Source organism: Cesiribacter sp. SM1, from assembly GCF_020178975.1.
Classification (GTDB): Bacteria; Bacteroidota; Bacteroidia; order Cytophagales; family Cyclobacteriaceae; genus Cesiribacter.
Map to the genome: position 1 here is coordinate 1 of NZ_JAHXBU010000041.1, position 57,671 is coordinate 57,671.

General features: G+C 45.9%; 46 protein-coding genes. 19 read left to right on the plus strand and 27 right to left on the minus strand.

What is annotated here, in order from left to right; genetic code table 11:
• Together KWJ01_RS05845 and KWJ01_RS05850 are read left to right on the plus strand one after the other, a co-directional pair.
• Positions 1 to 401: ATP-binding protein (locus tag KWJ01_RS05845; RefSeq protein ID WP_224995492.1), on the plus strand; the 401-nt coding region annotated here is incomplete at its 5' end.
• A 321-nt stretch (positions 402 to 722) separates the two neighbouring features.
• Positions 723 to 947, plus strand: coding sequence for a response regulator (locus KWJ01_RS05850; RefSeq protein ID WP_224995493.1), 225 nt, complete (start codon positions 723 to 725; stop codon positions 945 to 947).
• 236 nt (positions 948 to 1,183) lie between these two features.
• Here the strand turns inward: KWJ01_RS05850 and KWJ01_RS05855 are convergent, their stop codons facing one another.
• Positions 1,184 to 2,821 carry a PAS domain S-box protein gene (locus KWJ01_RS05855; RefSeq protein WP_224995494.1) on the minus strand — a complete coding sequence of 546 codons (1,638 nt, stop codon included), beginning with the start codon at positions 2,819 to 2,821 and terminating at the stop codon, positions 1,184 to 1,186.
• Between the two features lie 313 nt (positions 2,822 to 3,134).
• On the opposite strand from KWJ01_RS05855, the gene KWJ01_RS05860 reads away from it, so the two are divergent.
• Positions 3,135 to 3,692 (plus strand): recombinase family protein, encoded by a 558-nt coding sequence (locus KWJ01_RS05860; protein ID WP_224995495.1) that lies wholly within the window; start codon positions 3,135 to 3,137, stop codon positions 3,690 to 3,692.
• A gap of 365 nt (positions 3,693 to 4,057) precedes the next feature.
• Positions 4,058 to 4,423: a hypothetical protein gene (locus KWJ01_RS05865; RefSeq protein WP_224995496.1), complete on the plus strand. Its 366-nt coding sequence runs from the start codon at positions 4,058 to 4,060 to the stop codon at positions 4,421 to 4,423.
• Positions 4,424 to 4,756: 333 nt separating this feature from the next.
• On the opposite strand, the gene KWJ01_RS05870 is transcribed toward KWJ01_RS05865, so the two are convergent.
• Positions 4,757 to 5,749 carry an SEFIR domain-containing protein gene (locus KWJ01_RS05870; RefSeq protein WP_224995497.1) on the minus strand — a complete coding sequence of 331 codons (993 nt, stop codon included), beginning with the start codon at positions 5,747 to 5,749 and terminating at the stop codon, positions 4,757 to 4,759.
• A gap of 124 nt (positions 5,750 to 5,873) precedes the next feature.
• Between KWJ01_RS05870 and KWJ01_RS28285 the strand changes: the two genes are divergently transcribed.
• On the plus strand, positions 5,874 to 6,062 hold the full coding sequence (locus tag KWJ01_RS28285) for a DNA methyltransferase (RefSeq protein WP_224995498.1): 189 nt from the start codon (positions 5,874 to 5,876) through the stop codon (positions 6,060 to 6,062).
• A 58-nt stretch (positions 6,063 to 6,120) separates the two neighbouring features.
• Here the strand turns inward: KWJ01_RS28285 and KWJ01_RS05880 are convergent, their stop codons facing one another.
• On the minus strand, positions 6,121 to 7,662 hold the full coding sequence (locus KWJ01_RS05880; protein ID WP_224995499.1) for a hypothetical protein: 1,542 nt from the start codon (positions 7,660 to 7,662) through the stop codon (positions 6,121 to 6,123).
• A gap of 319 nt (positions 7,663 to 7,981) precedes the next feature.
• On the opposite strand from KWJ01_RS05880, the gene KWJ01_RS05885 reads away from it, so the two are divergent.
• A complete protein-coding gene (locus tag KWJ01_RS05885) occupies positions 7,982 to 8,221 on the plus strand; it encodes a hypothetical protein (RefSeq protein ID WP_224995500.1) in 240 nt (79 codons plus the stop codon).
• A complete protein-coding gene (locus KWJ01_RS05890; protein WP_224995501.1) occupies positions 8,221 to 8,520 on the plus strand; it encodes a hypothetical protein in 300 nt (99 codons plus the stop codon). The genes KWJ01_RS05885 and KWJ01_RS05890 overlap by 1 nt, the downstream gene beginning before the upstream one ends.
• Positions 8,521 to 8,812: 292 nt before the next feature.
• Here KWJ01_RS05890 and KWJ01_RS05895 read toward each other — a convergent pair whose 3' ends face one another.
• The 4 genes from KWJ01_RS05895 to KWJ01_RS05910 form a co-directional block, all read right to left on the minus strand.
• The gene (locus tag KWJ01_RS05895; protein WP_224995502.1) at positions 8,813 to 9,427 is read right to left on the minus strand and encodes a GIY-YIG nuclease family protein; all 615 of its coding nucleotides are present in this window, start codon (positions 9,425 to 9,427) and stop codon (positions 8,813 to 8,815) included.
• A 62-nt stretch (positions 9,428 to 9,489) separates the two neighbouring features.
• Positions 9,490 to 9,669 (minus strand): hypothetical protein, encoded by a 180-nt coding sequence (locus KWJ01_RS05900; RefSeq protein WP_224995503.1) that lies wholly within the window; start codon positions 9,667 to 9,669, stop codon positions 9,490 to 9,492.
• 16 nt (positions 9,670 to 9,685) lie between these two features.
• Positions 9,686 to 10,063 (minus strand): hypothetical protein, encoded by a 378-nt coding sequence (locus KWJ01_RS05905; protein WP_370634660.1) that lies wholly within the window; start codon positions 10,061 to 10,063, stop codon positions 9,686 to 9,688.
• Positions 10,064 to 10,206: 143 nt separating this feature from the next.
• On the minus strand, positions 10,207 to 10,623 hold the full coding sequence (locus KWJ01_RS05910) for a hypothetical protein (protein WP_224995504.1): 417 nt from the start codon (positions 10,621 to 10,623) through the stop codon (positions 10,207 to 10,209).
• Between the two features lie 94 nt (positions 10,624 to 10,717).
• Here KWJ01_RS05910 and KWJ01_RS05915 point away from each other — a divergent pair, with 94 nt between their 5' ends.
• Positions 10,718 to 10,900 carry a hypothetical protein gene (locus tag KWJ01_RS05915; protein ID WP_224995505.1) on the plus strand — a complete coding sequence of 61 codons (183 nt, stop codon included), beginning with the start codon at positions 10,718 to 10,720 and terminating at the stop codon, positions 10,898 to 10,900.
• The gene (locus KWJ01_RS05920; protein WP_224995506.1) at positions 10,881 to 11,273 is read left to right on the plus strand and encodes a hypothetical protein; all 393 of its coding nucleotides are present in this window, start codon (positions 10,881 to 10,883) and stop codon (positions 11,271 to 11,273) included. The genes KWJ01_RS05915 and KWJ01_RS05920 overlap by 20 nt, the downstream gene beginning before the upstream one ends.
• 212 nt (positions 11,274 to 11,485) lie before the next feature.
• On the opposite strand, the gene KWJ01_RS05925 is transcribed toward KWJ01_RS05920, so the two are convergent.
• A complete protein-coding gene (locus KWJ01_RS05925; protein WP_224995507.1) occupies positions 11,486 to 12,709 on the minus strand; it encodes a tyrosine-type recombinase/integrase in 1,224 nt (407 codons plus the stop codon).
• 197 nt (positions 12,710 to 12,906) lie between these two features.
• Here KWJ01_RS05925 and KWJ01_RS05930 point away from each other — a divergent pair, with 197 nt between their 5' ends.
• From KWJ01_RS05930 to KWJ01_RS05940, 3 genes are all read left to right on the plus strand, one after another.
• Entirely contained in the window at positions 12,907 to 14,463 is a 1,557-nt protein-coding gene (locus KWJ01_RS05930) for a HAMP domain-containing sensor histidine kinase (protein WP_224995508.1), read from the plus strand.
• Positions 14,450 to 15,163, plus strand: coding sequence for a response regulator transcription factor (locus tag KWJ01_RS05935; protein WP_224995509.1), 714 nt, complete (start codon positions 14,450 to 14,452; stop codon positions 15,161 to 15,163). The genes KWJ01_RS05930 and KWJ01_RS05935 overlap by 14 nt, the downstream gene beginning before the upstream one ends.
• A 129-nt stretch (positions 15,164 to 15,292) precedes the next feature.
• Positions 15,293 to 16,033 carry a HisA/HisF-related TIM barrel protein gene (locus KWJ01_RS05940; protein ID WP_224995510.1) on the plus strand — a complete coding sequence of 247 codons (741 nt, stop codon included), beginning with the start codon at positions 15,293 to 15,295 and terminating at the stop codon, positions 16,031 to 16,033.
• A gap of 60 nt (positions 16,034 to 16,093) precedes the next feature.
• Here KWJ01_RS05940 and KWJ01_RS05945 read toward each other — a convergent pair whose 3' ends face one another.
• Positions 16,094 to 16,480: a hypothetical protein gene (locus tag KWJ01_RS05945; RefSeq protein WP_224995511.1), complete on the minus strand. Its 387-nt coding sequence runs from the start codon at positions 16,478 to 16,480 to the stop codon at positions 16,094 to 16,096.
• A gap of 139 nt (positions 16,481 to 16,619) precedes the next feature.
• On the opposite strand from KWJ01_RS05945, the gene KWJ01_RS05950 reads away from it, so the two are divergent.
• Positions 16,620 to 16,976, plus strand: coding sequence for a tRNA-binding protein (locus tag KWJ01_RS05950; RefSeq protein WP_224995512.1), 357 nt, complete (start codon positions 16,620 to 16,622; stop codon positions 16,974 to 16,976).
• Between the two features lie 8 nt (positions 16,977 to 16,984).
• Entirely contained in the window at positions 16,985 to 19,447 is a 2,463-nt protein-coding gene (locus KWJ01_RS05955; RefSeq protein ID WP_224995513.1) for a bifunctional UDP-N-acetylmuramoyl-tripeptide:D-alanyl-D-alanine ligase/alanine racemase, read from the plus strand.
• A 218-nt stretch (positions 19,448 to 19,665) separates the two neighbouring features.
• Here the strand turns inward: KWJ01_RS05955 and KWJ01_RS05960 are convergent, their stop codons facing one another.
• Positions 19,666 to 19,854 (minus strand): hypothetical protein, encoded by a 189-nt coding sequence (locus KWJ01_RS05960; protein ID WP_224995514.1) that lies wholly within the window; start codon positions 19,852 to 19,854, stop codon positions 19,666 to 19,668.
• Positions 19,855 to 20,017: 163 nt separating this feature from the next.
• Here KWJ01_RS05960 and KWJ01_RS05965 point away from each other — a divergent pair, with 163 nt between their 5' ends.
• Positions 20,018 to 20,248: a FeoA family protein gene (locus KWJ01_RS05965; RefSeq protein ID WP_224995515.1), complete on the plus strand. Its 231-nt coding sequence runs from the start codon at positions 20,018 to 20,020 to the stop codon at positions 20,246 to 20,248.
• Positions 20,249 to 20,255: 7 nt separating this feature from the next.
• Complete coding sequence (gene feoB / locus KWJ01_RS05970) at positions 20,256 to 22,391, plus strand: ferrous iron transport protein B (protein WP_224995516.1); 2,136 nt, start codon at positions 20,256 to 20,258, stop codon at positions 22,389 to 22,391.
• A 31-nt stretch (positions 22,392 to 22,422) separates the two neighbouring features.
• On the opposite strand, the gene KWJ01_RS05975 is transcribed toward feoB, so the two are convergent.
• A complete protein-coding gene (locus KWJ01_RS05975; RefSeq protein WP_224995517.1) occupies positions 22,423 to 24,192 on the minus strand; it encodes an SLC13 family permease in 1,770 nt (589 codons plus the stop codon).
• Between the two features lie 20 nt (positions 24,193 to 24,212).
• Here KWJ01_RS05975 and KWJ01_RS27955 point away from each other — a divergent pair, with 20 nt between their 5' ends.
• The gene (locus KWJ01_RS27955; protein ID WP_255651036.1) at positions 24,213 to 24,335 is read left to right on the plus strand and encodes a hypothetical protein; all 123 of its coding nucleotides are present in this window, start codon (positions 24,213 to 24,215) and stop codon (positions 24,333 to 24,335) included.
• Positions 24,336 to 24,367: 32 nt separating this feature from the next.
• Here the strand turns inward: KWJ01_RS27955 and KWJ01_RS05980 are convergent, their stop codons facing one another.
• From KWJ01_RS05980 to KWJ01_RS05990, 3 genes are all read right to left on the minus strand, one after another.
• Positions 24,368 to 24,856, minus strand: coding sequence for an SgcJ/EcaC family oxidoreductase (locus KWJ01_RS05980; protein ID WP_224995518.1), 489 nt, complete (start codon positions 24,854 to 24,856; stop codon positions 24,368 to 24,370).
• Positions 24,857 to 24,912: 56 nt separating this feature from the next.
• Entirely contained in the window at positions 24,913 to 25,638 is a 726-nt protein-coding gene (locus KWJ01_RS05985; protein ID WP_224995519.1) for a glutaminyl-peptide cyclotransferase, read from the minus strand.
• Positions 25,639 to 25,787: 149 nt separating this feature from the next.
• Positions 25,788 to 28,196, minus strand: coding sequence for an alpha-L-rhamnosidase C-terminal domain-containing protein (locus KWJ01_RS05990; protein ID WP_224995520.1), 2,409 nt, complete (start codon positions 28,194 to 28,196; stop codon positions 25,788 to 25,790).
• Between the two features lie 239 nt (positions 28,197 to 28,435).
• On the opposite strand from KWJ01_RS05990, the gene KWJ01_RS05995 reads away from it, so the two are divergent.
• Positions 28,436 to 30,082 (plus strand): ABC-F family ATP-binding cassette domain-containing protein, encoded by a 1,647-nt coding sequence (locus tag KWJ01_RS05995; protein WP_224995521.1) that lies wholly within the window; start codon positions 28,436 to 28,438, stop codon positions 30,080 to 30,082.
• A gap of 130 nt (positions 30,083 to 30,212) precedes the next feature.
• Here the strand turns inward: KWJ01_RS05995 and KWJ01_RS06000 are convergent, their stop codons facing one another.
• From KWJ01_RS06000 to KWJ01_RS06040, 9 genes are all read right to left on the minus strand, one after another.
• Positions 30,213 to 30,596, minus strand: coding sequence for a hypothetical protein (locus KWJ01_RS06000; RefSeq protein WP_224995522.1), 384 nt, complete (start codon positions 30,594 to 30,596; stop codon positions 30,213 to 30,215).
• A 196-nt stretch (positions 30,597 to 30,792) separates the two neighbouring features.
• A complete protein-coding gene (locus tag KWJ01_RS06005; RefSeq protein ID WP_224995523.1) occupies positions 30,793 to 32,670 on the minus strand; it encodes an alpha-amylase family glycosyl hydrolase in 1,878 nt (625 codons plus the stop codon).
• A 121-nt stretch (positions 32,671 to 32,791) separates the two neighbouring features.
• Positions 32,792 to 33,205, minus strand: coding sequence for a hypothetical protein (locus KWJ01_RS06010; RefSeq protein ID WP_224995524.1), 414 nt, complete (start codon positions 33,203 to 33,205; stop codon positions 32,792 to 32,794).
• Between the two features lie 123 nt (positions 33,206 to 33,328).
• The gene (locus KWJ01_RS06015) at positions 33,329 to 34,918 is read right to left on the minus strand and encodes an acyl-CoA carboxylase subunit beta (protein WP_224995525.1); all 1,590 of its coding nucleotides are present in this window, start codon (positions 34,916 to 34,918) and stop codon (positions 33,329 to 33,331) included.
• 260 nt (positions 34,919 to 35,178) lie between these two features.
• Complete coding sequence (locus tag KWJ01_RS06020; RefSeq protein ID WP_224995526.1) at positions 35,179 to 35,967, minus strand: glycoside hydrolase family 16 protein; 789 nt, start codon at positions 35,965 to 35,967, stop codon at positions 35,179 to 35,181.
• A gap of 81 nt (positions 35,968 to 36,048) precedes the next feature.
• Complete coding sequence (locus KWJ01_RS06025; protein ID WP_224995527.1) at positions 36,049 to 37,173, minus strand: family 16 glycosylhydrolase; 1,125 nt, start codon at positions 37,171 to 37,173, stop codon at positions 36,049 to 36,051.
• Positions 37,174 to 37,245: 72 nt separating this feature from the next.
• The gene (locus tag KWJ01_RS06030) at positions 37,246 to 39,159 is read right to left on the minus strand and encodes a PKD domain-containing protein (RefSeq protein ID WP_224995528.1); all 1,914 of its coding nucleotides are present in this window, start codon (positions 39,157 to 39,159) and stop codon (positions 37,246 to 37,248) included.
• Between the two features lie 17 nt (positions 39,160 to 39,176).
• Positions 39,177 to 40,661, minus strand: coding sequence for a RagB/SusD family nutrient uptake outer membrane protein (locus tag KWJ01_RS06035; protein WP_224995529.1), 1,485 nt, complete (start codon positions 40,659 to 40,661; stop codon positions 39,177 to 39,179).
• 5 nt (positions 40,662 to 40,666) lie between these two features.
• Entirely contained in the window at positions 40,667 to 43,756 is a 3,090-nt protein-coding gene (locus KWJ01_RS06040; protein ID WP_224995530.1) for a TonB-dependent receptor, read from the minus strand.
• 351 nt (positions 43,757 to 44,107) lie between these two features.
• Here KWJ01_RS06040 and KWJ01_RS06045 point away from each other — a divergent pair, with 351 nt between their 5' ends.
• A complete protein-coding gene (locus tag KWJ01_RS06045; protein ID WP_224995531.1) occupies positions 44,108 to 47,005 on the plus strand; it encodes a triple tyrosine motif-containing protein in 2,898 nt (965 codons plus the stop codon).
• Between the two features lie 2 nt (positions 47,006 to 47,007).
• On the opposite strand, the gene KWJ01_RS06050 is transcribed toward KWJ01_RS06045, so the two are convergent.
• From KWJ01_RS06050 to KWJ01_RS06065, 4 genes are all read right to left on the minus strand, one after another.
• On the minus strand, positions 47,008 to 48,426 hold the full coding sequence (locus tag KWJ01_RS06050) for a vanadium-dependent haloperoxidase (protein ID WP_224995532.1): 1,419 nt from the start codon (positions 48,424 to 48,426) through the stop codon (positions 47,008 to 47,010).
• A 186-nt stretch (positions 48,427 to 48,612) separates the two neighbouring features.
• The gene (locus KWJ01_RS06055) at positions 48,613 to 52,122 is read right to left on the minus strand and encodes a VCBS repeat-containing protein (protein WP_224995533.1); all 3,510 of its coding nucleotides are present in this window, start codon (positions 52,120 to 52,122) and stop codon (positions 48,613 to 48,615) included.
• Between the two features lie 396 nt (positions 52,123 to 52,518).
• Complete coding sequence (locus KWJ01_RS06060) at positions 52,519 to 54,060, minus strand: RagB/SusD family nutrient uptake outer membrane protein (RefSeq protein WP_224995534.1); 1,542 nt, start codon at positions 54,058 to 54,060, stop codon at positions 52,519 to 52,521.
• Positions 54,061 to 54,080: 20 nt separating this feature from the next.
• Positions 54,081 to 57,212: a TonB-dependent receptor gene (locus tag KWJ01_RS06065; protein ID WP_224995535.1), complete on the minus strand. Its 3,132-nt coding sequence runs from the start codon at positions 57,210 to 57,212 to the stop codon at positions 54,081 to 54,083.
• Positions 57,213 to 57,671: the final 459 nt, after the last annotated feature.

The window sequence follows — 57,671 nt, forward strand, 5'->3', positions numbered from 1 at the left end:
TTGCAGGTATGATCAATACCACCCAGGTTATTATTAAAGAATCATTTGAAATCGAAAAGTTAACCATTGCAAAAGCAAGTTTAAGAAGTATCATTTACAACCTGATAAGCAATGCAATAAAATACCATTCACCAAAAAGACCGCCCCACATAAACATTAGTACCTATCAGGAAAATGATTACACTATTTTAAGCATAAAAGACAATGGACTTGGTTTGAACAATGACCAACAGGCGAAGCTATTCCACATGTTCAAACGCTTTCATAGTCATGTAGAGGGTACTGGCATTGGGTTATACATAGTGAAAAGAACGATGGATAACATTAACGGCAAAATAAAAATCGAAAGCAGGCTGAACGAAGGAACAGAATTAAAACTCTATTTTAAAAACAACGACTAAAAATCCCTGGGCTTATTTATGCAGAATAATGATTCATCCATTCTTATCCTTATGGTAGGGTCTGTGGCTGGATAAAAACTAATGAAAGCAATTTGTAATGCAGTTACACTTATCAGGGAAATACTTGCAGTAGTGCAGTGCAGTTTAGACACTTAATGAACTGTATTTTAACAGATTATAAGCATAGTGGCTATCTTTTGAACAAAGGATGGAGGTCCCTGTTGATAAAATACCTTTTGGCTTGTAGTGCATTATCTCAAAGATGATGATTCCGTTTATTTTTAGATGAAGGTATTTAGCTAATCAATAAGCTACTATTGAATGAAAGAGTTCGGGAAAATAATTTTAGTAGATGATGATCCAACAACGGTAATGCTACACAAGCGACTATTGAACAATATGGATGTTGCTCAAGAGATACTTAGTTTTACCGATCCTTACATGGCATCATGGTATCTACAAGAAAAATATTCCATCACACCTACAACAGCCAATCCTGACTTAGTTCTTTTAGACCTTGAAATGCCAGGAATGAATGGTTTTTAATTCTTTGATGATATAGAGCCTCTTAGGTTAGACCGAAGCAATTTGTTTATTGTGATGCTTACTTCTTCCATGTCCCCAAAACATAAAGAACAAGCATCCCTGTTGGGCAACAGACTCGATAGGTTTACAAATAAGCCACTGCGAAAAAAAATGCTGATAGAACTACTATCAACTATTTAGTGATAATTTAATTTGATTAGGGTGAAGTGGCTAAAATTTAGTCATAAGACAAGATTCTATAACAGTTTCTTTAAGTAGATGTTGAAAATTGTACCCCTTCCTTCTTCACTTTCCACTTCTATTTTGCCCCCGTTGCTTTCAACTATTCTTTTGACCTTAAACAATCCTATACCCGTTCCTTCTACATGAAAATGCATGCGCTTAAACAAGGCAAAAAGCTGCTTCTGCTGGTTTTGGCTTAGCCCCAAGCCATTATCCTTTACAGATAAAACAACAAATCCACCCTCAAAACTGGTCTTTAGTTCTACTTCCAATGGTCTGTCTAAACTCCGATATTTAACAGCATTGGATAAAAGGTTATACAGAATACTTTTTAAACTGCTTCTCCTGTATTTTATACTATCAATATGAAAGGCTTCTGATATTGAAGCTTTATTATCTTGAATAAGGGTGTAGAGATCATCTTGAACCTCTCTGCTTATTTCCTCAAATAGTAACTGCTCTTCATCAGCCCCATCCATCTCCTTCTGAACCTTAATGATTTCCACCAGATCACTAATGGTCTTTTGAAGTTTCTGAACAGAGGTGTCCATCATTACCAATATCTTTTGATCTTCTGGCTTCGGTTCATTGAAAACTGATTTTTTAAGAAGCGATATAAGACCTTCTATGTTGGAGACTGGCGTTCTTAGATCATGGGAAACGGTATAGACAAAGTCTTCTAAATCATTATTAGCTCTTTCCAGGTCACGGTTCTTCTCTTCCAGCTCTTCTTGAACGTTCTTCAAATCAGTAACATCTTCTATAAGATTAAATAAACCCATCACTTTACCTTCTTCGCTATGTGGAATCATAGAAAACCTAATCCACCTTCTACCTGCTTCATTAACATCAAGTTGAAGAATTTCAGAATCTATTAGTTCTCCTTTAAGCGTTCTTTCTATCAAAGGGTGTATTAAAGTATAGGCATCTGTACCTATGAGATCCCATACATGTTTACCGATGATTTCTTCCCTTCTTACGCCAAAAAGCTCTTCGTACCTTTTATTGACGAATTTATAGACAAGGTCACTATTCTTGTAGGAGATCAGAACAGGCATAGCATCTGTAACCAGACGAAGTTCATCTGCACTTCGCCTTACCTCCTTCTCGCTACGTGTTAATTCTCTTGTTCTTACTTCTACACGATCTTCCAGTTCTTCATTGGCTTTCTGAAGTAATTCCTGAGCAGCCCTTAATTCTTCAATAGCGGCTTCTAATTCCTGTTGCTGATTCTGAAATTTTATGATAGCCTCTTTCCTATCAGTTATGTCTCTTATGATGCCAGAGAAAAAATATCTTTCCTCTTCTTTCCAGCATGACAGAGAAAGCTCCATCGGAAACACTACACCATCTCTCCTAAGACCTTCAATCTCAACAGTATGACCAATGAGCCTCGGGCTTCCTGTTAGAATGAACCTTTGAACACCTGCGAGATGTCCTTGCCTGTGTTTTTCAGGCATTAACTTTCCAAGATCAGATCCTATCAAAGCTCCTTGGGGATAGCCAAAAACTTCGTGGGCTTTTTTATTGGCAAAAACAATGTATGAGTTATCATCAGTGATAATAATGGAGTCCGATGCTGTTTGCGCAACAGCCTCAAACCTCGCTTCACGAAACTCTATTAACCCCTTTAAATGTTTGACTTGATCCATTTGTACCCATTTCAACCAAACTCTGCTTTTGGCAATTATAGGAAACAACTTTGAGAGCATGAAATAATTATACAGAAAGGTAATGATCAGTGATTAACCTTTTGGTGAGGATTAATTGAGACGCCATTTATACAGGTAATGGCATCATTAACTGTAAGTAAAAAAATTGATACGATTCTTCACTTGATTTACTGCAAAATGTTTACCCCCTTTCATTTTATCATAAGCCAATTCAAAAAGTAAATAAACTTAGTAAAGAAATCAAATTAAAGCGTTACCTTTATTTAACGAGTTTATTTACTTTTCTAAAGCTATGTTGATAGGATACGCCAGGGTTTCAACTGTTGCTCAAAATAGCGACCTCCAACTTGATGCATTGCAGCAGGCTGGTTGTGAAAAAATATTCACCGATAAAATCAGCGGTGCGGTTGCTGATCGACCTGCTCTTTCTAAAGCCAAAGAAATGCTTAGGAAAGGTGATACTCTTGTAGTATGGCGACTGGATCGATTGGGAAGATCGCTTCGTGATCTAATCGACTGGATGAATTACCTGGATAAAGAAGGCATTGCCTTAAAAAGCCTTCAAGAGTCCATCGACACTTCCACTGCAACTGGAAAGTTGATTTTTCACATCTTCGCTTCAATGGCAGAATTTGAAAGGAATCTGATTAAAGAACGTACTGAAGCTGGATTACATGCTGCCCGTGCCAGAGGGAGAGTAGGCGGTAGACCAAGTAAATTAAACTCTTCAAAAAGAGAGTTAGCGGTTAAACTTTATAATTCGAGGGAACATAGCGTTGACCAGATCTGTGAAATGATGGGTATTACCAAGCCTACATTGTATAGCTATGTAAGAGCGAAGAATAAATAGACTTACAAGTTTGAATTTCATCTTATTCTATGAAACTAACCTTCTTAGCTTATCAGCACCATTAGAATTCAGTTTCATCAAATACCTGTTACTTATGTGAAGCAGCATCTGATGTACCACACAATATTTTCTGCGACTCCTATCAGGAGGTTGAAGGTAATAGAAAAAAAAAATGAATTTTTTTTAGATAACTAACCATAGCTTCGAGACAAATATAGATAATATGTTTGTCTATTAAATTGTACTTTTCCGTTTCAATAATTTATTAAAATGAATCCAGGGCATTTATGGTTTGTATTTTAAATTAGTAGCGTGTATTTTTGTAATGTAATTCAAACAAACATTAATCTTAAATACTCTCTCTGATGAAAAAACAAACCAAACCCACACAAACAGAACTTGAAGTTTATTTTGAAGCGTCTGAAATACTAAAAAAAGCAATCATTGATGATGAAGGTTATCTTCGTGATGATTTGGAAGTATTAGTTTGGGATGATTTAGAAGATAAAGGTATTCACGCAGTAGGTTACAAATTTTACGGAACCAAGAAGGAACAAGAACAATCTTTTTGGCAAGCAAAATCAGTTTGGTTTAGCTATTGGCGTAACTTTTTCAAGCTGTCATATCAGTTTTATGATAATGGTAATGGTTACTTGATTTTTACAATCAATGATCTAAAAGCTTATAAGCGACACTTCAAAAAAACGTTACCAGTAATGAAAGCAGCGTAATGAACTTAACTGCTTCCTGCTCTATGATGCTATGCAAAAACAAATATACGAATACACATTAGCTGATTTTAGTGTTGTTGAATTTACCCTTGATGAATGTGAATTTATAGGCACATCATCAGGTAATTTTGATTTCTGTTTACACCTTAATGATAACACGTGGTTGAAATTCAGCATCAGCAAAGATTTTAGATGTTTATCGACAAATACAAACGCTGGTGTTGAAGATTGGAAAGGGTTTAGGCGAAAGCAGAAGATTAAGAACCTGATTTGAATTATAAAGGCTAAATGAAGAAGCAAGCTTAACCAGGCTTGCTTTTTTGTTTAGTGATGCTAAAAAATATTTTCAGCATTGAAGTTATAAATTTCATTTGCTGAAATTATAAATTTTTTGGTCGCCCAACTACTTGTAGACGCTACATGGTTATTAGCCCATTTTTTAAATCTTTCTACTTCATCTTTGTTACCAGCATTTTCATTGTATACCACAATCAAAACTGTTTTTATATTACTCTTTCTTGTGGTTTGTAAATAATAGGCTTTTATCTGCTCAAGAATCGAAGACGCTCTTACAACTACATCACTACTTAATTTTTCATCAAGATATTCAATCTTAACTATATAATCTGCATGTTGGCTTGAATCATGCGCCTTTAATAAAACATCTACATTATGAAGATTTATCTTTAATTTAGACTGAAATTTATATTCAAAATGATTGTACTTTTCAATTTTATCAATGATAAAATCATTTACATTAACAGGTGTATAAGCAGGAGCAATAGAAGTTGTATCAGCAGGTGTTACATTCGTAGGCTTTAGATAATCTTCAAAATAAGGCACTTCGTCTTGTTCAATAACTGGCAAATCTTTGCCTATTTCAGGAATATTAAATGTTTTTTTATCTAATAATAAAGCAAATAATTTATTCATTGCTTTAGCATCTGATAAATGTGTAACATCTATCCCTTTGAAACCAATCGGTATTATATCTTTTGAATATGGTTCGAACGCTACAAGAATAAACTTTTTACTATTCTCATTTATCTCATTCAAAATATATCCGTATTCAATACCCACTCCACCCTCATTATTTTCTGCTTTCTTTTTATAGTTCTTGGAAAGAACAATGATGATTTTATCAGAATGAAGAAAAATATCATGCATCATTCTGCGAAAGTTAAGACCAGTTTGTTCTTGTAACTCTATCTTGTCTACTTTGGCATCAAACCCCTTCTCAATCAGATATAGTGTAAAGGACAACACTTTCTTTTCATGTTCTTCACCATCCCAACTATACGTAACAAAGACTTTCTTTTTGTCCATGATCAATTCTTTCTAACCAAGCAGGAACCTACATAATGGCTAACTTATTTCCAAACAAAGCTTAACCAGGCTTGCTTTTTTTAAGCCATTATAAGCCCGTATAACCACCGCAAAAGGTGAAACAGTGCTGAAGCACCACCAGCACAAGAAGCCTATTGAACTCATGGAGTATTTGATTTCAACCTTTATGAACAGGAATTCCAATGAAGTAGTATTAGATGCCATCATGGGTAGCGCATCTACCATAATTGCCGCCATTAATTGTGGTGTGAATTGGATTGGGATCGAAAAAGCCCTGATATCTTTGGAGTAGCTAAAGCCAGGGTTGAGAAGTATATAAAAGAAAAAGGGGAGTGATTAGCTCCCCTTTTCTATGCCAGCTTTGGATTTAACTCCAACGCCAGAAATGAATTTATGACTATTTCTTTCGCCTGATTATACTGCGATTCTGGTACCGCAACAGCATCATGGTAGGTAATGACCTTGTTTATGCCAGCATTATGCAAATCCTTTACAATCTGGGTGTATATGACGCCAGCTTCTATTCGCTGTACCAGTAGGGCAGTGTTTTTATATCTGGCATATTTTTTTTCTTTCTCTTGTGGCAATAGGTGCTTCCAGTTTAGTTGCTTTATCTCCTTAAACATCTGATATACAGTATTAAATTCATCTTTAAGCAGCTGGATAGCTTTTTTGCAAATAAGTACTTCCCTGGTCTTGTCCATCGCTTCTAATATATCCTCACCCTCTTCCAGAGCATAGTCGAGTAGCAACTGCTCAAAATCTTGTATCGTAGACTTACTGTTCTCTTCTATAGTATAGTTAGCATAGAAAGCGATATAGGTGACTTCCTTTGCTGCTTTGCGCAATTTTTCAGAATAGCTGGTTTCAGTGTCATTTACATCTCTTTGTTTGATTGGGCTGCCATACTTCTTCTCCCATAGTTCATATATGGCTTCATACATCTTTCCTTCATCAGCAAGTTCCTTAAATCGCTTATAGTCTGAGGTTCTTCTGTATTTTTTTATGATAGCTATTGCATCAGAACACTTTGGAGCAAACTTCTCTATCAAACTTTCATTCAAGTTTGCATAAAACCAGGGCTGGGAGTTAACTATGTCGATGATTTCATATTTTTCGTTAGGAAAGTCTGGGTGTCTGTGATAGGGTCTAAAGACCTTTTTTCTACGAACGACAGAGTGATGTAACCTTTCACCAAAAGCATCTACCAGACCATCAGAAAAAGGGTTTAAATTAAAGTTGCTAATCTTAGCATCAACCCACTCTTCCTGGGATATAAATGTAATACCCCCAAGTTCTGTTGCTCTTTCCGAATACATATCTGCTAAAATCATACGGACATCCAAACAGTCCTCTATGTAAATTTCATCCATCACCTTAGCCACTGCCTTTCTGTAATATTCCTCGCACTTTGTTAAATCTGTGAAATTCATTCTATTGAGTTGTTTCACATATTTTTTTAGATACTTCTTTCCTACTGGTACCATCCTGTACAGTTTTCCACTTTGGAAAAGCTGTTTCGGTATTCTGTAAGAAAGTGATTGATGCGGATTGCCGTTGTTGGAGTAGTTATAATATCCACCTGGACAGTATTCACCAGTATATGGATTATAATCAAGCCTCTCGATAAGCCCTAATTTCAGGAATAGATCAAGCAAGTATTTCCCGTTTTTGCGTTTCTGTTCGAAGAAGTATTTTTGTATTTCATGGTGAACAGGTATATATTCCTCTATATCACAAGATCCATTACTAACTTTTTTTAAGATATAAGTATAGTAAGAGAATAGCTTGTGTATTTGAAGTGGTTCTAAACCAAAATGCTTGGTAAGTATTTGATTAATATACTGATCACTAATACCACTCGGTATAAAATAATTTTTAATTTTATTCATTATCATATCTATTTAAGGGTTATATCAGAGGTATATATCTTTATTAGTTATCTCTGATTTACCTTTATAGATTTGATATGATCATTAGTTTTAAATCATGTAAGGAATTATTATTAACTGTTGAATAATGTATTATTAGACTAAGGTTATTATTCCAATTAAATAGGTATATATAATAAATATTAATTATAATAATTAATTAAATAATGGTATATCCATATGGTGTGGATTTTTTGATATGAAATAATATTCAGTTGATATTTATGAGAGAAAAGAGAAAAAGTTAAAATGTTATATATAGCTTAAAAAGCTTATAACTATGAATTATTACATATCAGAAGAAAAATTGATAGTGTATATCGATGCTTTCTTCAAAGAAAAAGAAAAACAACCATTTGAAACATTTAATAAAACTCTATTACTAAGATGTGTATTAGAAAATGAATCAACTGATGATCTGATAAAAAATAATTTATTCCTGAAAAATCTTGTAATAGAGTTTAAAAATTGGTTACGTCCCAGGATAAGAATACATAAGATGAAGAATCTGGACGACTAATGTCTACAGAATTGACAGAAACAGCCTGTTTGTTATATCCTGGTAAATTCAGAACCAGCTTAGGATACTCTGAAAATCCTATCCACAAGAGGCTTGCCAGGCTGACAGATGTTCAGAATCTGGTTAAAAAATTAGGAATGGGCAGGAAAAGAATGTCACAAAGCAGATGGAATAATTCAGTACTTGCCCAACAATGCTTCTATCAAGTTGGTGAAGGTTGGTGCTTCGAAAATATTCCATATAAAAAAGTTTCTTTATTTGAACAGGCTACTCTTTTCGAAGCTTTAAATCATTTATAGCCTAAAAAATCTATCTCTTTATTACAACTGGTTATATTTTCTTTGATAAGCTATTCTTTGATTTACCTCTGCTGGTGTTCGTTCTAAATGTTTAGCTATCTCATCCACTGGCATATTCAATCTAACAAATCTTTTCAGAATAATAAGTTCTTCTCGCTGCCAAGACTTTTTGGATCTGCTGTGGATTTCTCGTGTAGATCTTAGTACTTCCGCTTTTTCCTGGGCTGCTATTATCTTATGCGGCTTCCTATATTTTATGAAAGAGGTGTTACTCAAATTTTGAAGAATGGATTCAGAATTCTTCTGAAATATCTGGTGCATTCGAAAATGTAAATGAGGTATTAAACACATCATCTGCATACTCAATTTTTCCTAACCAGCACATTCCTTTATTATGAATATGGGAGCCAATACTGTATCTGTTTTTTAAAGCTGTTTGTATCTGTGATTCAATACGCTTATTTGTTTCATCGCTGTAACCAGTTTCTAAAGCCCAGACCTCAATAGCATGGATGTATTGGTTGTGAACAAAGTCTTTCCAGTTTTCTTCGTAACTATCTTTTTTTAATAAATCATTGGTTGGTGTGGTTTTATTAATGTCTGTGGTAGCCCATAATAAATTCCGCTTGGCTAAGGAAGCATAATACTTATATGGATTTTTTTCATCCATATGACTCATTAATTCATAGATGTCCTTACGTACATCAGCTTTCCATATAGTCCTTTTTCCTTCCAACATACATCTTCGATGCTTATCAATTCTGTTGTTGAAGTTATTTGTGGTACCCACATAGATCACTCTCTTAGGAGTACCTTTGAAAACAAGTAGGTATACACCGCCTCCTGCTTTTGAAATAGGTGAACTTAGACTACCCATCAATTCCCAGAAACATTCTTCAAATTTCATCAGCATGTTGGTTGAATCTTACAATGATCATTGTTTCCTAAGTTTTTGTAGCATTGCCAACATCACATATCCCGTAGCATCTTCAAGAATTCATCAAGCCCTCTTGCACCAGCTATTGGATTGGTATTGAATACCATGAAGTACTTATACTTATCACCTGCCTTGTTAGCCCATTTCTGACCAAGCTGAAGCTTCTTTCGACTATCATCGTTATCCAGGTGATCACCTTTAGTTTCGATCACTACTACTTTACCCGCCTTAGTTAGGACGATGAAATCTGGATAATGGTGGACAAAGCCATTTATCATGGCGATTAAGATCTTCACCTTCTTTACCAACTACCTCTCCTAACCACTTCTTCAGCTTTGGGTGATTTACATTATCATTATACACCCAACCTTCGTTTCCTGTATTGTATGGGGGATCAATATAGATGCAGTTGACCTTTCCCTCATATTCTGGCAAGAGGGCTTTAAGTGCTTCTAAGTTATCGCCATGAATGATCTTATTTTCTGATTTGCCCCCATCCATTACTTCTCCATTAGCGAAGGTGTAGATAGGTTCCAGAATTTTGAATGGTACGTCTTTGTGATGATTGATTACTTTCTCTTTACCAATCCAGTTCAGTGTAGGCATCTATATTGAAGTTTCGATTCCCAATATACTAATGCCATCGATTGTACCATAGCTAAGTTTACTACTTGATCTAAAACATTATATCCATTGTTAATCAACATTTTGAAAACCAGTCATTTTCTCTTAAAACTGAACAGAAATTTCTACCACCCTAAGAATTTATTTAAATGCCTTTCAGCATAGGGGTTTTCGATCTGTCCATAGGCTCCACACAGTTTACAGTTCCTTCTTAATGCTTCTGAATCACGGCACAAGCATACTGAGTTTTTTATCAAATATGAACTCCATTCATCCTGTTCTCCTGGTGTCATGTCTTTGTTTTTCCAAGATAAATCCAGCCACTTGTATTCTTCCTGGTAAGTTACTACAGCAGCCCTTTCTTCCCCATAGGTAGGTATGTATTCATATTTGAATATGTGAAGGAAGACAGCCTTATATTTTTTAGCACCGCTGGATATAGGCATAAAGAGTCCATATCGATGCAGTTCAGGATTGTATGTTTTAAATATCCTCGTTTCTCCCTTCTTGTAGAGTAGTTCTTCTCTTAATACTACGATCATAATCTGTTATTCATTTTGAATTATATATCCAGAATAGATGGTGGAAAAAGGGAAAAGTAGAAATTAATATATAAAAATAAATTATATATTTAATATGAGAAGTTTAAAAGTGAGCGAAGCGGTAGACCTGGAAATACAGCAGTGGAAGTTGTTCTTCCAGCAGCGCAATAAGCTTAAAATTAGTAAAGGTCAAGTGGTCGAAATGGCACTAAGAAGGATGAAGCTGGATCTGAACAGCAGAAAGGAGGATAAGCAAGATGCCCCATCTAATTCCTGATTTTTTTGAAGTCTGCTCTACAGATCATGTATATCAAGTGAACAGTGTGTTACAGGATACTGAACCAATTTGTCTTTTTACCCTGGTCACGGACAGAAATGGATACAAGGCAGCCATCACTGATTTCATCATGCAGGATACTACCTGGGGCTATACTGAGATAAATGTATTGATGGTGGATTTAAATGTAGAGCATGACCTCTATGAAGCCTTATCACTGAGGGTATACATCAACCGCGTTGAGATCGTAAACCCATTAGAATTAACTATATGGCAAGAAGAAGAGAAGGATCTAAGAAGACAAGAGGAACATATAAAGCAGCAGCAAAGAATACTTCTATTCCGAAAATTCGTAAATCAGTTACTCTTGTGATGGACGGCAGAGGCATTGCAATGAAGTCTTGAGAAAATCCTAATTTAACGAGTATCCAGGTAGTGTTTTTAGTTTTTGATCACTACTGTTTTTGTTTAGGATATTTAAAGATGGTGCGCAGTAGCTGATCGCCATGATTCCAGTTACTAAGCACCTTTTTAATTCCTCAGCTAAAGTTAGTACTGCTCATAAATTGGAATGCTCTACTCTACTCAATCAAATACACTTCTTAACTGTGGTAATGCAGCTATATGTTTATCTACATAATGCTGTATAATAGTATCAATGTTACGGTGACCAGTGGCAGACATTACCGTTGTGATTGGTACACCTTTTTGAATACAGAGGTTTACATAGGTCTTACGCCCTACATCATGGGTAGATAATAACTCGTACTTTTTAGCTGTGGCTTCCTCAACTTCCTTACCTTCTATTTTATTATAAGTTTCTTCTTTATCTAATTCTTTGATATTGGCGCAGAACTTTCTAATGTGTTCATTGATGTAGCGGTAATAGAACGGCTTCAAATTGTAGTTGTATTTATCCAATATGTGCTGAACATTTCTTACGATAGGGATAACAGCCGTTATATTTTTCCTTTCCGTCTTTTTAGGCTTGATTCTAATAGTATCGTTACCGCAGGTATCCTTATTCACTAAAAGCACATCTTGTATCCTCATGCCAGTATGTGAAAGAAAGACAATCACATCTTTAACTAATTCTTCTTTTTTATTCTTTGGCTGATATTTTAGGATAGCGTCTAATTCGTCACGTTCTAAACATATAGGTTCTACTTTATTCTTCTTTACACCATCCCAGGTTTCAGGCTTTATATTATGAGGTATTTCTCGTTTATCCAGCCATTTTACAAATTCTTTTAACGATTGTAGTCGTAGATTCAAAGTGTTAGCCTGTAATTTTCTTTTCTTATGGATAAAGCAGTATTCTTTGTACTTCTCAATGAAATTATAGGTAAGGTTATTTAATGTCAGGTTTATATTGTAGTGCTGTTCCGCTTCTTTCAACTCCTTGGCAACATATATCAGAGTATAAGCACTTCTTTCGCCCACCGTATTAGCTATTTTTACTTTTATGAATTCTTGTAACAGGCTATGTATATTTTCGGTGTTATCAGGCTTAGATAAGAATTGTTCTATATGTGCAACATCTGGTAACTCGTTGTACTTATATTGATAGTCGGTAATGATTTGATGAATGGTGTTATATAGCTTGTCAACTATGGCTGTATCAGCTTTAGTTAAAGCATTGCGTTTAGGTTGGCTGGTCTCATAATCCCATTTAGATGCATCCACTTTCACACCTGTGGGAAACCGTTTTATCTTCTTTGTCTTACTGTAATATATGGCTATGCTACCTTTACCCGTTGATTTGCTAATGTTCAGCAATTCCCGTTTAATATTTTTGGTCTTATCCATCTATGAAACTTTTATGAAACTTTTCTGAGACAAACACTAATATCATGTTAGTATAGAATTCTAAAATACCTGCTTCTAATAACTTAAAAGGCTGATTTCATACAAAGATAGCTACCATGCTTGAACAAATGTTAATTAAAGTTAAAGTATGTTAAAAGAGGAATATTAAGGCCTTTTGAGCGTATTTTAGTGCAAACATGACCAGAACAAAAATATATATATTAAGCATTCTGATGGGCCTTACGGTGCTTGGCCTTATCTTATTTCAGCTGTACTGGATACAAACTGCCGTGCGCCTGAAAGAAGATGAGCTTGCCCGTAATGTGCAGGAAGCGCTGTTAGAAGTTACCCGCCGGCTGGAGAAACAAGAGGTAGTAAACTTTACCTATCAGCGCAACCATGTTACTTTTTACACCAACAGGCTTGATTCAAAAAAGATGTACCCATCGGTACCGCTGCCGCCCATGCCCGAAATACCACCCATGCCGCTCGATTCCCTGCAGAAGAAAGTGCGTATAGAAGACGGGCAAATTGTTGTAGAGCTTACCGACACCAAAAGAGGCAAGGCTCCCCTGCAGGAGGGTAAAACGTATCAGGATGTGGTAGCTAAAGCACTGGAAGACCGCCTGCACCACCGGCAACAGGTAGACCAGCTCTACCTCCGGCAGTTTATGGCAGAAGAGCTATCGCTCAAAAAACGCATTGACTCTGTACAAATAGACACCCTGCTGCAACAGGCCTTAAGCAACAGGGGCATAGATGCCGATTATCACTGGGCCGTAATACAGGGCCCGCGGCGCCAGCTCGTGTACCACAGCACCCGCACATTGCCAGACACTGCAAATCTCTACCAGGCAGCCCTCTTCCCCAACGATATCTTCCGGGCCGATAGCTACCTGAGCGTATACCTGCCCAACCAGACCGGCTACCTGCTTAGCCGCATGAGCAGCACCCTGGCCTCCTCCGCCCTGCTGATGCTGATCGTGATTGGATGCTTTGCCTATGCTGTGCAAACCATTCTTCGCCAGAAGAAGCTCAGTGAGATAAAGAATGACTTTATCAACAACATGACGCATGAGCTGAAAACCCCTATTGCCACCATCAGCATGGCTTGTGAGGCTCTTAACGATCCCGACTTAAGCCGGCAGCCCAACATACAGGATCGCTACCTGGGCATTATTCGCCAGGAAAACCGCCGACTGGGCCAACAGGTAGAAAAGGTGCTGCAAATAGCCCGCCTGGAGAAACAAAAGCCCGTGCTGAAGCTGGAGGAGGTAGAGGTACACCCGCTGATAGAAGGCATAGCCGATATTTACCGGCTTCAATTGCCTGCAGAAAGCAAGATTATGCTGCAGCTCGATGCTACAGACCAAACAATTCTGGCAGACCGCCTGCACCTCACTGGCATTTTAAACAACCTGCTGGAAAATGCCATTAAGTATTCTGAGGGCGCACCGCAAATAGAAGTGTATACTGCTAACACCCTGCTGAACGACAAAGCAGCCATTGCCATAACTGTGGCCGATAAAGGCATAGGCATCAGCCGCGAAAACCAGGATAAAATTTTTGATAAGTTTTACCGGGTGCCCACCGGCAATGTGCATAATGTAAAGGGCTTTGGCCTGGGGCTTGCTTTTGTACGCTACAGCACCGAAGCCCACGGCGGCAACATAAAGCTGCAGAGCAAGCCGGGTGCCGGCAGCCGTTTTACTGTAACCTTACCCCTAAATCCACCGCTGCATGCAAAAAGCTAATATTCTGGTAGTAGAAGACGATCCTAACCTGGGGCAAATTCTGCAGGAATACCTGCAGGTAAAAGGCTACACCACTCACCTGGCAGTAAATGGCCTGCTGGGCCTGCATGCTTTTGAGCACAACAACTTCGACCTGTGCCTGCTGGATGTAATGTTGCCGCAGATGGATGGGTTTACACTGGCAGAAAAGATAAGAGCACGCAACCAGCAGGTGCCCATTATTTTCCTGACAGCCAAAAGCCTGAAGGAAGATACCCTCAACGGCTTTCGGCTGGGCGCCGACGATTACATCACAAAACCCTTTAGCCTGGAGGAGCTCCTGTTGCGTATACAGGCCATTTTAAGGCGTAGCAGCAGAGGCGCTGCCGGAGGCACCACTGCTCCGGCAGAAGGCCCGCTGCAGATTGGCCGCTACGTATTTATGCCTCAGCAGCAGGAATTAAAAATAGAAGGAGAAAGCACCTCGCTTACCGCCAAAGAAGCAGCACTTTTAAAAATGCTGGCCGAACGTAAAGGCCAGACCCTCGATCGCACCGATGCGCTTAATGCTATCTGGCACAACGACAGCTACTTTAACGCCCGCAGCATGGATGTGTATATCACAAAGTTGCGCAAGCTATTGCGGCAGGATCCCCGCCTGCAGATTCTTAGCGTTCGCGGAGAGGGATTCAAGCTTGTGGAGTTAGATGATTTTGTGTAATTTGTGAGTGCCTGCAGTAGCAAAAGAGCGGAAAATTAAGATTTACGCATTATTTTGCACTTAAGCAGGCAAGTTTGCAAAAGCCGCTTGTCTGGCGGCCTTGTTCTATTTTTCAGATTCTATTTTATTATGATAAAGATCGTACCATCTATTGCGGTGATCAAAGGTCAGTGCGTTCATGTTGATAAGGCCAATTTCAACAAGGTTACCAAGTATGATGTAAACCCGCTTGAGGTAGCACAAAAGTTTGAGGCACATGGCATTGACCAGATCCATATGGTAGATCTGGAGGGAGCACAACAGGGGCATCCTGTTAATTATGGTGTACTTGAAACCATAGCGGGCTATACCAACATTCAGATAGACTTTTCCGGCGGTATTACCACCGATGGCGATATCAGCAAAGCCTATGAGTACGGCGCCAGTTACATTACTGCCGCCAGCGTAGCCGTAAGCCGCAAGGAGTTATTCACCTCCTGGCTGGTATCTTACGGACGTGAAAAGATAACGCTGGGTGCCGATGCCCTGCAGGGCAAAATCCTGATCAGGGGCTGGCAAAAGAATACCGATATCGATGTTGCCGATCACATTGGGTATTTCTATGAGCGCGGGCTTAAGTATGTAAAAACCACGGATGTATCGCGCGATGGCGAAATGAGCGGCCCTTCGCTGGAGTTGTACAAGCAGCTGCTTGATCGCTACCCGGGCTTATGTATCTTAGCCAGTGGTGGTATCAGCTCTATTGATGATATTGAAAAACTGCAGGAAATTGGTGTGTGGGGTGTAATCTTCAACAAAGCCTTTTACGAAGATAAGATCAAGCTGAAAGACCTGGAGCGTTTTACCCAAAACACAAATACAGCACTATAAATAAGAAAGGCTGCCCCGGGGCAGCCTTTATATTTTATCAACCAAATAAATAATACGTTGTTAGTCCAGCAAATTGCACACAATTGTTTTAAATGAGCTGCGCAGGGCACTGTTGGTGGTTTCTGCAAAGTTAGTTTTGTAGAACAGGTAATAGAGGAAGCTGAAAGAGAAATAATTACCTGCAGTAGCAGCCTCTTTTTTCACTTCGGTCTGTTTAGACTCCTGTTTATCAACCATTACATCTTTGGAAACAACAGCAGCTTCTGTTTTTTTCTTCACAGGAGGTGCTACCTGCTGCACTTCTACCTCAGCTTTAGCAACTGTAGCTGCTTTGCCGTTAGTTCCATTGTTACAGGCACCTGCATATGCCACTCCCGTAGCAGCCAGGAACAGGCAGCATATAAAACAGCCAACCCAAATATACCGGAGAAGAGATGCAGCTTTCATTGTTGTGTAATTTTAGGTAAAGTTATAAAAAAAAGAATTCAGTTCAATAGGTGAGCTTATGGATTATGTTAATTATTGTTAACATCCTTATTTTTCGCTCTTTATATATTAGATGCCTTAACCCCTTACTTGGTTGCACATGATAGAAAAAATTTCTTTAGAAGATTTTCAGAAGGTAGATTTGCGCATTGGAACTGTTGTTAAAGCCGAGCCTTTCCCCGAGGCCCGCAAGCCTGCCATTAAGCTGTGGATAGACCTGGGGCCTGAAACTGGTATTCGCCAGTCGAGCGCCCAGATCACACACCATTATTCTCCCGATAAACTTGTTGGAAAACAGGTGCTTTGCGTTGTTAATTTGCATCCCATTAAAATTGCAGGCTTCCGCTCAGAGGTGCTGGTAACAGGTTTTTCAGATACTGCAGGCCATATTGTACTGGCAGCACCCGATGCCGCTGCAACAGGTGCGGAAGTACCCAATGGCAGCAGACTTCATTAAACACCCCTATGCTTTTATTTTCTCAGCTACGCTCTATATGCAATGGTCAAATGCTGCAGCTCCCGCAGGATGTTGCCATCAGTTACCTGCTTTTTGACAGCCGTAAGCTGGTGGTTAGCCCGGGCGCTGTTTTTTTCGCCCTGCGGGGCCAGCAGCACGATGGGCACCAATACCTGCAGGATGCCTACAAAGGTGGCATCAGGTGTTTTGTGGTAGAGGAGTATACAGACCTGGATTTACCAGAGGCAAACATACTGCAGGTACCCAGCTCGCTAAGGGCCCTGCAGCAATTGGCAGCCTGGCACCGCAGCCAGTTTAGCCTGCCTGTTGTTGGCATTACCGGCTCAAACGGAAAAACAATTGTTAAGGAGTGGCTAAGCAACCTGATGCCCGCACGTGAGCAGGTGGTACGCAGCCCAAAGAGCTATAATTCGCAAACAGGGGTGCCGCTGTCTGTCTGGCAAATAAACGAGCACCACAGCATTGGCGTGTTTGAAGCCGGCATTTCGGAGCGTGGCGAAATGCAGCACCTGCAGGGGGTGCTAAAACCTACCATTGGCATTTTTACCAATATAGGCCCGGCCCACGACCGCGGCTTTAGTAGCCGTGAGGAAAAGGTTTGGGAAAAGGCTCAGCTGTTTAGCGGATCTGAAAGCATTATTTACTGCAGGGATCATGAGCAGATCCATAACTGCCTGCAGGAGGTGTATCCTCATAAAAACCTGGTAGGCTGGAGTCAGCAGCAAAGCGAAGGCCCCTGGCGGGCAGAAGTGGTGCACCGCTCCAAAGATACCCTGCTGCACCTCCATTTACCCCAGAACCAGCAGCTCAGTTACCGCATCCCCTTCCGGGATAGCGCTTCAATAGAGAACTGCCTGCACTGCCTGTTCTTGCTGCATAGCCAGGGCTACGCGCACAATCAGCTACAGCAGCAGCTTAGCCACCTGGCCCTGCCCGCCATGCGCCTGGAGCTAAAGCAGGGTGTTAATGGCAGCTACATCATCAATGATGCCTACAACAACGATCTTGCAGGCCTCCAGGTAGCGCTGGAGTTTATGCAGCAGCACAAGCATCATCGCAAAAAAACCGTAATTCTGTCTGATCTGCTGCAGACAGGCCTGCCACCAAAGCAGCTGTACAAAAAAGTATCGGAGCTGCTGCAGGTAAATAACATCGACAGGCTGGTGGGCATAGGCCCCGAACTGCGAAAGGCTGCACCACTCTTTGCCTCCATACCCCAGGCAGTATACTATAATAGTACCGAAGAATTTATACAGCAGCAGCCCGAGCGCCAGATTGGCAGGGAGCTGGTGTTGCTTAAAGGCGCCCGCACCTTTGGCTTTGAGCGCCTTGTAAGCCGCCTGCAACACAAAACACACGGTACAGTGCTGGAGATTGATCTGGATGCCCTGGCCCATAACCTTAACTTTTACCGGAGCAAGCTAAAAACAGGCACCAAAACCATGGTAATGGTAAAAGCCTTTGCCTATGGCAGCGGCAGCCACGAGGTGGCAAACCTGCTGGAGTTCCAGAAAGTAGATTACCTGGCAGTGGCCTATCCCGATGAAGGCATTACACTGCGTCAGGCAGGGGTAAGCCTGCCCATCATGATCATGAATGCTGCCCCGGAAACATTCCCCAAGCTGCTGGAATATGACCTGGAGCCCGAACTCTACAGTATTTCGCAGCTACGGGAGTTTACAGACTACCTGAAAACACACCGCAGGCAGGCCCGCGCCCACCTGAAGCTCGATACCGGCATGCACCGCCTGGGCTTTAACCAGGCCGATCTGCCCGAGGTACTGGAGCTACTGCTAAGCACCCAAAGGCTACAGATCAGCAGTGTGTTCAGCCACCTGGCCGGTGCCGACAGTGCTGAGTTTAACGATTTTTCGCAACTGCAGGCACAGCGCCTGCTGCAGTACTACGAGCAGGTGGTAGCAGCCCTGGGCTATAAGCCCCTTTGCCACCTGCTGAACTCTGCCGGCATTCTGCGCTTTCCGGAGTACCAGTTCGATATGGTGCGTTTAGGCATTGGCCTGTATGGGGCCGAGGTAAATGGCATGGAGCAACGCTCGCTACAGCCCATCAGCACCTTAAAAACTACGGTATCGCAGGTTAAGCAAATTCCAAAGGGCGAAACGGTTGGCTACAGCCGCAGCGGCATTGCTCACCAGGACATACAACTGGCTACCATTGCCATAGGCTATGCCGATGGCTTTGACCGCCGCTTTAGCAATGGTGTAGGCAAGGTGCTTATTAACGGCCACCCAGCCCCGGTGGTGGGCCGGGTTTGCATGGACATGACCATGGTAGATGCCACAGGCATTGATGTTCAGGAAGGCGATGAAGCCATCGTTTTTGGCCCCGAAAGACCTATTACCCAGCTGGCTGCAGAAATAGGCACCATTCCCTACGAAATATTAACCAACGTAAGCGAGCGAGTAAAGCGCATCTTCTTCTCCAGCTGACGTAATATTCCAGGCTAATTGTGTGCCTTCTCCACCAGTAGGGGGTGTATAAGGTATATGATATTGATCTTTAAGCGATTACAATAAGCTCCCTCGCCCGCCTCCTGGCGGGTGAGTATCTTCATGCCGGTCTTCCGGTCAGCAACATAACTGCAGGCGATTGACAATTTCAGGCCCGGAGGGCAGGCAAAAGTGCACACCTGCTCACTCATTCACCATCACCCCCCGCAACCAAGGTTTTTCTTAAAATCACGGCTATTCATGCCGCCAAAAGGATTTTCACCCTCTTCTTCCTCCTGCTGCAATGCCTTTCCCTGCTTAATCTCTTCCGGAGACAGCTTCTGCTTATCTTCCTTTCTGATATTTTCTTCAGTAGAAGATTTTGTCTTATTTTCTGATGCTTCCATTTTGTATCTAATTTATCTTAGCAGGGTATACGAATGTAAGATTATCCTTGTTTTAGCATGCATTTGAAGAACTCCGCCCATCTGCGTGCTGTTGCAGATTTATTACCAGCCAGTTGGAATATTGCTGCAGTTGGCTGAACTTTGCAACGCTTTTTTAAAGAGCATGAAAATAAACCTGAAACAGCGAAACGTAGCAGACCTGAAGCAGGGCGAAAAAGGCATTATTGCCAACATGCGTCCAAACAGTCTCTACCTGAAGCTGCTTGAAATGGGCTGTTTGCCCGGTACTGAAGTTAGCCTGAAGTTAACAGGCGATCCGCTGTGCATAACCGTGGGAGGCCACGATTTATCACTGCGCATGGACGAGGCACAAAGCCTTGCCCTGGTAGAGTAGGTTCCATATGCCGATAAAGTCCAATCCGAAAATAGCCTTAATTGGCAACCCAAATTCCGGGAAATCCAGCCTTTTCAATCAACTTACGGGTCTTAATCAAAAGGTAGGAAATTTTCCGGGCGTAACCATTGATAAGCGCATCGGGCAGTGCAGGCTCGATGAATATATTACTGCCCAGATCATAGATCTTCCGGGTACTTATAGCCTTTATGCACGCTGTGCAGAAGAAAAAACGGCCCTGGAGGTGCTTAATAATCCGCAGAGCCCGTTTTTCCCCGACCTGCTGATCTTTATTGCCGATGCCTCTAACCTGAAGCGTAACCTCCTGCTGTTCTCCCAGGTGAAAGACCTGGGTGTGCCAGTGGTGCTGGCACTAAACATGCTTGATGTAGCGCGGCAGGCCGGCATTAGTGTGCATGCCAACCGCCTGCAGGAGCTGCTGGGCGTACAGGTGGTTACCATCAATGCCCGTAGTGGCGAAGGGCTGGATAAGCTTAAGTACATCATGACGAACCCGATTCGTAAAGAAGCAGAAACCTTCTATGATGTACACGCCCTGGCGCCAAAAGCCATTGATGAGGTAAAAGCACAATTCGCTGTATCCAATAACTACAGCGCCTGGCAGTTGCTGCAGCAGGGTGCCCAGAGTGCACACCTGCAAGCACAGGAACAGGAAGGGCTGCAGAAGATTTGCCGAAAGCACCGCTTTCATGCAGAAGAACTGCAGGCCCGCGAAACCATTGGCAGGTATCAGCAAATTCACAGCATACTGGCCAGGGCTACCAGGCAATCGCGCACCAATAAGGCAACACAGCTGCTCAATAAATGTGATGCCGTACTCACCCACCCGCTTTGGGGGCACCTAAGCTTTGTCGGGCTTTTGTTTATGCTGTTCCAGATGGTGTTCTGGCTGGGCAATGCCCCGCTGCCCCTGCTGGATACCGCCTGGGGATCACTTGCCGGGGGCATTGACAGTGCGTTACCCAACAACTGGTTTGGCAGCCTGATTACCACCAGCCTGTTACCTGCCATAGGTGGGGTGCTGTTGTTTCTGCCGCACCTGCTGGTATTCTTTACCCTAATGGCCCTGCTGGAGGAAAGCGGCTATATGTCGCGCGTAATGCTGCTGATGGATAAGCTGATGCGCCGCTTTGGCCTTAACGGCCGCAGCGCTATTCCCCTGCTGTCTACGGCAGCCTGCAGCATACCTGCCCTGCTTGCCAATAAAGATTGCAGCTGCTGGCGCGAGCGTGCCAAGCAGATCTTTGTAGCTCCGCTCGTTAACTGTTCCCCACGCCTGCCGGTATACATTATCCTGATTGGCCTGTTTGTGCCTGAAACACATGTGCTGGGCATTTTAAGTGTGCAGGGGCTGGTATTGCTGGCTATGTACGGCTTTAGCTTTTTTGCTGCCATTTTATCGTCGTGGGCCCTTAAGCTGGTGCTAAAGGTAAAAGCCGATGATACCTTTGTAATGGAGCTTCCCTACTTTACCCGTCCCTACTGGCGCGATATCTGGCATGTTGTAAGGGTAAATCTCTCTGAAATCGGCTTAAGAACAGTTCGGGTGGTACTGCCTGTTTCGGTTCTTATCTGGATGCTGCTTCATATACATGCCCCACATAGCAATGTTGAACAAGCTTCAGGCAGATCTGAACAGGCAACAGACAGGGATCATCTTCATTCATCAGACCCAATACAGTTGCAGGTGGTGCCAACAGACCTGGCATTAGCAACAGAAGTAGCGCCTGCCCATAGCCTTGCCGGTAAAATAGGACAAATCATAGCTCCTACCGTAGAACCTCTGGGCTTCGACTGGCAGGTAGGCTTAGCCGTACTAAGCTCTTTTGCAGCACGCGAAGCATTTGTAGGCAGTATGGCCACACTGTCAAGCCAGGAGGCCGGAACAGAATTGAGCCTGCTCACCCGCATCCGCCAGCAAAACCAGCCTAATGGCAGTCCGCTGGTACCCCCCATGCTGCTGTCGCTGCTGGTATTTTATGCCTTTGCCATGCAGTACTTTCATATGGCAGGTACAGTATTGAAGCAATCTCCTTTCTGGTGGGCGCCCCTGCTGCAGCTTGTGTACATGACGGTGCTCGCCTATGCCTCTGCCTTTGTAGTGAACCAACTCTTCAGCTAAACAGCGATTTCATCAGGCTTGGCAGGCAGAATCAGGCGGGCCAGAAATACAGAATAAGCGGTACACCCAGCAGAATAATGCCTACCGTTAAGGGCAGGCCCATTTTCCAGTAATCGCTGAATTTGTAGCCCCCGGGGCCCATTACCAGGGTATTAGACTGGTGACCAATGGGTGTAAGAAAGGCGCAGGAAGCGCCAACGGCAATTGCCATCAGGAAGGGATCCGGCGAAACATCCATATCTGCTGCTATATTTATTCCGATGGGTGCCATGAGCACTGCCGTTGCAGCATTATTGATCACATTAGAAAGTGCAATGGTAATGGACATTAGCAGGCCCAGGATAAGCCAGGTGGGGTGGTAATCTCCCAGGTGAAGTATCTGGTAGGTAATCAAATCGGCAGCACCACTGGTTTCAAAGGCTTCGCCCACCGGTATCATGGCAGCCAGCAGCACAATCACCGGCCAGTCTATGCTGGTGTACATTTCCCTTAGCGGCAGTATTCCTGTAAGCACCATTGCTACGGCAGCCATCATAAAAGCAATCTCTACCGGCAGCAGCTGCGTTACTACAGTGGCAATGGCAAAAACAAAAATGCTAAGGGCAAAGACAACATTGCGGCGTTTGCCAATATTCAGTTCTCTTTCTGCCAGGGGCAGACACTGCAGGGTGGTAATGGCATCTTTTAAATTAATGCGCTTTCCCTGTAACAGCAAAACATCTCCCTGTTTGAACTGGGTTTTGCCAATTCGCTGCCAGTACTGCTTTTCACGCCTGGCAATAGCCAGCAGGTTTATGTTAAAGCGTGCACGCATGTTAATACTGTATGCAGTTTGCCCGATCAGCGGAGAATCTGCCATTACCACGGCTTCCATGGTATGGATATCTTTCGATCCTTTGGCTTGCTTTCGAATGGCTTCATTACCCAGCAGTGTGGCTCCTGTACTGTGTACAAAGGTTTTCAGATCGTCGGTAGCGGCCTCCAGGATCAGGATGTCTCCTTCCCTTAACTCTTCCAATGGGGAGGGTGCATGCAGGCGTACACCATCTCTTAACAGCCCCAGTGCCTGAACATCGGTATCTGACTGTGAATTGATATCGCCAACCGGCAGCCCAACCAGGGTAGATGCTTCGTCTACCCTTACTTCCGTAATATAGTTTTCTATCTGAAAAAGGCTTTGTTCAGCATCCTGTGTTTGCCTCCTGGGCAGCAGCCGCCAACCCAGCAAACATATAAAAAGCAGCCCAAACAGCGCCAGGCAAATACCCACAGGGGCAAACGCAAACATACGGAAGGAACTACCCACCACCTGTGCCCTGTAAAGGGCAATAATTATATTTGGGGGTGTGCCAATAAGAGTAATCAGGCCTCCTAAAATGGAAGAAAAAGCAATGGGCATGAGCAGATAAGAGGGAGGATTACCACTCTTCCGGGACAGATGAATAGCCACAGGCATAAGAATGGCCAGCGCACCTATGTTATTCATAAAGGCAGAAGCAAAAGTAACAATCAGGCACAGCACAAAAATTTGCAGCACCTGGTTTTTTCCTGTACTGGTTAATAACCTGCCAACTACATCTACCAGCCCCGAGTGCTGCAGCCCCTGGCTGATCATGAGCACAGCTGCCACCGTTATTACTGCAGGATGTCCAAAACCGGCAAAAGCATTACCAGCAGGCACTATACCGGCAATTACCAGCACAAAAAGGGCTAAGAGCGCTACAAGGTCATAGCGCAACCTCCCCCATACAAAAAACACAAGCGATAGAACCAGTACCAGAAAAACAGTAAGTTGCTCCATACAAAAAATATTGTTCAGGAATGAACAGCAGGCAATCCAGCAGAAACAACACCTGGGAGCACCGCTGGTACAACAAAGATATGACCTCCCCATACGGGAAAACTGTAGAAGCGTTTCCTCGTTTAGGAGTAATGATCATATAAACAACCACAGGGCCCAGGTATATTGCCATTCTCTAAGAGTCCGGCTGCGCTCCTCCCTTTTTCCGGTAATCAGCTGGTAGCAGGTTTCCCTTTTCGTCTCTAACATGTGTTTCCATGTTGGGAATGATATCGGTATTCTGGGCAGAGGCGCAGCTCCAGTGGTCATTAGTTTTATGCACCACAAAGGTGAAGATATTGCGGCGAATCCCGGGTTGTTCTACATCGCCAACAGCTGTCTGCCCCTTTAACTTCATTTTTGCCTGCACCACGGCTATGTTGTCTGCCAGATATTTCACTTTTGTACGCAGCAGGCTAAGGGTGGAGTTATTGAAGATCGTCTCAAGCCCGTAGGCATGTGCTTTTTCAATGGCCTGCCGGTTGTGCCACCACAGGCCTGTAACATTGATGAACTCTGCATCATCATCGAACAGAGAGGCCAGCTTAGGTGCATCTCTCCTGTTCCAGGCTTCTGTAAAAACCAGCGCAATGCTTTCAGGACCATCTAGTTTGCTGTAGCTCATGTATTTTTTTCAGGACAAGTAGCTAAGTAGCTAATCAGTACCTTCGGCACAAAAGATTAATTCAATTTTATGATGTAGGCCCTGGGCCATCGCTTGCCGGTTATAAGTATATCTTCCGTTTTCGGATTATAGGCAATCCCATTCAGCACATTAGCTTTCGGGTACTCTCTTTTGATCTGATCGGCAATGGGCGATAAATCAAGCTTCCCCACAACTGTTCCGTCTGTGGGATCAATTTTCAGGATGTAGTTAGTTTCCCATTGGTTGGCATAAATATAGCCATCGATATATTCCAGTTCGTTAAGCTGTTTGGCAGCAGCTCTGTTTTCTTTTACTTCCAGGCTTTTCACAACAGCAAAAGTAAGGGTATCCAGGTAGTGGAGCCGGTGGGTACCATCACTTACGATCAGGTGCTGCCCGTCTGTGGTAATGCCCCAGCCATCAAAACCATAGCTGAATGTACCCAGCTGTTCAAAGGAGCCGGCACGATATATGAAGCCCTTGTTGTGCTTCCAGGTGAGCTGGTAAACTTTATTATTCAATACGGTAATGCCTTCGCCGAAGTACTTTTTCTTCAGTACTACCTTCTTCTTCTGGCTACCGCTTTCCAGATCTACCTCTGCGATCCAGGATTGATTAGCGCCTGTACTCTCATATAATTTGTCGCCCCAGTAGACCAGGCCCTGGGTGTAGGCTTTCCGGTTATGCTGCAGTGTTGCCTTCAGGCTGTAGGCAATGAAGTTACTATCCGCTGCTACTGTTATTGCAGATCCGCTTTGCATACTCCCTGGGCTACACGACCAGCAAAGGAGGAGTTGCAAAGCAAAAATCAGGATGCCGATAACAGGGTTCATGAGTGCCGAATATGTATTTTTTCCTGAAACAGTGTTTTTATTATGGCAGGATTGCGATTCCTGATGTATCAGCCTGTTCACCATTTAAGCAGCTGGCGTCCACTTTTCAATGGCTTTTCCTGCTCGTGCCAAACAAAGCGGCCCTCTACGCCTTCTGGCAAACTTACTTCTGCCTGCAGCTTTCCCTTACTATTTACATGGTAACGCACGCTGATCTCTCCTTTTGGATGAGGAACAGATCCTGATACTTTTTTGAGCTCTCCCAGCCGGGGCTCAATCAGCACTTTTGCAAAACCTGGTGCATCACTGTCAATGCCCAATACGGTTCTGAAAAATTCAATATTAGGACTGGCACCCCAGGCATGGCAGTCGGAGCGGGTTGGTTCGGGCTGCTCGGCCCAGGTAGTTAAGCCCCGTTTCAGCTGTGCCCTCCATTCGTCGAGCCAGCCGATGTATCCATTGCCTAAGCCAGCCTTGATGGCGGCTGCGTGCAGATAAAATTTAAAGTAGATGGTGGCCTGCACCAGGTCCTGCTGTGCCAGGGTCTTTTCCATTAGGCTGGTTGCTGTTGCTCCCTCTACCACACCTGCCAGCACGGCGAGGGCGTTGGTGTGCTGTGAGAAATGCCGCTTTTCAGGCGTATCAGCAAACAGTTCTTCTTCCACATCCCAATATACTGCTGCAATTGTGCGGCTAAGGTCTTCACTCCTACTTTCATATTCAGCTGCCAGTGCCGGTAATCCTGCGGCTCTTTCCAGCAAGGCTGCCGCCCTATAGGCAATGAGCAGCTGCAGGTCTAAGGGAGCAGAGGCGCCTGCTGCGGTGGCGGGGGCAATGCCGGCCTTCCAGCCAGGTCCGCTGGCCCAGTCTGTAAAGTTCCAGTAGGGCATGCGCTTTAGTGAACCCCTGGGCTGCTGATAGCCGTGGTAAAAATCAAGGACCGACCGGCTCACCGGCAGCATTGCTTTTACAAAACTGGTGTCGCCGCGGTATTTCCAGTGGTCGTGCAGCATGGAGATCCACCAGAGTGAAAAGGGTGTTATGTACTGCGCCTCTCTGCTGGGATAGCGGCTCATGGTAAGCCCGCCCAGGGATTGGGAGAAACTAATCTGTTCTATGGCGTTGCGCATCAGGCGGTCGTCGCCGCTGTTGTAAAGCGAGACCAGTGCCTGAATGCGGGTGTCGCCTACATATTGCAGCTGCTCATAGTAAGGGGTATCCATGTAGGTTTCGTGTGCGCAAAGGCGGGCAGAGCGCCAGCCTACATCTAAAATAGTGCTTAGTTCCGGCACGCCTGCATCAAAGCTTGCCTTCCGCTCAAACGGATAACCCGTATACAGACCATAGAGGTCATCCAGCTCAAGGGGTTCGGCGCCTGTCCGGATCTGCAGTTGCAAATAGCGCCAGGTGCGCCAAAAAAGCGGTACTATGGTTCGCTGGCTGCCGCCATCCAGCGTCCACCGGTCCTCATACCCTATAAAAACCTTTCCTGCTACTTTGTTGCGGTTGCCTTTCTGCTTTGTTTCTGCTGCAGGCTTCCCCTCATCTACAAACATAGATTCTGCATACTTCAGGCTCACCACAGCGCCTTTGCCTCCGCTTACATGGAGTACAGGGTAAGCAGTGGTGAGGTAAGTCTGGTCCAGCAGCAGGGTGGCTTTGGTATTAGCAGGAATATGAATAGACTTGCTCTCGCCGGGAAATCCGGCTGGAGGCTGCATGCCTGCTGCACTTCGTAAAACGGGAATACGCTGTGTTTCCAGGGCCATCGGCGGAATCTGGCGCTGGCGCAACATCCAGCCTTCATACCAGGGTTCAAAAAGACCATAGGCCAGGCCCGGAGAAATTTCAATGGCATTTGTCCAGCCGCTGTCATCAAAACCAGGCTGCTCCCATTGCCAGGGATAGTTGTTAAAGTCTACCTCTTCTCCCGGGTCTATTACAAAATAAGTATGCAAATTGGTGAGCAAGGGCGCATAGGCAGAATTTTTCCAGCTTTTCCAGGAGGCACCGGTATTAACAACTTCTTCAGCCGCACTATTCCCCTGCAAAATAAAGGCTGTTTGCCTGCTCTGCTGGCTCATGGGCTTATGTTCGCCCCAGTTCCAAACCTGTGCAGCCAGCACATTATTGCCTTCCTTCAGGTAAGGCGCGAGGTCAATGGTTTCGAAGTTCCAGTGATACACATCGCTGCGGGCCGGGCCCCAGCACACCAGGGTACCGTTTACAAAAAGCTTATAGCGGTTATCGGCAGATACATGCACGGGAAAAGCAGCCGGTTTGGCAGGCAGTGTAACAGATTTACGAAAATGATAAACGCCGTATGCTTTAGGATCTTCCCCAGCCATAAAAATCCATTTGGCAGGCCAGGGCTTTTGCAGCAGCGCTGCGGGCAACTCTCTGGCAGGCAGCTGTGCCAGCAGCAAAGAGGGCAGGCAAATGCCTGCAAGCACCAGGCTTACAAGAAAAAAATGTATCCTACACATCCCTACTTTTAAAATGCCTGTTTCTGCCATAGCTACGAGTATAAAACCTGCACCATAAGCAACATCGCCGTTAATAATTCTCCCTTACTGATCGGTTTCCTCCTTTATCATTCTCATTCAATCTAAGAAATTATTCCCTAACAGTTAGTGTTTCAGCAAGTAGGGCTCCGGGAGCGTTTAAAAAATCTCTGGGCACTCGAAAAAATTAATACTATCTTTGCAGGCTTATTTAATAAATCATGATCTCAGTTGACGCAGTAGGTGTTGAGTTTAATGGTTCGGCGCTGTTCAGCAATGTTACCTTTAACATCAACGATAACGACAGAATTGCCCTTATGGGCAAAAATGGCGCCGGTAAATCTACCTTACTCAAAATTATTGCAGGCGTAAACAAGCCTACCCGCGGTAAAATATCGGCCCCTAAAGATGCCGTAATTGCCTACTTACCACAGCACCTGCTAACCGAAGACAAGTGCAGTGTGTTCGAAGAGGCCTCCAAGGCTTTCTCGAAAATCCTGGATATGAAAAACAGGATGGATGCCCTTAACAAAGAGCTGGAAACGCGTACCGATTACGAATCTGAAGAATATTATAAAATTATTGAGCAGGTAACAGAGCTTAGTGAAAAATATTACTCTGTTGAGGAGATTAACTTTGATGCAGAGGTAGAAAAAACCCTGCTGGGCCTGGGCTTTCTAAGAGCTGACTTTAACAGGCCTACCAGTGAGTTTAGCGGTGGCTGGCGCATGCGTATTGAGCTTGCAAAAATACTGCTGCAGAAGCCCGACCTGATTCTGCTCGATGAGCCCACCAACCACATGGATATTGAATCGATACAGTGGCTGGAGGATTTCCTGGTAAACAATGCCAAGGCGGTTATCGTGATCTCGCACGATAAAACCTTTGTAGATAACATTACCAACCGCACCATTGAGGTGACCATGGGCCGTATTTACGACTATAAAGTAAACTACAGCCATTACCTGGAGCTGCGCAAAGAACGCCGCGAGCAGCAGCAAAAGCAGTTCGACGACCAGCAAAAGCAGATTGCCGAGATTCAGGAGTTTATAGATCGTTTCAAGGGCACCTACTCCAAAACCCTGCAGGTACAATCGCGGGTGAAAATGCTGGAGAAAATGGAAATTGTGGAGGTAGATGAGGTTGATACTTCGCACCTGAACATTAAATTTCCGCCTGCACCACGCTCCGGCACCTACCCGGTGGTGGTAGAAAGCTTAACTAAAAAATACGGCGACCACACCGTATTCCGCGATGCCTCCCTTACCATAGAGCGAGGCCAGAAAGTAGCCTTTGTGGGCAAAAACGGCGAGGGTAAATCTACGCTGGTTAAAGCCATAATGGGCGAGATAGATTATGAGGGCAAGCTTCAGCTGGGGCACAACAGCATGATTGGCTACTTTGCCCAGAACCAGGCTTCGCTGCTCGATGGTGAGCTCTCTGTTTTTCAGACCATAGACCAGATTGCCGTTGGCGATATGCGCACCAAAATAAAGGACCTGCTGGGTGCCTTTATGTTTGGCGGCGATACCATAGAGAAAAAGGTAAAGGTACTGTCCGGTGGTGAAAAAACCCGCCTGGCCATGATCAAGCTGCTGCTGCAGCCGGTTAACCTGCTGATTCTCGATGAGCCTACCAACCACCTGGACATCAAAACAAAGGATATCCTCAAAGAAGCACTCAAAGCTTTCGACGGTACGCTTATCCTGGTATCGCACGACAGGGACTTCCTGGATGGCCTGGCCACCAAGGTGTTTGAGTTTGGCAACAAGCGCATCAGGGAGCACTTTGAGGACATCGGGGGCTTTCTGCGCAATAAAAAGCTGGAAAACCTGCGCGAGATTGAAAGAACAGTAGCTGCAAAGTAACCAGCAACTGCACTGTTCTTGCCTGAAGGTAAGAATCTCTATATATACCAAAGCCGTGCATTGTAGAAAATGCACGGCTTCTTTTGTTCTATTGCTATGTAAAGGCTGCCTAATGAGCCACAATAGGCTGCTATTCTCCATCTGTATTCTTTTTCCAGATCACCTCTTTGTTCGTAATTTTTGCTTCCTCTTCAGGGTTGCAAACCATTACCAGTTCTCCCTCGCAGTTATACACCGCACTACCGGCACAGGGGCAGCAGAGTGGTCCTCCAACTGACATGATAAAAACAGTCTGGCCACCATAAGTGCCCTGGGTAATTCCACCCAACTGGCAGGGATTGTCAGCGGAAGGTTCTGCCGAATTATCTATGCGTTCCCGCAGCCAGGCTAATTCCTGTGTTGGGTCCGACAGTCCACAGGCATCAGCAACAGCCTTTTCGGGGTTAACGGCCTCGTACTGGTCACAAGCTACGGCCGTAGCAAACAGGAATAGAACGAGCAGTATCTTTTTCATACAGCAGAGCATTTAAGTAGAAGATTGAGGTCTTTGTTAAAAGACAGCTGCTCTACCCAAAGGGTTGGTTGCCCTCACTTGAAAAGACTACGCTCCTCCTGTGCCTACAGCCGAATTATCGCAGCACAACAGTAAATCTATGGATACTGCGCTATCAGCAGGTTAAGTACTATGCTCTTTACTGCAGTTGCTGAGTTTACTCCAGCTTAAAGATCATAGATTCCAGCGGCTGCAGCGCTACACTTACGCTACCTTCCCCATTTACCACCTTAAGGCTAGCAGATTGCTCCCCATACAGCTGATCCTTTATGGTGTATTCACCATCCCGCAGGTTCCATGATTTTATAAGCTCCGCGGGTACTTTCAGACTAAAGCTGTAGCTGTTCTCTCCACTAAAATTAGACACAACGATCAGGCGTTCACCATCTGCCCAGCGGGCAAACGAAAACAGCTTGTCATTGTAGCCTTCGCTCTGGCTCCGGTTGTAGGCATGCAGGTCCTGGTACTTGCCCATAAGGGCTTTGCTGCTGATGGTGTAGTTAAGCAGGCGCTTGTAGAAATCGCGCAGCTCTTTTTCTTCCGGCCTAAGCTGCCCGCCATCATATTTCTTATCATTTATCCAGCGCTGATGGTGAGGAACGCCTACATAATCAAAGATAGAGGTGCGGCTGGGCGAACCAAAGCCTCCCCTTTCGGCACCGGGCTCGCCTACCTCCTGCCCAAAGTAAACAAGGGTGGGAGAAGTGCTGATAGTAGCAGAAACGACCATTGCTGGTTTTCCTTTTTCTGCGCTTCCGGCAAATTCGGGGCTGGCAATGCGCTGCTCGTCGTGGTTCTCCAGGAAATGGAGCATGTGGTGCTCAATATCGGCATGGCCCCTCTGTATGGCTGCCAGGTGATCGGTACTGCCATGGCCCTGCATGATATGCTTCAGCGTATCGTAAAGCTCTACCTTATCGTAGAGGTAATCCATTTTACCCAGCTGTATGTAATTGCGATACAAATTTGGGTTGTACACTTCGGCCAGCAGAAAAGCATCCGGATTTTTCATTTTGATGGCTGAATTCATATAGCTCCAGAATTCTACCGGCACCATCTCTGCCATATCAAAACGGAAACCATCTACACCCATATCCAGCCAGTACAGGGCTATGTCACGGAACTTCTTCCAGGAGTCCGGCACTTCCCTGTCGAGCCAGAACCTGTAATGAGCTTTATAGCCCTCCTGCTCGTAGCCATCGGGCAGTTCATCAAAATCTTTGGTACCATCTGGCTGCACCCCGTAATTGATCTTAACCGTTTCGTACCAGTCGTGAAAGTGGGGCTGCGAGAGGCGTGAACCATTGCCCGTCCATTTGGCAGGGGTTTCTTCGAACATGCCATCTGCAAGGGGGTGCTGCTCTCCGCCAAGAGGCCTGTAGCCATCCAAAGGCTCCGGCACCTTAAAGCTTTCGCCGGGATTATAATAAAAGTTATTGTCCCTGGCGTAGGTTACAGTTGTATCATCGCTGGCACCAAAGTCTTCAACACCCTCGGGATTGTTTTTCCCTTCGTAACGCCTGGCTATATGGTTGGGTACAATATCGATGAGCACTTTCATACCATTGCGATGCGTGCGTTCAATGAGGGCTTTAAACTCATCCAGCCGCTCGGCAGGATCTTCGGCCAGATCGGGGTTTACGTTGTAGTAATCCTTTACGGCATAGGGTGAGCCTGCCCTGCCCTTTACCACATCAGGATCGTCGTTAGAGATGCCATAGGCGGTATAGTCCCTGATAAGGGCATGATGCGGAACGCCGGTGTACCAGATATGGGTAACGCCAAGCCCCCTGATCTCCTGCAGGGCCTTGTTTGTAATATCATTAAACTTACCTACTCCGTTCTCTTCAGGGGTGCCCCAGGGCTTGTTGGTGGTATTGGTATTGCCAAACAACCGGGTAAATACCTGGTATACCACCACCTTTTGCTCATGTGTGGTTTCTAACATTTCTTGCTGATGTGTTTCCTGCGCACAGCCGGGCGCACCTAACAAGGCTGCAAGCAATAGCCTTAAAGATCTTTTTAGCTTAAACATGTAATTAGGTGCTTAAAATGGCTGGAACTGTATAATATACAAAGGTTTTTACAGCCTTCATATAACTATTTAAATATTAGCATATTGTGGTGCGGCGGCCAAAGCCGTTACCAGAGTCTTATCAGAAAGAGGCTTTTTCTTCCTTACTAAGGGCTAAGCGCAGGCTGAACAGTGAGAGCAGGAGCGTTAAAGGAGTAAACAGCATTTTTTCCAGCTCGTTGTTTGAGAACAGGTTACCCACCGTATTCAAAAGGAAAAGCAGAAACATTGCCCAGAGTGCTGTTTTGATTACCATCCGGTTGAGCTTTACTTTTAGTATGCCTGCGTGGGTGCCTACCACCGCCAGCATCAATAAATTCAGAACCACCGATACCGCTTCAAATACAAGCATTTGTGAAGCATCTTTAAGCCTGCCGCCCCACACAATCTCAAAGGGTATAATCCCCAGCATAACGAGTAAATGAAACACTACAATAAGCGACAAAATAATAAGTATACCGCTGGTAGCAATTTGCCTGGTTAACGGGCTGTTCATAAATTTATTAATTTGAGAATTAATGTTGAGCAGTGGATGATCATTAAAAAGACCAGGCAAAAAAGCCTAAAACACTGTAGCAGCTGCTGTGTATCAGCTGCTACAGTGCCTGCTGAGGTGTTTTTATAGCGGAATGTTACCGTGTTTTTTCCTGGGCAGCACTGCCACCTTGTTTTCCAGCATTTTGTAGGCTTTCATAAGCTTACGGCGGGTATCGGAGGGGAGTATCACCTCATCTACATAGCCCCGATGTGCGGCACGGTAAGGGTTGGCAAACTTTTGAGTGTACTCATCAACCTTTTCCTGCAGCCTGGCTTCGGGATCGGCTGCCTCCTGTATCTCGCGGCGGAAAATGATTTCTGTAGCTCCCTTGGCTCCCATTACGGCTATTTCGGCCATGGGCCAGGCAAAGTTCATATCGGCGCCAATGTGCTTGGAGTTCATAACATCATAAGCCCCACCGTAGGCCTTACGGGTAATAACGGTAATGCGGGGCACGGTGGCCTCTGAGAAGGCATACAGCAGCTTGGCACCATTGGTGATGATGGCGTTCCACTCCTGGTCGGTGCCTGGCAAAAAGCCGGGTACATCTTCCAGCACCAGCAGGGGTATGTTAAAGCTGTCGCAGAAGCGCACAAAACGGGCAGCCTTAATGCTGGCGTGGTTATCGAGCACACCAGCCAGAAAGGCTGGATTGTTGCCCACAATACCAATGCTGCGGCCACCTAAACGGGCAAAGCCCACCACTATGTTTTCTGCAAAATTCTTATGTACCTCAAAAAAGCTACCGGGGTCTGCCAGCTGCTCAATTACCTCGCGTATGTCGTAGGGCTGGTTTGGCGTTTCCGGAATGAGGGTATCCAGGTCGGGACGGCTTTCATCTATGGTTACTTCATATGGCAGGGCGGGTGCATCTTCTTCGCAGTTCTGCGGAATATAGCTAAGCAGGCGCTTAATGTAGTTGATGCACTCCACCTCATTGGCACAGCTGAAATGGGTTACCCCGCTTTTAGTACTGTGGGTGCTGGCACCGCCCAACTCTTCGGCGGTTACATCTTCCTGTGTAACCGTTTTTACCACATTGGGGCCGGTAACAAACATATAGCTGGTGTCTTCCACCATCATAATAAAGTCTGTAATGGCTGGGCTATACACAGCGCCTCCTGCACACGGCCCCATAATGGCAGATATTTGCGGAATAACGCCACTGGCCAGGGTATTGCGGTAAAAGATATCGGCATAACCTCCCAGGGATACTACCCCCTCCTGTATGCGGGCGCCGCCGGAATCGTTTAGCCCGATAATGGGTGCGCCGGTTTTCATGGCCAGCTCCATAATGCGCACAATTTTTTCGGCATGCGCCTCTGCAAGGGAGCCTCCAAGTACTGTAAAATCCTGTGCAAAAACGTAGATGGTACGCCCGTTTACAGTACCGTAACCGGTTACCACACCATCACCTAAAAAGTGCTGCTGGTCGAGGCCAAAATCGCGGCTGCGGTGCATTACAAACTTTCCGATCTCCTCGAAAGAACCTTCGTCGAGCAGCAGGTGAATACGCTCGCGGGCTGTTAGCTTGCCTTTTTTATGCTGGGCATTAATGCGGTCCTGACCACCGCCAAGGAGTGCCTCCTCGTTCTTTCTCTTTAGTAGCTCGTATTTTTGCTGATGTGTTGGGAATGTATAGGTGTGTTCGTTAGATGATTGCTCGGCCATAATTAAAAAACGTTTGCATCAAATATAAATAAAAAAACAACGCTACCCTGCTTTTGCCTGGTAGCGCTGAATAGCTATACTAAACCACATTTATAAAAATGACCCCGGGTTAGTGTATGAACCCTCTCCCGAGAACCCGCAGGTCACTTCAACCTCTTGTTTTTTTTTAAGGAACAGGTGCCGGGTGTGCGATGGTCTGCCACTGCAGTATCAGCTAAATAGCACCAGGGGTACCGCAGCCTCACAGCTCCATTCACTAACTAATCCAACGCATACACCCGCACATAGTCTACTTCCATGCGCTGCGGAAAGGCATTATCATCAACACCCTCTTTGCCTCCCCAGTTGCCTCCTACCGCTACATTCAGCAGCAGGTGAAATGGCTGATCGAAGGGCCACTCCTTATAATCGCCACCGGTGTGGGCAAAGGTGTTGTAAAGCTTATCGTCTACAAAGAACTCGATTTTATCGGCAGTCCAGCGAATGGCGTAGCGGTGAAACCTGCGATCGAACTTCTCCACCTGGATCTGCTTGCCCTTTTGGGTACCGATGCCATGGTTAAAGGCTGCAGTGTGCACTGTACCATGCACTACACCCGGATCGTAACCTACATGCTCCATGATGTCGATCTCGCCACTGGCAGGCCAGCCGCCGTACTTCCATTGGGTGGGCAGCATCCAGATGGCAGGCCAGGTACCAACGGCTTTGGGCAGTTTTGCCCGCACCTCTATGTAACCATACTGCCAGTCCTGCTTGCTCACCAGTCGTGTAGAAGTAAATTTAGGCTGATCCTTGTCTGTTTTCAGCGCTTCTATCACCAGCATTCCCTTTTTCACATATACGTTTTCCGGGTTGCTGGTATAATACTGAAGTTCATTATTACCCCAGCCACATACATCTGGGCAGCCATCACCCAAATCGTACTTCCAGCGGGTGCTATCAGGCATTCCTTTATAATCAAACTCCTCAGCCCACAGCAACTTGCCTTTCTGGGCGTAGCCTGTTGCTCCTGAAAGCAGCAGCGCCAGGATTATCAGTATTTTTTTCATGTTAATTTTTCTAAGCAGTTCTTTCAACATTTACCAGCACAACGCCCGGCACAGTGCGCCACCGGGCTAAGAGCAGTGGCCCTATTCCGGCTGGAAAACCCTTACATAATCTACCACCATACGCTGTGGAAAGGTGGTGTTCGCATCGGGACTGCCCGGCCAGTTGCCCCCCACTGCTACGTTGAAGATGAAAAAGAAATTCTGATGAAATTCGCTAAGCTCTGCCGGTGTAATGTCTACCACATTAAACTGTACATCATCAACATACCAGGTAATGCTGGTCGGGGTCCATTCCATCGAGAACACATGAAACTCATCGGCAAAGATGCCACTCTGCAGGCTATAGCCTTTGCCATAGTTGGCATAGTTTCCCGCATTTGACCAGTGAATGGTACCATGTACTGTATTGTCTTTACCAGTACCGCCCACTAATTCCATGATATCGATCTCGCCACAGGCAGGCCAGCCTACTGTAGTGATGTTGCTCCCCAGCATCCACAAAGCAGGCCAGATACCCTGCCCCTGCGGCAAAGCAGCCCGTATGTCTACCCTGCCATACTGAAAGGATTGCTTTCCCTGTGTTTTGATGCGGGAAGATGTGTACTCACGCCCCTGGAACTGCTCTTTTTTGGCTGTGATCACCAGGTAGCCTTCCTGTACACTGGTATTTTCCGGACGATAGTACTGCAGTTCGTTATTGCCCCAGCCATTAGCACCGGTACCGGTTTCATGTACCCAGTCCGTAGTATTAAGCTGGTCTCCATTAAACTCATCCTGCCACACCAGGCTCATGCCGGCGTAACTTTCAGGCGTAGTATAACCGGTTTGCGGAATACCATTATCGCCGCCACCACTGTTCAGTTCTATGGTTACCTCTCTTGTTTCTGTAGCAAAGACGGAAGCAGTTGCATGTGCCTGCACCCTGATGGTGTAGGTGCCGGAAGCGGTATACGTATGCTCTGCTACCTTAGCCGTGGTATTAAGTGGTGTTTCATTGCTTGCATCGCCAAAGTATACCAGGTAATAATTAGCATTCTGGGCCGAAAACTGCAGGCTTACCTTCGCAGGATTCTGCTCATTTCGCTGCACCTGAACCGTAAGGCCCGATGGTGGTACCACCGCCGGTGCATCCTCTTCCTTTTCGCAACCCACAGCAGTTAGCAACACTATGCAAAAAAGGAGGAGCATGTATTTAAGATTGATCAATGTCTTATGTTTTAGGTTATAAATAAAGAAGAAACAGATTGCCTTTGGAGGCAGGCAATCTGTTTCTAAAGACTATTCTGATATGAGTACAAAACTCCAGAAGGTTGAACCATCGCCTGAGATATCTACTGTAATGGACAAGGTTTCTGTGTTTCCATTTTTAACATAGCTCAGTACCTCGTAGGTTACAGAAGATTCTGTTGTTGGAGGAGCAGCATGCTCGCCACCATTGTACGCTTTAGGCAAGGCAATAAAGGCTCCTGTGCCTGTTACAGTGATGTATGCTGGTTCGGTTGCAGTGGCAGGTGTAAAACTAAAACTGTGTGTGCCAGAACCCCATACCTGTGCATTTGCAGACAGGGTACTCTCCTCTACACAGGCTGCCGGATCTACTCCCATATATGGCTCACCAAACACATCGCCATTGGCATCGTATTCGTATACACCACCTGTTTTGAAGATGTATTCATCGTTGAACAAGCAGGGCCTATCTCCTGAAATATCCTGGCCATTTGGCCAGTAGTTGTCACTACCTTTAGTTTGCCCAACCCCGAAAGAACCTGCTGCAGGTTTCAGCTTCCAGCTTTTTGCAGAGCCCCCGGTAAGGGCCTCCAGTGTAAGTTCTGCCGTTTCTGCTGCCTGGCGAATATCATCAATGTAGAAAGTGCCTCCATTGTTGTTGTCAAAATCCAGGAACATGGCAATTTTATCGTAAGTACCACCTGGTACTGCCGAAAAATCAAAGGTTAGTTCCTCCCACTCATTCACTTTAGTAACATCGGCAAAAACTTCAACAGGATCTGCTGATCCGTCTAAACGCTCCAGTTTAAACAAAGCTCTGCCTGCAACAGGTGAATATACCTTGTATTTAATTAGGGTATTGGTAGAAAAGTCCAGTGGTGCATGTAGGGCTGTTTCTATACCGGCCCAGTTACCTTCTGTTCCTTTCACATATTTGCCTACTCTTGCACTGGTATTGATACCGCTTGCATCTGGGTTATCTACAACCTCGTATGTTGTACCCCCAAAGCCATTGAAGGGAGGTGCGGTGGCGCCCTCGAAATCAACAGGTAAAGTTGTGGTAGCTGGTGGCGGTGGCGGCGGAGGGGTAAAACCTTCAGGAATCAGGCGGTGATACCAGGCAAAGCCTTCATTGCCAGTATCGAGTGACCTGATCATCATTTCATTTTCAGTAAGGCTAATGATCTGGTAGGTTCTTACACCGGTGTAGTAACCAATAAATCCACCCTCAGAAATTGTAATAAACTGGTTACCCTCTGCATCTTCTGTAACTGACCACTGTAAGTTATCAGGTGCGGTGTAAGGCGCCATAAAGTCGCCTACCGGGCTTGCAGTAGCGCCAGGGAACTCACCCTGCTGGGCACCATTCAGGTACACATCTCCTGCAGTTTCCATATTGAACTCAAAGTCTGCAAGCACAAAAGTGTACTTATCATTGTACAAGCCACCTCCTGCTTTTTCATTTGCTCCCGCTGTATACCAGATAGGCGCAACATCTGTATCTGGGCCCAGGCCAAAATGGCCTGCACGTGCTGCGTCAATTACCCAGGTTTTACCTTCTGGCCTGTCGTTACCACCTGTTAACATATTGTATACAGGCAAATCCAGCAGGGTTGGGTCGGTTTCGGCTATCTCAATAGTTTGTGTAGAAGAAACACTGCCACCTGAGGTAAATACTGTTAAGGTAACCTCATAGGTGCCTTTCAGCGGAAATACTCCTGTAACACTGCTGCCCTGGGCTTTCGAGCCATTGCCAAAATCCCAGTTTTTGATAAATGCACCAGTCGACGGGCTGGTGAAGTTGATGATGTTGTCATTTTCTGCACTGGGCTCATAGGTAAAGGCAGCATCTGCTGCAGTTGGGGGCGCTCCCAGGGCGAAATCCTCCTCCTGGAAGAGATCGCATCCCGACAGGAATACCTGTAAGCCAAGTACCCACACAAGTGTATATAAAATGCGTTTCATGCGTAATGGGTTAAGAGTTAGTTGTTATAACCAGGGTTTTGCTGCCATCCTGCTCTGGCCAGGTCAATTTCTGCCTGTGGAATAGGAAACAGCTCATGTCTGCCAGTCTGGAAACCATCAATTTCCTGGGCAGCACGGCCAGTGCGAACCAGATCAAAAAAGCGGTGGCCTTCACCTGCCAGCTCAACACGGCGCTCCTGGTAAATGGCATTCAGCAGTGCTTCTCCTGATGCATTTACAGGCTCCAGATCCACCCGCTCACGTACCTGGTTCAGGTATTGCCTGGCCTGCTCCTCATTAGGATTGGCTTTTCTGGCATGTGCCTCGGCAGCCATCAATAACACATCGGCATAACGAATAACAATGTGGTTAACAGGACTCGTTAAGTCTGTATCTGGCGGACCAAGCTCATCCAGCCTTTTGCTATACTTGTTATTATAGTAGCCGGTATGGCCCCCGCCACCTTCAGCATAGGTGATCTCAACATCAGGATTGGCAGCAATAAATGCTTCAATATCAAGAATAGCTCCCTCCAAACGCGGGTCGCCGGCTTCGAATGCATCAACCAGCTCCTGTGTGGGCAGGTTGTAGCTGTTACCATCTGAATAGATAGGGCCGTTATACCCCCTGATGCTATGGAAACCAACGGCAGCAAAGCCTTCGAGGCAAACAAAACAGTCGTAGCTACCACCCTCAATACCAGTGTACTGCACATCAAACACCACCTCAGGGTTGCCTTCGTTCACTACCCTGAAGATCCCGTTGTAGTCGCCCTGGAACAGAGCATATGGACCTTCGTTAATCACGCGGTCAAGCACAGTAGCAGCCTCGGCAAACTCATTCTGGTACAGATGTGCTTTACCCAGTAAAGCAAGGGCAGCACCTTTGGTAATCCTGCCTTTTTGTTCAGCAGTCCAGTCCAGGATGCCAGCGGCATAAGTCAGGTCTTCCTCAATCTGCGCATATACTTCAGTAGCCGGTGATCTGGGAACAGAGGCCAGCTCATCGGGGCTAAGCCTGCGGTCTATTACCAGGGGAACAGCGCCAAAAAACTTTACCAGCTCAAAGTAGTAGTAGGCACGCAAAAAGGCAGCCTGAGCAAGTATTTCATCCTTACCTTCGAAATCAATGTTGTCCTTGTTTTCGAAAATGTAATTGGCACGGGTAACACCGGCATAGTTCCAGCGGAAAATGCTGCGCAGTTCATTGTTTACACCACCATGCGTCATGGCATCGATCTGGTGCAGACCTTCGCTGTCTGTAACACTTTCGCCACCTGCTATTGCGTTATCAGAAGCAATCTCTCCTATCCAAAGGCTTAAGTAAGAAGTTTGCAGCAGGTCGTAAGCGCCAACAAGCGCCTGTTCGTAATCCGCAGGAGCATTAAAATAGCTATCAGCATCCTGGGCGAATTCCGGGTCTATATCAGTAAAATCCTCACAACCAACAGATAAGATCATGCCGGCAAAAAGGATCGACAGTGTTTTATAAAACTTATTCATTTTCATTAAAAGTTAATGTTGAAGCCACCCATGATGATACGGGCCTGAGGATAGGCACCATAGTCTATGCCTGCAGCGGTAGGATTTCCTGATGAGAAATCAGGATCGTAGCCTCTGTAACCTGTAAACGTAAAGAGGTTATTTGCTGAAACATAGATTCTGAAACGCTTCAGCCCAATACGGTCGATCAGGGTGCCTGGCAGTGTGTAGCCAAGCTGCACATTTTTCGCTCTGATGAAAGAACCATCTTCCACGAAGAAATCTGAAATCACGGCATTATTGTTGGCTGCGGTGGTGAGGCGGGGCTGCTCGTTGGTAGATCCTTCACCTGTCCAGCGGCCAATTCTATAGGTTTGCACGTTTGCCAGTGGCTGCTGGCGCTCGTAGTTTCTAAGAATTTCGTTGCCGAATGAGCCAAAGATATTGGCAGAGAAATCAACACCCCAGAAGTTAACACCCAGGTTAAGGCCCATGGTTACATCGGGAATGGCAGATCCCAGGAAAGTTCTGTCGTTGTTGTTGCCAAAACTGATAACACCGTCGCCATCCTGGTCTACATAGCGGAAGTCACCTGGCACTGCACCTGCCTGGGTAACACCTCTTGCTGCAATTTCTTCAGCATTCTGGTAAACTCCTTCGGTTTCGTAGCCAAAGAAGTAACCAATTGGGTAACCAACTTCCATTCTTGTGGCATTACCGCCACCTACACCAAAGGAAGCAAATTGCAGAAAGTCTACACCCTCGGCCAAACCTGTAACTTCGTTATTGATAGTGGTTAAGTTATAGCTGATGTTGAAACCAAAGTCATCGCTAAGCTGATCCCTGTAGCTTATCAGAAACTCGAAACCATTGTTTCTAATACTACCGGCGTTAACATATGGTGGCGCACCACCAGGACCATAGGAACCAAGCACACCCGAAACCTCTGGCTGAAGCAGCAAATCTTTGGTATTCTTAATGTAATAGTCGGTGCTGATATCCAGTCTGCCCTTCAGGAAGTTAAAATCCAGACCTATGTTAGCCTGACTTGTCTGCTCCCAGCGAAGGTCATCATTGCCAAGGGTACCAATAGCCCTGCCATTCACCAGGTTATCGTTAAAGGCATATACCGCTTCGCCATTCAGAAGCCCCCTGTAGGGCCAGTTGTTAACAATTTTATCATTACCTGATACACCATAACTGGCTCTTAACTTCAGGAATTCTATGGCATTTATGTTGAAGAACGACTCATCTGATATTACCCAGGCAGCAGAGGCTGTTGGGAAGTAACCAAAGCGGTTGTTAGCACCAAACCTGGTAGAAGCGTCTCTCCTTAATATAGCCGATAGCTGATACTTTTCCTGGTAACCATATTCAGCTCTTACAAAATAAGACTGTAACCTGCTTCTATCCTGCCAGGAGGTAGTGCTGTTGCGTAGGTTGGTACCGTTCGCCATAGATATATCGGCATACTCCCAGGAGTTGTATGGGATATCATAGGCTGTACCGGAAAGGTGGCTACCCCTGTCTGCAAATATTGAGGTACCAAGGGTTGCTTTAACTTTGTGTACATCATCGAAGGTTCTCTCGTAGTTCAGGAAAGCCTCGAGGTTGTAGTTGAAATACACAGTTCTGGACTCGGTCACATTATTTGGAACTGGGGTCAGAACACCATTGAGGTCATTTTCGAAAGGATCTAAAGCCTCGTTAGATGCAGTGTTCTGAGCCTTACCAGGACCATAGAACACCAGCGGAGAAAAGCCTTTGTAATCAACGATTGCGTAATTATAACCAGCACGGCCTGTTACGGTAAAGTTGTCGTTGATTTCGTAGCTAAGCTCCTGCTTACCTACTATTTTATTTGTTCTGTTATCATTAAAGGTATTGGCAATCTGCGCCAGCGGGTTAATAATATCGCTGAAGTTTTGCAGGTAGGTATAGCGGTTACCGGTATAAACCTCATCAAGCGGAGAAGCATTGATGGTATTGTAAAGCACAGAGCCTATACCATTTTCTGCCAGGGTTTTCCTGTTTTCGTTGGTATAGAGCAGGATATTCTCAAGGTTTACCCGGGGTGCCAGCTCTGTAATGTAGTTGATGCGGGCATTGTAACGTCTGAACCCGGATTTATCGCCACCAATAATACCTTCCTGATCCAGGTAGGAGGCGCCTATAGAATAGGTGCTCTTTTCTGATCCACCATTTACATTAAAGTTGTAGTTCTGGATAGGTGCGGTCTGGAAAACCTCATCCTGCCAGTTGGTACCTACACCCAGTTCTGTATTTGTGAAAGGCAGTGTTTGATTGGCGGCACCAAATGCTTCGTTTTTAAGAATGGCAAATTCTCTGGCATTGAGCAGGTCGAGCCTTTTTGTAGTTGACTGCACACCGTAGTAGCCATCGAAGCCGAAGGAAGGTTTAGAATTTTTTCTTCCTTTTTTTGTGGTAATGATGATTACACCATTGGCCGCCTGCACACCATATATACCCGCAGTAGCATCTTTCAGTACGTTTACAGATTCAATGTCGGCAGGGTTTAACGCGTTTAATCCATCTGTAGAATAAGGGATACCATCTACCAGCACCAGTGGGTTGTTATTCCCGTTGGTAGAGAGCCCCCTGATACGTATGTTAAGGGCACCTCCCGGAGAACCTGAAGCAGAAGAAATATTAACACCTGCAACCTGCCCCTGCAGTGCCTGCTCTATCCTTACCGGGTTTAAGCCCTGAATAGCCTCGGCATCAACAACCGATACTGCTCCTGTTAATTCTTTCTTAGTGGTGGTGCCATAACCGACAACTACCACCTCTGACAGGGTTTCAACATCTGGCGAAAGCTGAATGTTGATGCTTGTACGGTTTGCAACAGGAACTTCTTCCATGATATAACCTACAAAAGAAAACTGCAGGGTATCGCGACCCGCAGCCTGCACATTATAGACACCGTCCAGGTCAGTAACGGCGCCTCGGGTTGTACCTTTTACCCTGACAGCTACGCCGGGCAAAGATTCTCCTGTAGCCTGGTCGGTTACCGAACCGGTAACCATCTGTGCCTGGCCTTGCAAGGCAAAGGCCAGCCCAAGAAACAGGATGAACAAGGGTAATTTTAGCTTCATACGCTTTACTTTGTTTGAGTTTTGTGGTTGGTTGATGAGCAGATCATTTTTGCTGCAGGTTATTTTTTCGCCTGAAAAACTTTCTGCTTGCAATCGTTTGCAACACTTAGTGCAAGTAAACCTGTGATAGCCCTTCTTTCCAATAAAAAGACTACATCACTACTACTACACATGAAAAAAAGTACTACATCATTACTACATCATCACCTCACAAATTGGCCTCTATTCTTCCCAAACCCTATTTTTAAAATTAAATTTGTCCTGGCTGCTACTACATGGAACAAAAAAACATTTCATTTCAAGCCCAGGATGTTTTAACTTATATTTAGTTTAGCAATCGTTTTCGATGATATGGTGAATTATAATCCTAAAATGTACTTTACCAGGCTTTTTTATGGCTTGCTGCTGCTGCTCCAGGCTGCACCGGTAATGGCACAAAAGGGTATTCCCCTGGTGAAAAACTTCGGAACGGTAGATTACGGTGCAGGTATACAAAACTGGCAGATTGCACAGGATTCCCGCGGGCTTATTTACGTGGCCAACAACTTTGGCCTGCTGGAGTACGATGGCAACCTCTGGCGCAACTATGGAGCGCCCAGCGGCACCAAAGTACGCTGCCTTACCATCAGTGCCGACGATAAAGTATATGTAGGCAGCCAGGGCGACTTTGGCTACTTTGCCCCAAATGCACAGGGGTCGCTGCAGTTTACCTCCCTGGCCGACAGCCTGCCAGCCAGTAAGCGCAATTTTGATGAGACCTGGCGGGTGTTCCTGGATGGAAACAAAGCCTATTTCTGCACCTTTCGCCACATTTTTGTTTTTCAGAACGATAAACTCTGGAAAGTGCTGGACCCACAGGCGCCCCTGGAACCCTCTTTTTATGTAAACCATCGCCTGTATGTGCTGCTGAAAGGTGTTGGCCTTATGCAGTATAAGGGCGATAAACTCGAACCTTTGCCAGATACTGAAGCGCTGGCCCATAGCAGCATTTCTGCCATTATTCCCTACAACCAGCAGCAGGTCCTGATCACTACCTTTCAGGATGGCATTTACCTCTACGATGGCCATAAGCTGGAGCGCTGGCAGACTCCCGCTGCCAGCCTGCTGGAACCCGCTATCATCAATGATGCACTTTTACTGAAGAATGGGCATTTTGCCTTTGGCACCCAAAGCGAAGGCCTTGTTATTACCGACCGCAATGGTGTGCTCCAACAGCAGCTAACAAAAGAAAGGGGCTTTAACAACCGTACGGTTTTAAGCCTTTTCCAGGATGTTAACAGCAACCTGTGGGTGGGCATGAACAATGGTATTGCCTTTGTAGAGCTTAGCGCCCCCTTTCGCCTGCTAAACGAACAGGCCGGTTTGCCCGGCACCGGCTATACAGCCCTGCTGCACCAGGATACCCTCTACCTGGGCACCAACAATGGTTTGTACCGGCTGGACTCCAACCATGCCAGCCCCGAGCTGGTACCCGGCACAAGGGGCCAGGTTTATAGCATTACACAGTTGGGTAACCACGTGCTGATGGGCCACCACAACGGCGCCTTTCGCATTGGTAAACAAAAGGCGGAGCCCCTTTTTAAAACCACTGGCTTCTGGATGTTCAAGCCCCTGCGGCAAGCCCCCGATAAGCTTGTGGGAGGTACCTATAACGGGCTTACACTCTTTGATAAAGTAGCTTCCACAGACAGCTGGAAATATCTGAAACCGCTTAAAGGGCTGGAGGAATCTGCCCGCCTGATGGAGCAGGCTGCCGACGGCAGCATCTGGATGGTGCATGGATACAAAGGAGCCTACAACATTCGCCTGTCTGCCAATGCTGATAGTATCTTATCTGCCAAACATTATAATACGTCGCACGGCTTTCCCTCCAACAACCGCATTAATGTGTACCGTATCGAAAATGACCTTGTTTTCCCTGCAGAAACAGGCATATACCGTTACAACCCCACTACTGATCGTTTTGTGCTGGATGAAAAGTTTACCAGCCTGCTGGGTGCCGACAACCATGTGGAGATCATGAAAGACGATGCCTTTGGCAACATCTACTATGTGAGCAGCAAAGAGATTGGTGTACTGCGCAAGGATCCCATAAAAGGCTACGTAAAGGAAACTGCCCAGTTTAACCGCCTGCTGGGCCTGCTGAACGATGACCTGCAGAACCTGACCGTGCTAAGTGATCATAGCCTGCTGCTGGGCGCTAAGGAAGGATTTATTCATTACAACCCTTTTGAGCAGGCACCCGATAATGCAGGTTTTAAAACCCTTTTACGCACGGTGCAAACTACAAGCGGCGGAGATTCGCTGCTCTACGGCGGGCACGGCAAAGGTTTTAAACAAAGCCCGGAACTTAACCACAATGCAAACTCACTGAAATTTTCCTTTGCCAGCACCAGCTACGATGCCCTAAGCCGCCCGCGTTACCAGTACTACCTGGAGCCCTACGAAAGCAACTGGTCGGCCTGGACTAACCAAAGCGAAAAGGAATACACCAACCTGCCGGAAGGTAAGTATACCTTTCATGTGCGCAGCCAGAACAGCCTGGGACAGCAAAGCCAGGAGGCGCTTTACACCCTCACTATTCTGCCTCCCTGGTACCGCACTGCCTGGGCTTATTCGCTCTATGTATTTTTAGCCAGTGCCATGCTGTTGCTGATGCTGCAGTTCCAGCACAGGCGGCACAAAAAAGAAAAAGATCACATTGTGCGCCGCCAGGAAGAGGAGCTCAGCCTCCGCGATACACAGCTGGAGGAGGTTGCACGTAAATCTGAAGAAGAGATCAACCGCCTGCGTAATGAAAAACTGATGGCCGAGGTGGAGCACAAGAACAAGGAGCTTGCCACCCAGACCATGAGCATCATATCCAAGAATGAATTCATTACCGACATCAAGGAAAACCTTAGCAGCATCAGCAAAAAATCTACAAACCGGGAGGTAATGCATGAGCTGCAAAAGATTGTACGCGATATTGAACGCACAATTGATGTGGATATTGACTGGGAACACTTTCAGTACCACTTCGACCAGGTGCATGGCGATTTCTCCAACCGTCTGCGCAGCAGCTTTCCCAGCCTTAGCCCGCAGGAAATAAAACTGTGTACCTATCTGCGCCTGAACCTAAGCACCAAGGAAATTGCCCAGCTGCTTAATATTTCGGTGCGTGGCGTGGAAATAAGCCGTTACCGCCTCCGTAAAAAGCTTGGGCTAAACCGTGAGGAAAACCTGACAGACTTTATGCTGAAGTTCTAAGATTACTTTGCCGATGCCTTTAGGGGTTCAGTGGCAGTGGAAGCAGATGGTTTTGGCTTATTGGCTAACACATCGGCAGGAGCGCCTTTGGTTTTGGCCCACACCCACTCACCTATACGTTCGCCCAGGTAAGTTCCCTCTTCTACGCCATCACGGAAGTGGATACCACCATAAACCCTGCTGATGGAAGCCTCCCAGTAAGCCTGCTCAAAGGAGCTGAAGGAACGAACGCCATGGCCCCATTTATGCTCGGTAGAATCGGTAAAGGCTATTCCCTCGCCCAGCTTATGGGTTAACACCCGACCAGCTGCTGCAGAGATGGTGCTGTGTCCGCTAACATACTCAGGAAATGCAGGAGTCTCCAGGAAAGGCATCCAGTCGCCATCGAGGGTACTGTTGATAACAGTAACGGGGCGTATTCTGTCGGTTTTGTACTTTGCATCCCAGCAGGCTATAAAGCCATCGTAAAGTGCTATGGCAGCTAAGGTATAAGCTTCTGCCGCATCGAGCATACTGATCTGCTGGTCCTGTGCCACTGTTCTGGTAATTTCAATCCAGTGGCCCGGAGGTGTCATTTTTTTCTCTGCAAAAGCAGCATGGCCTAAAATGGTGGTAACAAAAGGGTTATCATCCCAGAAGTAGGCTATGTTCATTTGCTCTTCGGTTAAATTTTTGTCGAACTGGTATACCTCCTGTACAAGCTTATAAAACTCGCTGCCTTTTTCCAGGTCATAAGCCGCTGGTGGGGGTGGCCCGAACTGTGCTGCAGAATCAAGGGTAAAGGTTCTGATGGTGTTCCAGCGGGGTTCGCAGGCCTCGGCATAGGTAGGAGGTGTTGGCACCCAGCTGCCTGCTTTGTGGGTTAGGGTATGGCGGTAGCCCCGGGTAATTTTATAATTATCTGCTCCGGCATAGGCCAGTATGTGTTTGGCTACCTGCTCGCCATAGGCGGAAGATCTTTCATAAACATCTGCCGGAATGCCCATACCTTCATACTGTGCATAAAAGTCTTTCTCAAAGTCTTCCCACATCTCCATGTTAAATGTAAGAGCTTTGCCAACCTCTATAAAAGCTTTAGTACTGGCAAGCGGGTAGCAATAGACCTTACCTTCTTCCGGAGCAGGAACGGCCGTAAAACCATTCAGTTTCCCGGCCAGACTTGTATGTTCGGCAGATTGTGGCTGCAGGGCTTCGTACGCTGCCAGAAATGAATAGGCATAAATGCGGCTGGCAACCGGAGGCTTAAAAATATCATGTACAATCACATTGGTGAGCTGCTGCGAACAGCTGTGCAACAGTGCAGGATCTGCGGCCTGCATATTATATACCTCGGGAGCGGCCTCTTTTTTGCAACCCACCATGCCCGCCAAACAAAAAAGGAATAGAGCAGCAGATAACAGCTTTTTGATCTCTTTTTTCATGATTGCTTTACAGGTTACAAAAATGCATTCAGGCAGCACAATCGTTTGAAGGCAGCTTTACTATTTCATTGCTCCTATTGTACTATCATCAAATATAATCAAATTAATTCAGCCTGTTATCCTAAATGCCTAAAATAGCCACAGCGTAAACGAAGCAGCAATAGATTGATTATCAGCGTTCAAACACTACTGATCAGCCTGCAGGCTGATCAGCTGCTCCGGGGCAACAGGCCTGGTTGTTTTGAACAGCTGCAGGGGTGCATTATTACGGGCCACCAACAGCAGCTCTCCCGAAGCTGTTTTAAGAGTTTTAATATCCCGTACCTCTCCCTGCAATACAAAGCCTGCACTGGCAGGCAGTATGGGCGTAAAACTGCCCTTACCAACTCCCTTCAGCACCAGCCCGTAGCTGGCATCGTAGCGGCCCTGATAGCTGCTTACACCATGCAGGTTACCCCCCAGCAGCACATCTGGCAGCTGGTCTCCATCTACATCTGCCAGGTGCAGGGCAAAGATTTTGGAAACCTGCGCCTGTGCTGGCAGTATATGTTTGCGGAAACTGCCTCCCCCCAGGTTCTCCAGGTAAAGCGATTCAAAACAGTTTACCTCCAGCTTTTGGGCACCTTCCAGCTCTCCTTTATCAAAAACCTGTTCCAGCGTTTTGCCTGCAAAGCTTTGGTAGTCGTTAAATTTTTTATTGATCAGGGGCAGCTGCTTGCCTAGTTCGTCTTTACCGGCCAATGGGTACCATTTATCCGCTACCGGGTAGGCAATGATATGCTCCAGTGTTCCATTGCTATCAATATCCTTCACATAGAGCTGCAGCGTAGCTCCTGCTCCCTTCCTTAGTTTGGTGTTGGTGCCAATGTTACCGGCAACAAAATCCATGTCGCCATCGCCATCAAAATCTGCTGCCTGTATGGTTTGCCAGAAACCACTGGTTTGCGCCGGGGCCTGGGCTTCTACCAGTTTGCCTCCGCTGTTCTTATACAGCTTTACAGGCATCCAGTCTCCTACCACCACAAGGTCTGTTTGTCTGTCGCCATCCCAGTCTACCCAGCGGGCATCTGTAAGCATGCCTGCTTTTCTTAGCCCTGGAGCCAGCCGGTCTGTAGCATCCGTAAACTTACCCCTGCCATCGTTTAGCAGCAGGTACGAATCGGGGGCTATTCCGTAGCTGCCTCCTTTTACCCTGGTACCCAGGAACAGGTCCTGGTCGCCATCGCCATCAAAATCAAAAGGCCTGATGCAGCTGCCATTCTCGTAGATGGATGGCAGGGCGCCCGTTGCCAGTCGGAAGTCTCCCCTGCCATCGCCCAGGTAAAGGCGGTCCTGCAGCTGCTTTGCATCTCCGCTCCACTCATTTCCGCCACTAACCACATAGAGGTCCAGCTTACCATCGCCGTCGGCATCAAAAAGAGCAGCATCGGTATCTTCGCTGGCAGCATCTGCTGCAAATACAGATTCAGCTACAGAAACAAAACTACCGCCGGCCTGCTGCAGAAAGAATTTACCACTTTGCCCACTGGCACCTCCTGCGTAAAAATCATCCAGTCCGTCTGCATTTACATCGCCTACGGCTATTTTGGGCCCTTCGGTAGAGAGCAGAAAGGGCATCAGGGATTCTTTGTAAAAATCGATGTACTGGTTTTCCTGGTGTACATAGTCAGGAATAGCCGCAGGTGCAAGCGCTTCAAAAAGAGGATCAGGTTCAGGAAATAGCTTCTGCAGCCAGGGGGCTGCATCTTCCTTAGCCTCCGCTTGCTTTAACAGCAGGGTAGTATTTACTTCTAAAGCCGTTTTCAGTTCTGCCTTTCCATTTCCCCACACCACCAGCAGGGTATCTATAATGCTGTGGCTGCCAAGGCCAAAGAGCAGCAGCGGCTCCACTGATGACATAAAGCCACGGGCAGGCATCAGCTGCTGAAACTGCATTTCTCCCCCATGCTTTACATATACCTTTGCGCCAACGCCAAAAGTATTTGCGCCTTCTCCCTGCAGCTTTAGCTTCAGATAATTGTTGCCGGAGCGCTCGCGGCTCCTGTTCTCGTGAATACCTGCAGGCTCATTGATGTTGTTGGTAACAAGATCAAGGTCGCCATCTCCATCCAGGTCTGTATACACGGCTCCATTAGAAAAAGAAGGTTGTGAGAAACCCCACTCCCCTGATTTATCCTCGTATGCCAGCGCACTGCTGCCCCTGAAAATATAGTTGTGCACCCTGCCTGCGGGCATTTTTTCTATTACCTGTTCATGAACGGTTTTCTCTCCTGGCTTGGGGTTGAGGTACTGCACTTTATTGGAGATAAACCTCATAAAATCAAGGTCATTTTGCCTGCCAACAATGCCGTTGGCTACGAAAATATCTTTATGCCCGTCGTTGTCGAAGTCGGCCAGCAGGGTACTCCAGCTCCAGTCTGTTGCACCTACCCCGGCCATGATACCCACATCGGAAAAGCCGGCCCCTGCCATATTAAGCTGCAGACAGTTGCGGGTATACTGGTTGTAATAGCCCAGGCTGGTTTTATGCAGGATGTTTGAATAGGAATCTTCCCCTAAAGTTGCTTTGGTCACCGTTTCATCTTCCGGAAACATATCAACGCTCATGAGGTCGGGCAGTCCGTCGTTGTTCACATCTGCCGCATCGCAGCCCATGGTAAAGCGGCTCACATGCCTGAAGTGCTCCCGCAGGCTTTCCCTGAAGGTACCATCGCCCTGGTTGATGTAGTAGTAATCATCTTCATGAAAGTCGTTGCCTACATAAATATCATCCCAGCCGTCATTATTAAAATCGGCCACCACCACCCCCAGGCCGTAGCCAATAGGTGCCCTGTAAATGCCAGCCTCTTTGCTTACCTCAGTAAACTTAGGGGCAGCGGCGGCATCCTTACCCGCTCCCCGGTTAATCAGCTGGTTCCGGTACAGGGCATCGCCCGCCATGCTGTCTGTTTTATGACGAAGGGAGGATTGTCCATAGTTAAATGGGTTGCGCACGCCGTGGTTGAGCAGGTAGAGATCAAGATCGCCATCGGCATCATAATCAAAAAAGGCAGCCTGGGTAGAGTGGCCCCTGAAATCCAGGCCCCATGCTGCAGCTTCTTCTTTAAAGGTTACCTCTCCTGCTGCATTTGCGCCCTGGTTGATATAGAGCTCATTGCTTCCTTCGAGGCCCTGGTGGCCCCTGACGGCACAAACATAAATATCCAGCCAGCCATCGCCATTCACATCGGCCATGCTTACGCCGGTTTGCCAGTCGGATTTTCCTGCTACACCTGCTGCTGCAGAAATATCTGTGAAGTTAAAGCTGCCGCCCTCCTGCCTGCCTGTATTGAGGTAAAGCTTGTTGCTACCCAGGTTAGAAACAAAGTACAGGTCGGGCAGGCCATCGTTGTTTACATCGCCTGCAGCCACTCCTGCGCCATTGTAGTAGTAGTGGTAATTTGCAATAGAGAGTTCCTCCCTTTGTGGCAGGTAGTTTACAAAGCCAATATTGGTTTCAGTTGAGTCTCTTTGTACGAAGAGGGCATCAGGCTGCTGCTGTTGCCCCTCCTGGCAGGAGGAAAGTATGATTGACAGTACAGCAGCAAGCAACAACAGAACAGGGCTACGGAACAGGCCCGAGCTCCTCTGCAAGGGCTGTGCTCCTGCTGCTCCGCCCCAAAACGCTTCGCTAACTGCTAGGCTGTATTTTATCATTGTTAAGATGGCTGGAAGTAAATTACTGATTTGTATACACTTAATAAATATAAGCAGCGGGCAGTTCCGCTTCCGCTACGCTTTGGGTAAGCCTTTTCCAGGCAGTTGCGGAAATAGTGGCCCGGCAATACAAATTGGCATGTTCCATTCAGAAAGATACAAAAAACAGAGCAATATATCCTGGCATGACAGAAGATCAAGCCTTTATATAGCTGTAGCCCCGTATCTGTGAACACCCATTGTGGCTTTAACGCACTTATTTCGCTCCCGCTCCTTTTATGCAAGCCAAGCTGAAAACTGGCTGAAACAGAAGTTCCTTTTTAAGCTGATAGTAAAAAAGAAAGGGTGAGACTCCGCAGAACCCCACCCTTACCTTATACTAAACTTAGCAACTATTTATTGACCATAACCCGGGTTTTGCTCAAGACCGGCAATCTGTACATCTTCAACCGGAATCGGGAAGTGCATGAAGCGTGGCCTGAAGCCAAATGATCCCAGGGCATCCTCTATACTCACTAAACCTGCCATATCCCATCGTAAGAGGTCCTGAAAGCGATGGCCTTCAAAAGCCAGCTCAACAAAGCGCTCACGAACGATATCCTCTATGGCAACAGCAGTAAGTGGCACCAGCTCTGATCTTTCACGCACCCTGTTAATATATTCGAGGGCCAGCGCAGGATTTCCGTCAGGTGCAAGCAAATGAGCTTCAGCAGCCATCAGCAGTACATCTGCATAACGGATTACACGCAGGTTGGTACCGTAGTTTACCTGCTCGGTAGAGCCGGCAGCTTCGGTAACAAACGTCCCGTATTTTCTGCGGATGATGCCTTCAAAATCGTGGGCTTGGCCAACCCAGTCACCACCCAGTGCCTGCAGGTCTTCTACCGTCATTAAGGTTGACCAGTAGCGCTCCATGGCATCAGAACCTTCCTCTGTTTCTACCACTGCATCGTAGAGTTTTTCTGTTGGGTTCATAAAGCCCCAGCCGCCAATAAGCGAGTCGTTTGGTGCAGGGCGGTAGTTATCACCCCTTGGTCCAGACAGCTGAATGTGGATAAAGCTCTCGTTATTTCCCCATGGGAAATTACCCTGTGTGTAGTTTTCACGGGTAGTGTAGCTAACTTCAAATACTGACTCCTGGCCAAATTCATTCTCAACAGAGAACGCCTCGGCTACCGATGGCTCCAGACCATACTCTCCGGAACCGATCACAGCTTCGAGCTGAGTTAGTGCGGCTGAGTATTCCTGCTGATACAGATGCGCTTTACCCAGTAATGCCTGGGCAGTACCTTTAGATACCCGCCACTGCTCAGTGGTAGCATAATTGCTTTTTACAGGCAGAGCTGCAATGGCATCAGTCAAATCCGCTTCTATCAGCTGATAGACTTCTTCTTCTGACATACGTGGATATTCGCCATACTCTGAGGCACCCACCAGGCCTGGTACTATAGGCACTGGCCCCCAGAGGGAAACCAGTTCCATATAGGAATAAGCCCGCAATGTTTTGGCTTCTGCAACAAAGCGCCTCATTAATTCAGATTCTTCCGGATTTATGTTATTGATTACCTGGTTTGCCCTGTAAATAGTAGCATACAGGTTGCGCCAGGCACCGATAACGGCGGTGTTAGCCTCGTCATAGTTAAAATCATCCAGATCCTGGTACTGCTGCTGGTCAGTAGTTGAACCACCACCTGCATAGGCTTCGTCAGAAGGTAAAACTTTAGTCATCCACAAGCTGGTCCAGGCGCCGCCGGGGTTATCCTGCATCAGCATATCATAAATGGCACTTACTGCCTGTGAAGCATCTGCTTCGTTCTGGTAAAATTGAACATCGGAGAGCTGTCCCTGCACTTCTTCATCGAGGAAGTCGTTGCAGGCACTGGTTGCAAACAGTAAGGAGCAACCCATTATTGCACTTCTTATTAGTATATTTTTCATTCTTTAATCGTCGTTAAGTCTTAGAAGCTAAAGTTTAAACCTACCACTGCTCTTCTTGGAATAGGGTAGGTACCTCTGTCGATACCAATACTGTTACCTAGGTCACCGCCAATTTCAGGGTCCATGCCTGGATAGCTGGTAAAGGTAAAATAGTTATCCAGCGACACATACACACGTGCATTGGTGATGCCACCGCGTTGCAGCAGGTTTCTAGGCAGTGTATAGCCAAGTTGCAGCTGGCGAACACGGGCATAAGAGCCATCGAACACCATGAAATCACTTTCATAGGCCCTGCCACCAGTGGTAGCCCGGAACCAGTCGTTGGTAGTGCCTTCGCCGGTCCAGCGGTCCTCGAAGAAGAATTCAGGTTTGTTAGCTGTTGGACGGTCGGTACGCAGGAAGCCCATCATAACTTCATTACCCTGTGAACCTTGCAGGAAGGCCAGGAAGTCGAATCCTTTGTAAGACAGGTTTACACGTGCACCATATAGTAAGTCCGGATGCGGATCGCCTACATAGGTCATATCGGAGTTAGTGATTACACCATCACCGGTAACATCCACAAGCCTTGGATCGCCAGGTTGTGGGGAATAGCCACCCTGAGGAATGGTTTCCAGGTATTGGTTTACCTCATCCTGGTTTTGCAGAATACCATCGGTCTCAAAAGCCCTGAAGTACCAGATTGGCAGGCCTTCTTCAAAGCGGGTACCACTCTGACCAGAACCTACAGTAGCTCCCGGAAGGAAGGTGAAGGTGGGATCCAGGTAAGTAACCTCGTTGTTAAGGGTAGTAAGGTTTGCAGAAATCTCCCACTGGAATTCTTGGGTAGCATTTGCACGGTAGGCTAACTCAAACTCCCAGCCCCTGTTCTCTACAGTACCGGCATTCAGCCTTGCAATGTTATTTCCCACAAAACCTGGTGCTCTACCTTCTGTCAGCAGGTCAATGGTCTTTTTATTATACCAGTCTACCACAAAGGTTACACGGTTGTTGAGGAAACTCATATCAGCGCCAATATCAATCTGCTCGCTGGTTTCCCATCTTAAGTCGTAGTTTGGTACGCTGGTAGGCGCAACACCTACCCAATAGGTTGCACCGGGAGCATCAATGCCCGGGTAACGGATACCTGCAGATGAAACTGCAGCCTGGTAATCACCAATTCTTACAGATCTTTCGTTACCGTTCTGGCCCCAGCTGGCACGCAGCTTAACGGTGCTCAGTACATTGGCAATATTATCTGAGTAAAAATCTTCATTAGAAAGTACCCAGCCTACAGAAACAGAGGGGAAAGTTTGCCATCTGTTACCTGCAGGTAGTTTCGAAGAGCCATCGCGCCTTACTGTAGCAGTTAAAAGGTACTTATCTTTGTAGTCGTAAGTTACCCGGCCAAAGTAAGAGGCTATTTTTTCAGTCATTGGTCCATAGCCGCTGTTATCATCTCCGTTTACCACAATCACGTCGTTATCACGACCTGTAGAGCCGGGATAAGAGAAGCGGTCTTCTTCCCTGAACAGGTTGCTGTAGTTAGCGCCAAATAGCTCTGTTCTTGTCTGGATGGCAGAAATACCAGCCAGTACATTAAAGTTGTGGTCGCCAATCAGCTTCTGATAGCTGGCAAAGTTTTCCCACTGCCAGTTAAAGCGCTCAAACCTGTTATCGTTTGCAGTTGAGCTGCTGGCGGTAGCCTCAGAGGTAAAATAGTACCTTGGCGTCCAGGTATGGGTTCTTTCAAAAGATGCATCCACACCATAGCGGGTGGTAAACTTAAGACCTTCAAGAGGCTCAATATCTGCAAAAACGGTACCTATAATGGCATTGCGGGTGGTACCGCCATTAAAGATATCCAGATAAGCTATTGGGTTTGCATACTCACCGGTAAGGTACTGAGATACACCAAAGAGGTTGCCATTTGCATCACGGCGAAGCGGTAAACCCTGGTCTAAAAGTGACTGTACATGCGGCGGAATACTGCCAGTGTAGGTTACCGGGGTGAAGGGGTCATAGGCTATGGCACTGCTTAGCGGAGAACGAAACTCTGAGTTCTCAGCAATAGATGACTGGTCGGAGTTGATGTAGGAGAAGTTTTCCCCCAGTCTCAGCCATGGTTTTACTTCGTGCGTAGAGTTTAACCTGGCAGTAAAACGCCTGAAGCTGGCCCTGTCACCGCCAATCACACCTTGCTGATCGAAATAGTTACCACTGATGAGGTAGGTAGATTTTTCGCCACCACCACTAAAGGTGAGTGAATGCTGCTGCTGTGGTGCGTTTTCAAACACCTCATCAAACCAGTCTGTGCCAGGGGCATTGGCCACATCGCCCGGGGCAGGCCTGGCAACACCTTCTTCAAGATTCGGATTTGATTCTTCCAGCCACTGCTGGTATTGTGCGGCATTCATTCTTGGCATGAGGTCAGGCCTTACAGACTGCACACCATACTGCCCGTTGTAGGTGATCTCGGAAGAGTTTTTGCGGCCTGATTTAGTAGTGATAATTACTACACCGTTTGCGGCGGCAGAACCATAAATAGCCGTGGAGGCAGCATCTTTGAGAATGTCCATAGAGGCAATCTCAGAAGGATCCAGGAAGTTGATGTTCGCCACGCGAATACCATCTACTACATAGAGCGGATCGTTGTTTGTGTTAGAACCAATACCACGGATACGGATAGATACCCCGCTGCCCGGAGCTCCGGAACCAGGTACTACGTTAACACCGGCAGTTCTACCCTGCAGGGCCTGCTCAATACGGCCGGTAGATACCGTTTTCAGTTCTTCTGCCTTTACAGAAGAGATGGCGCCGGTCACCAGCTTTTTCTGCTGTTCACCATAGCCTACCACTACTACCTCAGATAAGGTTTCCACATCTTGCCCGAGTTTTACATCAATAGTGCTGCGATTATTTACAGGCACTTCTTCATCTAAGTATCCCACGAATGAGAAGGTTAACACATCTGTACCTGCTGCCTCAACGGAGTAAAGTCCATCGAGGTCGGTAACAGCACCCCGGGTAGTGCCTTGCACCCGTACGGCTACACCTGGCAGGGCTTCTCCCGACTGCATGTCGGTTACCCTGCCTGTTACGGTTTGCGCCTGTGCCTGCACGGCAAAAGCACAAAGCAACAAGAGAATGAACAAAGGTAATCTTAGCTTCATAAGCTTTGAACTGGTTGGTTTATTTGAAAAAAAATTTGGTTGGTTTAATGGTTATTTGCCAATAAGCAAATTGAAAAAAATATTATACTGATATTGGAGAAATAACCAAAGATCGCAATATAAAGAGTTAAGTACTGCCACACAAAAATTTTAATCTCATCAGCTTCAAAATCATACGTCAGAAAAAAGCCGCACTCAAAAAATAAGAAAGGCCAAAGGAACAGTCCACAAACGTTAAAGCCCTTTTTTGGGATTTCAGCAGGCTTTTCTTAGCAATCGTTACCGGAAAAAATAAATTTAACATTTATGGAAAAATCTCACAAGCCTATAGCTACAAACACAGGATTTGGGGCAATGGTTGGAACAGAACTGACGATTACTTTAATTTTTCTTATTTTTTTGAAAATAGTTATTGAAGAATAGCATACGGAAACGAAAGTATTTACCGCAAACGTTTGC

Coding starts and splice junctions, on each gene's coding strand:
- KWJ01_RS05980 (WP_224995518.1), bottom strand. CDS start 24,856: ATGAGCTACAGCAAACTAGATGGTCCTGAAAGCATTGCGCTGGTTTTT.
- KWJ01_RS05860 (WP_224995495.1), top strand. CDS start 3,135: ATGTTGATAGGATACGCCAGGGTTTCAACTGTTGCTCAAAATAGCGAC.
- KWJ01_RS05940 (WP_224995510.1), top strand. CDS start 15,293: ATGATAAAGATCGTACCATCTATTGCGGTGATCAAAGGTCAGTGCGTT.
- KWJ01_RS05975 (WP_224995517.1), bottom strand. CDS start 24,192: ATGGAGCAACTTACTGTTTTTCTGGTACTGGTTCTATCGCTTGTGTTT.
- KWJ01_RS05965 (WP_224995515.1), top strand. CDS start 20,018: ATGAAAATAAACCTGAAACAGCGAAACGTAGCAGACCTGAAGCAGGGC.
- KWJ01_RS05870 (WP_224995497.1), bottom strand. CDS start 5,749: ATGGACAAAAAGAAAGTCTTTGTTACGTATAGTTGGGATGGTGAAGAA.
- KWJ01_RS05850 (WP_224995493.1), top strand. CDS start 723: ATGAAAGAGTTCGGGAAAATAATTTTAGTAGATGATGATCCAACAACG.
- KWJ01_RS05995 (WP_224995521.1), top strand. CDS start 28,436: ATGATCTCAGTTGACGCAGTAGGTGTTGAGTTTAATGGTTCGGCGCTG.
- KWJ01_RS05895 (WP_224995502.1), bottom strand. CDS start 9,427: ATGAAATTTGAAGAATGTTTCTGGGAATTGATGGGTAGTCTAAGTTCA.
- KWJ01_RS06050 (WP_224995532.1), bottom strand. CDS start 48,426: ATGAAAAAAGAGATCAAAAAGCTGTTATCTGCTGCTCTATTCCTTTTT.
- KWJ01_RS06005 (WP_224995523.1), bottom strand. CDS start 32,670: ATGTTTAAGCTAAAAAGATCTTTAAGGCTATTGCTTGCAGCCTTGTTA.
- KWJ01_RS05855 (WP_224995494.1), bottom strand. CDS start 2,821: ATGGATCAAGTCAAACATTTAAAGGGGTTAATAGAGTTTCGTGAAGCG.
- KWJ01_RS05955 (WP_224995513.1), top strand. CDS start 16,985: ATGCTTTTATTTTCTCAGCTACGCTCTATATGCAATGGTCAAATGCTG.
- KWJ01_RS06065 (WP_224995535.1), bottom strand. CDS start 57,212: ATGAAGCTAAGATTACCTTTGTTCATTCTCTTGTTGCTTTGTGCTTTT.
- KWJ01_RS06030 (WP_224995528.1), bottom strand. CDS start 39,159: ATGAAACGCATTTTATATACACTTGTGTGGGTACTTGGCTTACAGGTA.
- KWJ01_RS06015 (WP_224995525.1), bottom strand. CDS start 34,918: ATGGCCGAGCAATCATCTAACGAACACACCTATACATTCCCAACACAT.
- KWJ01_RS05885 (WP_224995500.1), top strand. CDS start 7,982: ATGAATTATTACATATCAGAAGAAAAATTGATAGTGTATATCGATGCT.
- KWJ01_RS05910 (WP_224995504.1), bottom strand. CDS start 10,623: ATGATCGTAGTATTAAGAGAAGAACTACTCTACAAGAAGGGAGAAACG.
- KWJ01_RS06035 (WP_224995529.1), bottom strand. CDS start 40,661: ATGAATAAGTTTTATAAAACACTGTCGATCCTTTTTGCCGGCATGATC.
- KWJ01_RS05960 (WP_224995514.1), bottom strand. CDS start 19,854: ATGGAAGCATCAGAAAATAAGACAAAATCTTCTACTGAAGAAAATATC.
- KWJ01_RS05905 (WP_370634660.1), bottom strand. CDS start 10,063: ATGCCTACACTGAACTGGATTGGTAAAGAGAAAGTAATCAATCATCAC.
- KWJ01_RS05865 (WP_224995496.1), top strand. CDS start 4,058: ATGAAAAAACAAACCAAACCCACACAAACAGAACTTGAAGTTTATTTT.
- KWJ01_RS05880 (WP_224995499.1), bottom strand. CDS start 7,662: ATGAATAAAATTAAAAATTATTTTATACCGAGTGGTATTAGTGATCAG.
- KWJ01_RS06040 (WP_224995530.1), bottom strand. CDS start 43,756: ATGAAGCTAAAATTACCCTTGTTCATCCTGTTTCTTGGGCTGGCCTTT.
- feoB (WP_224995516.1), top strand. CDS start 20,256: ATGCCGATAAAGTCCAATCCGAAAATAGCCTTAATTGGCAACCCAAAT.
- KWJ01_RS05935 (WP_224995509.1), top strand. CDS start 14,450: ATGCAAAAAGCTAATATTCTGGTAGTAGAAGACGATCCTAACCTGGGG.
- KWJ01_RS06020 (WP_224995526.1), bottom strand. CDS start 35,967: ATGAAAAAAATACTGATAATCCTGGCGCTGCTGCTTTCAGGAGCAACA.
- KWJ01_RS06045 (WP_224995531.1), top strand. CDS start 44,108: ATGGTGAATTATAATCCTAAAATGTACTTTACCAGGCTTTTTTATGGC.
- KWJ01_RS27955 (WP_255651036.1), top strand. CDS start 24,213: ATGAACAGCAGGCAATCCAGCAGAAACAACACCTGGGAGCACCGCTGG.
- KWJ01_RS05915 (WP_224995505.1), top strand. CDS start 10,718: ATGAGAAGTTTAAAAGTGAGCGAAGCGGTAGACCTGGAAATACAGCAG.
- KWJ01_RS05920 (WP_224995506.1), top strand. CDS start 10,881: ATGCCCCATCTAATTCCTGATTTTTTTGAAGTCTGCTCTACAGATCAT.
- KWJ01_RS05985 (WP_224995519.1), bottom strand. CDS start 25,638: ATGCAAAGCGGATCTGCAATAACAGTAGCAGCGGATAGTAACTTCATT.
- KWJ01_RS05930 (WP_224995508.1), top strand. CDS start 12,907: ATGACCAGAACAAAAATATATATATTAAGCATTCTGATGGGCCTTACG.
- KWJ01_RS06060 (WP_224995534.1), bottom strand. CDS start 54,060: ATGAAAAATATACTAATAAGAAGTGCAATAATGGGTTGCTCCTTACTG.
- KWJ01_RS06000 (WP_224995522.1), bottom strand. CDS start 30,596: ATGAAAAAGATACTGCTCGTTCTATTCCTGTTTGCTACGGCCGTAGCT.
- KWJ01_RS05990 (WP_224995520.1), bottom strand. CDS start 28,196: ATGTGTAGGATACATTTTTTTCTTGTAAGCCTGGTGCTTGCAGGCATT.
- KWJ01_RS05925 (WP_224995507.1), bottom strand. CDS start 12,709: ATGGATAAGACCAAAAATATTAAACGGGAATTGCTGAACATTAGCAAA.
- KWJ01_RS05950 (WP_224995512.1), top strand. CDS start 16,620: ATGATAGAAAAAATTTCTTTAGAAGATTTTCAGAAGGTAGATTTGCGC.
- KWJ01_RS05945 (WP_224995511.1), bottom strand. CDS start 16,480: ATGAAAGCTGCATCTCTTCTCCGGTATATTTGGGTTGGCTGTTTTATA.
- KWJ01_RS05890 (WP_224995501.1), top strand. CDS start 8,221: ATGTCTACAGAATTGACAGAAACAGCCTGTTTGTTATATCCTGGTAAA.
- KWJ01_RS06010 (WP_224995524.1), bottom strand. CDS start 33,205: ATGAACAGCCCGTTAACCAGGCAAATTGCTACCAGCGGTATACTTATT.
- KWJ01_RS06055 (WP_224995533.1), bottom strand. CDS start 52,122: ATGATAAAATACAGCCTAGCAGTTAGCGAAGCGTTTTGGGGCGGAGCA.